At 56.8% G+C, this 57,671-nt stretch carries 54 protein-coding genes (1 of these 54 running past the window's edge); 32 read left to right on the plus strand and 22 right to left on the minus strand.

Features of this window, described 5'->3' with window-relative positions:
- On the plus strand, nt 1-760 hold a 760-nt coding region (locus VFE46_10155; GenBank protein HZZ28351.1), incomplete at its 5' end, for a hypothetical protein.
- 210 nt (nt 761-970) lie between these two features.
- On the opposite strand, the gene VFE46_10160 is transcribed toward VFE46_10155, so the two are convergent.
- The 4 genes from VFE46_10160 to eno all read right to left on the minus strand — a co-directional run bounded on the left by VFE46_10160 (nt 971) and on the right by eno (nt 5,556).
- Nucleotides 971-1,507, minus strand: coding sequence for a hypothetical protein (locus VFE46_10160; GenBank protein HZZ28352.1), 537 nt, complete (start codon nt 1,505-1,507; stop codon nt 971-973).
- 72 nt (nt 1,508-1,579) lie between these two features.
- Nucleotides 1,580-3,592 carry a tetratricopeptide repeat protein gene (locus VFE46_10165; GenBank protein ID HZZ28353.1) on the minus strand — a complete coding sequence of 671 codons (2,013 nt, stop codon included), beginning with the start codon at nt 3,590-3,592 and terminating at the stop codon, nt 1,580-1,582.
- Nucleotides 3,593-3,882: 290 nt separating this feature from the next.
- The gene (locus tag VFE46_10170) at nt 3,883-4,266 is read right to left on the minus strand and encodes a hypothetical protein (protein ID HZZ28354.1); all 384 of its coding nucleotides are present in this window, start codon (nt 4,264-4,266) and stop codon (nt 3,883-3,885) included.
- Between the two features lie 12 nt (nt 4,267-4,278).
- Nucleotides 4,279-5,556, minus strand: coding sequence for a phosphopyruvate hydratase (eno, locus tag VFE46_10175; protein ID HZZ28355.1), 1,278 nt, complete (start codon nt 5,554-5,556; stop codon nt 4,279-4,281).
- A gap of 828 nt (nt 5,557-6,384) precedes the next feature.
- Here eno and VFE46_10180 point away from each other — a divergent pair.
- From VFE46_10180 to VFE46_10230, 11 genes are all read left to right on the plus strand, one after another.
- Complete coding sequence (locus VFE46_10180; GenBank protein ID HZZ28356.1) at nt 6,385-7,278, plus strand: DUF1559 domain-containing protein; 894 nt, start codon at nt 6,385-6,387, stop codon at nt 7,276-7,278.
- Nucleotides 7,278-7,538, plus strand: a complete 261-nt coding sequence (locus tag VFE46_10185) for a hypothetical protein (GenBank protein HZZ28357.1) — start codon at nt 7,278-7,280, stop codon at nt 7,536-7,538. The genes VFE46_10180 and VFE46_10185 overlap by 1 nt, the downstream gene beginning before the upstream one ends.
- 106 nt (nt 7,539-7,644) lie before the next feature.
- Nucleotides 7,645-8,628 (plus strand): phosphatidylserine decarboxylase, encoded by a 984-nt coding sequence (locus tag VFE46_10190; GenBank protein ID HZZ28358.1) that lies wholly within the window; start codon nt 7,645-7,647, stop codon nt 8,626-8,628.
- A 105-nt stretch (nt 8,629-8,733) separates the two neighbouring features.
- The gene (pssA, locus tag VFE46_10195) at nt 8,734-9,612 is read left to right on the plus strand and encodes a CDP-diacylglycerol--serine O-phosphatidyltransferase (GenBank protein HZZ28359.1); all 879 of its coding nucleotides are present in this window, start codon (nt 8,734-8,736) and stop codon (nt 9,610-9,612) included.
- 94 nt (nt 9,613-9,706) lie between these two features.
- Nucleotides 9,707-10,336, plus strand: coding sequence for a riboflavin synthase (locus VFE46_10200; protein ID HZZ28360.1), 630 nt, complete (start codon nt 9,707-9,709; stop codon nt 10,334-10,336).
- Nucleotides 10,337-10,399: 63 nt separating this feature from the next.
- Complete coding sequence (gene rsmA / locus VFE46_10205) at nt 10,400-11,293, plus strand: 16S rRNA (adenine(1518)-N(6)/adenine(1519)-N(6))-dimethyltransferase RsmA (GenBank protein ID HZZ28361.1); 894 nt, start codon at nt 10,400-10,402, stop codon at nt 11,291-11,293.
- A 352-nt stretch (nt 11,294-11,645) separates the two neighbouring features.
- Entirely contained in the window at nt 11,646-13,445 is a 1,800-nt protein-coding gene (locus VFE46_10210) for a trypsin-like peptidase domain-containing protein (protein HZZ28362.1), read from the plus strand.
- 145 nt (nt 13,446-13,590) lie between these two features.
- Nucleotides 13,591-13,821, plus strand: coding sequence for a hypothetical protein (locus VFE46_10215; protein HZZ28363.1), 231 nt, complete (start codon nt 13,591-13,593; stop codon nt 13,819-13,821).
- 422 nt (nt 13,822-14,243) lie between these two features.
- A complete protein-coding gene (locus tag VFE46_10220) occupies nt 14,244-17,717 on the plus strand; it encodes an aminotransferase class I/II-fold pyridoxal phosphate-dependent enzyme (protein HZZ28364.1) in 3,474 nt (1,157 codons plus the stop codon).
- 117 nt (nt 17,718-17,834) lie between these two features.
- The gene (locus VFE46_10225; protein HZZ28365.1) at nt 17,835-18,293 is read left to right on the plus strand and encodes a hypothetical protein; all 459 of its coding nucleotides are present in this window, start codon (nt 17,835-17,837) and stop codon (nt 18,291-18,293) included.
- Nucleotides 18,294-18,386: 93 nt separating this feature from the next.
- Nucleotides 18,387-18,749 carry a hypothetical protein gene (locus VFE46_10230; protein ID HZZ28366.1) on the plus strand — a complete coding sequence of 121 codons (363 nt, stop codon included), beginning with the start codon at nt 18,387-18,389 and terminating at the stop codon, nt 18,747-18,749.
- Between the two features lie 64 nt (nt 18,750-18,813).
- Here the strand turns inward: VFE46_10230 and arfB are convergent, their stop codons facing one another.
- From arfB to VFE46_10245, 3 genes are all read right to left on the minus strand, one after another.
- Entirely contained in the window at nt 18,814-19,236 is a 423-nt protein-coding gene (gene arfB / locus VFE46_10235) for an alternative ribosome rescue aminoacyl-tRNA hydrolase ArfB (GenBank protein HZZ28367.1), read from the minus strand.
- Between the two features lie 7 nt (nt 19,237-19,243).
- Complete coding sequence (locus VFE46_10240) at nt 19,244-20,047, minus strand: sugar phosphate isomerase/epimerase family protein (GenBank protein ID HZZ28368.1); 804 nt, start codon at nt 20,045-20,047, stop codon at nt 19,244-19,246.
- 225 nt (nt 20,048-20,272) lie between these two features.
- Entirely contained in the window at nt 20,273-21,205 is a 933-nt protein-coding gene (locus VFE46_10245; protein ID HZZ28369.1) for a hypothetical protein, read from the minus strand.
- Nucleotides 21,206-21,792: 587 nt separating this feature from the next.
- Between VFE46_10245 and VFE46_10250 the strand changes: the two genes are divergently transcribed.
- Nucleotides 21,793-23,217, plus strand: a complete 1,425-nt coding sequence (locus tag VFE46_10250; GenBank protein HZZ28370.1) for a BBP7 family outer membrane beta-barrel protein — start codon at nt 21,793-21,795, stop codon at nt 23,215-23,217.
- A gap of 41 nt (nt 23,218-23,258) precedes the next feature.
- Here VFE46_10250 and VFE46_10255 read toward each other — a convergent pair whose 3' ends face one another.
- Nucleotides 23,259-23,441 (minus strand): hypothetical protein, encoded by a 183-nt coding sequence (locus VFE46_10255; protein HZZ28371.1) that lies wholly within the window; start codon nt 23,439-23,441, stop codon nt 23,259-23,261.
- A gap of 213 nt (nt 23,442-23,654) precedes the next feature.
- Here VFE46_10255 and VFE46_10260 point away from each other — a divergent pair, with 213 nt between their 5' ends.
- Nucleotides 23,655-24,416 (plus strand): SDR family oxidoreductase, encoded by a 762-nt coding sequence (locus tag VFE46_10260; protein ID HZZ28372.1) that lies wholly within the window; start codon nt 23,655-23,657, stop codon nt 24,414-24,416.
- Nucleotides 24,417-24,535: 119 nt separating this feature from the next.
- On the opposite strand, the gene VFE46_10265 is transcribed toward VFE46_10260, so the two are convergent.
- The 5 genes from VFE46_10265 to VFE46_10285 form a co-directional block, all read right to left on the minus strand.
- Nucleotides 24,536-26,206 (minus strand): L-lactate permease, encoded by a 1,671-nt coding sequence (locus VFE46_10265; GenBank protein HZZ28373.1) that lies wholly within the window; start codon nt 26,204-26,206, stop codon nt 24,536-24,538.
- A gap of 77 nt (nt 26,207-26,283) precedes the next feature.
- A complete protein-coding gene (locus tag VFE46_10270; GenBank protein HZZ28374.1) occupies nt 26,284-28,452 on the minus strand; it encodes an alpha-amylase family protein in 2,169 nt (722 codons plus the stop codon).
- A gap of 61 nt (nt 28,453-28,513) precedes the next feature.
- Entirely contained in the window at nt 28,514-30,367 is a 1,854-nt protein-coding gene (locus VFE46_10275; GenBank protein HZZ28375.1) for a glycoside hydrolase family 3 N-terminal domain-containing protein, read from the minus strand.
- Between the two features lie 210 nt (nt 30,368-30,577).
- Entirely contained in the window at nt 30,578-30,892 is a 315-nt protein-coding gene (locus tag VFE46_10280; protein HZZ28376.1) for a metal-sulfur cluster assembly factor, read from the minus strand.
- Nucleotides 30,893-30,950: 58 nt separating this feature from the next.
- Nucleotides 30,951-31,271, minus strand: a complete 321-nt coding sequence (locus VFE46_10285; GenBank protein HZZ28377.1) for a non-heme iron oxygenase ferredoxin subunit — start codon at nt 31,269-31,271, stop codon at nt 30,951-30,953.
- A 97-nt stretch (nt 31,272-31,368) separates the two neighbouring features.
- Between VFE46_10285 and VFE46_10290 the strand changes: the two genes are divergently transcribed.
- Both VFE46_10290 and VFE46_10295 read left to right on the plus strand, forming a co-directional pair.
- A complete protein-coding gene (locus VFE46_10290) occupies nt 31,369-32,679 on the plus strand; it encodes a hypothetical protein (GenBank protein HZZ28378.1) in 1,311 nt (436 codons plus the stop codon).
- A 234-nt stretch (nt 32,680-32,913) separates the two neighbouring features.
- Entirely contained in the window at nt 32,914-33,597 is a 684-nt protein-coding gene (locus tag VFE46_10295; GenBank protein HZZ28379.1) for a metal-dependent hydrolase, read from the plus strand.
- Between the two features lie 93 nt (nt 33,598-33,690).
- Here the strand turns inward: VFE46_10295 and VFE46_10300 are convergent, their stop codons facing one another.
- Nucleotides 33,691-34,014, minus strand: a complete 324-nt coding sequence (locus VFE46_10300; protein HZZ28380.1) for a Rieske 2Fe-2S domain-containing protein — start codon at nt 34,012-34,014, stop codon at nt 33,691-33,693.
- A 115-nt stretch (nt 34,015-34,129) separates the two neighbouring features.
- Here VFE46_10300 and VFE46_10305 point away from each other — a divergent pair, with 115 nt between their 5' ends.
- The 4 genes from VFE46_10305 to VFE46_10320 all read left to right on the plus strand — a co-directional run bounded on the left by VFE46_10305 (nt 34,130) and on the right by VFE46_10320 (nt 37,569).
- On the plus strand, nt 34,130-35,950 hold the full coding sequence (locus VFE46_10305) for a TIGR03960 family B12-binding radical SAM protein (GenBank protein ID HZZ28381.1): 1,821 nt from the start codon (nt 34,130-34,132) through the stop codon (nt 35,948-35,950).
- Entirely contained in the window at nt 35,947-36,807 is an 861-nt protein-coding gene (locus VFE46_10310; protein ID HZZ28382.1) for an HAD-IIB family hydrolase, read from the plus strand. Before VFE46_10305 ends, VFE46_10310 begins: the two co-directional genes overlap by 4 nt.
- Nucleotides 36,808-36,913: 106 nt before the next feature.
- The gene (locus tag VFE46_10315) at nt 36,914-37,396 is read left to right on the plus strand and encodes a type II toxin-antitoxin system VapC family toxin (GenBank protein HZZ28383.1); all 483 of its coding nucleotides are present in this window, start codon (nt 36,914-36,916) and stop codon (nt 37,394-37,396) included.
- Complete coding sequence (locus VFE46_10320) at nt 37,393-37,569, plus strand: hypothetical protein (GenBank protein HZZ28384.1); 177 nt, start codon at nt 37,393-37,395, stop codon at nt 37,567-37,569. Before VFE46_10315 ends, VFE46_10320 begins: the two co-directional genes overlap by 4 nt.
- Before the next feature lie 116 nt (nt 37,570-37,685).
- Here VFE46_10320 and VFE46_10325 read toward each other — a convergent pair whose 3' ends face one another.
- Nucleotides 37,686-37,850: a hypothetical protein gene (locus VFE46_10325; protein ID HZZ28385.1), complete on the minus strand. Its 165-nt coding sequence runs from the start codon at nt 37,848-37,850 to the stop codon at nt 37,686-37,688.
- 258 nt (nt 37,851-38,108) lie between these two features.
- Between VFE46_10325 and VFE46_10330 the strand changes: the two genes are divergently transcribed.
- The 3 genes from VFE46_10330 to VFE46_10340 all read left to right on the plus strand — a co-directional run bounded on the left by VFE46_10330 (nt 38,109) and on the right by VFE46_10340 (nt 39,832).
- Complete coding sequence (locus VFE46_10330) at nt 38,109-38,915, plus strand: phosphatase PAP2 family protein (protein ID HZZ28386.1); 807 nt, start codon at nt 38,109-38,111, stop codon at nt 38,913-38,915.
- Nucleotides 38,912-39,436, plus strand: a complete 525-nt coding sequence (locus tag VFE46_10335) for a GNAT family N-acetyltransferase (protein HZZ28387.1) — start codon at nt 38,912-38,914, stop codon at nt 39,434-39,436. Before VFE46_10330 ends, VFE46_10335 begins: the two co-directional genes overlap by 4 nt.
- A 69-nt stretch (nt 39,437-39,505) precedes the next feature.
- Entirely contained in the window at nt 39,506-39,832 is a 327-nt protein-coding gene (locus VFE46_10340) for a MazG nucleotide pyrophosphohydrolase domain-containing protein (protein HZZ28388.1), read from the plus strand.
- Nucleotides 39,833-40,126: 294 nt separating this feature from the next.
- On the opposite strand, the gene metH is transcribed toward VFE46_10340, so the two are convergent.
- Nucleotides 40,127-43,840 carry a methionine synthase gene (gene metH / locus VFE46_10345; protein HZZ28389.1) on the minus strand — a complete coding sequence of 1,238 codons (3,714 nt, stop codon included), beginning with the start codon at nt 43,838-43,840 and terminating at the stop codon, nt 40,127-40,129.
- A gap of 384 nt (nt 43,841-44,224) precedes the next feature.
- Here metH and VFE46_10350 point away from each other — a divergent pair, with 384 nt between their 5' ends.
- The 3 genes from VFE46_10350 to VFE46_10360 are packed head-to-tail and all read left to right on the plus strand — an operon-like array spanning nt 44,225 to nt 47,275.
- Nucleotides 44,225-45,322 carry a hypothetical protein gene (locus tag VFE46_10350; protein HZZ28390.1) on the plus strand — a complete coding sequence of 366 codons (1,098 nt, stop codon included), beginning with the start codon at nt 44,225-44,227 and terminating at the stop codon, nt 45,320-45,322.
- Entirely contained in the window at nt 45,319-46,404 is a 1,086-nt protein-coding gene (locus VFE46_10355) for a hypothetical protein (GenBank protein HZZ28391.1), read from the plus strand. Before VFE46_10350 ends, VFE46_10355 begins: the two co-directional genes overlap by 4 nt.
- 52 nt (nt 46,405-46,456) lie before the next feature.
- Nucleotides 46,457-47,275 carry an AAA family ATPase gene (locus VFE46_10360; GenBank protein ID HZZ28392.1) on the plus strand — a complete coding sequence of 273 codons (819 nt, stop codon included), beginning with the start codon at nt 46,457-46,459 and terminating at the stop codon, nt 47,273-47,275.
- Between the two features lie 6 nt (nt 47,276-47,281).
- Here the strand turns inward: VFE46_10360 and thiO are convergent, their stop codons facing one another.
- Together thiO and VFE46_10370 are read right to left on the minus strand one after the other, a co-directional pair.
- Nucleotides 47,282-48,439 (minus strand): glycine oxidase ThiO, encoded by a 1,158-nt coding sequence (gene thiO, locus VFE46_10365; protein HZZ28393.1) that lies wholly within the window; start codon nt 48,437-48,439, stop codon nt 47,282-47,284.
- A 92-nt stretch (nt 48,440-48,531) separates the two neighbouring features.
- Nucleotides 48,532-49,695: a DUF3500 domain-containing protein gene (locus VFE46_10370; GenBank protein HZZ28394.1), complete on the minus strand. Its 1,164-nt coding sequence runs from the start codon at nt 49,693-49,695 to the stop codon at nt 48,532-48,534.
- A gap of 382 nt (nt 49,696-50,077) precedes the next feature.
- Here VFE46_10370 and VFE46_10375 point away from each other — a divergent pair, with 382 nt between their 5' ends.
- From VFE46_10375 to VFE46_10385, 3 genes are read left to right on the plus strand one after another with little or no spacing between them, the layout of a single operon-like run.
- Nucleotides 50,078-50,335 carry an aquaporin gene (locus tag VFE46_10375; protein HZZ28395.1) on the plus strand — a complete coding sequence of 86 codons (258 nt, stop codon included), beginning with the start codon at nt 50,078-50,080 and terminating at the stop codon, nt 50,333-50,335.
- A gap of 43 nt (nt 50,336-50,378) precedes the next feature.
- Nucleotides 50,379-50,777 carry an aquaporin gene (locus tag VFE46_10380; protein ID HZZ28396.1) on the plus strand — a complete coding sequence of 133 codons (399 nt, stop codon included), beginning with the start codon at nt 50,379-50,381 and terminating at the stop codon, nt 50,775-50,777.
- Nucleotides 50,774-50,956, plus strand: a complete 183-nt coding sequence (locus tag VFE46_10385; protein ID HZZ28397.1) for a hypothetical protein — start codon at nt 50,774-50,776, stop codon at nt 50,954-50,956. The genes VFE46_10380 and VFE46_10385 overlap by 4 nt, the downstream gene beginning before the upstream one ends.
- Before the next feature lie 109 nt (nt 50,957-51,065).
- Here VFE46_10385 and VFE46_10390 read toward each other — a convergent pair whose 3' ends face one another.
- A complete protein-coding gene (locus tag VFE46_10390; GenBank protein HZZ28398.1) occupies nt 51,066-52,025 on the minus strand; it encodes a DNA-formamidopyrimidine glycosylase family protein in 960 nt (319 codons plus the stop codon).
- A gap of 645 nt (nt 52,026-52,670) precedes the next feature.
- On the opposite strand from VFE46_10390, the gene trpB reads away from it, so the two are divergent.
- Entirely contained in the window at nt 52,671-53,876 is a 1,206-nt protein-coding gene (gene trpB / locus VFE46_10395; protein ID HZZ28399.1) for a tryptophan synthase subunit beta, read from the plus strand.
- Nucleotides 53,877-53,929: 53 nt separating this feature from the next.
- Here trpB and VFE46_10400 read toward each other — a convergent pair whose 3' ends face one another.
- On the minus strand, nt 53,930-54,148 hold the full coding sequence (locus tag VFE46_10400) for a hypothetical protein (GenBank protein ID HZZ28400.1): 219 nt from the start codon (nt 54,146-54,148) through the stop codon (nt 53,930-53,932).
- A 62-nt stretch (nt 54,149-54,210) separates the two neighbouring features.
- On the opposite strand from VFE46_10400, the gene trpA reads away from it, so the two are divergent.
- Nucleotides 54,211-55,011: a tryptophan synthase subunit alpha gene (gene trpA / locus VFE46_10405; protein ID HZZ28401.1), complete on the plus strand. Its 801-nt coding sequence runs from the start codon at nt 54,211-54,213 to the stop codon at nt 55,009-55,011.
- Nucleotides 55,012-55,050: 39 nt separating this feature from the next.
- Here the strand turns inward: trpA and VFE46_10410 are convergent, their stop codons facing one another.
- On the minus strand, nt 55,051-56,772 hold the full coding sequence (locus VFE46_10410) for a phosphatase PAP2 family protein (protein ID HZZ28402.1): 1,722 nt from the start codon (nt 56,770-56,772) through the stop codon (nt 55,051-55,053).
- An 85-nt stretch (nt 56,773-56,857) separates the two neighbouring features.
- Complete coding sequence (locus VFE46_10415; GenBank protein ID HZZ28403.1) at nt 56,858-57,349, minus strand: MarR family transcriptional regulator; 492 nt, start codon at nt 57,347-57,349, stop codon at nt 56,858-56,860.
- Between the two features lie 283 nt (nt 57,350-57,632).
- On the opposite strand from VFE46_10415, the gene VFE46_10420 reads away from it, so the two are divergent.
- Nucleotides 57,633-57,671: the 5' portion of a hypothetical protein gene (locus VFE46_10420; protein HZZ28404.1), read on the plus strand. It continues 498 nt past the right edge of the window; 39 of the gene's 537 nt are visible here — the first part of the coding sequence; the start codon lies at nt 57,633-57,635; its stop codon lies off the right edge, out of view.

The raw sequence follows: 57,671 nt of genomic DNA on the forward strand, positions 1-57,671 counted from the left end.
CATCCCGGCCTCGCTGGTCAATGCGATGCTTCGCGGCGGCGCGAGCTTGCCCATTCGGATGAAGGCCGATGATATCGAAATCCACCGCACCCGCAATACGCCGAAATGCGCCACCGCCGTGCTGATGGACATGAGCGGCTCGATGCGCTACGGCGGACAATATATTAACGTCAAACGGATGGGGCTGGCCTTGGATGGGTTAATTCGCCGCGAATACCCGGGCGATTTTTTGCAGTTCATCGAAATGTACACCTTCGCCAAGCCGCGCACGCCAGCCGAAATTGCCACGCTGTTGCCCAAGCCGGTGACGATTTTCGATTCTTACGTGCGGTTGTGGGCCGACATGAGCGACCCGGAGGTGAGCGAAATTCAAATTCCGCACCATTTCACCAACATTCAGCACGCGATGCAAATGGGGCGACAGTTTTTATCGCAGCAAGATACGCCCAACCGGCAAATGATTTTGATTACCGATGGCCTGCCGACAGCGCACTTCGAAGGGTATAAGCTATTTTTGCTCTATCCGCCCGATCGCCGCACGGAAGAAGCGACCATGCGCGAGGCGCATCTGTGCCAGCGGGAAGGAATTACGATCAACATTTTTCTGTTGCAAAGCTGGAGCCAGTCGAGCGAAGACATTCAATTCGCCTACCGCCTGGCCGAATCGACCAAAGGGCGCGTGTTCTTCACCGCAGGCAAAGACTTGGACCGCTTTGTGGTGTGGGATTACCTGAACCGCCGCCGCTCCATCGTAGCGTGACTGGACTCATTTGTCTGCAGTTGGTGTCGGTGGTGCATCTTCGACAACCTTGAATCCCTCAGGAACTTCGAGCCTAAACAAGCTTGGATCGAAAGGCTTGTTCCAGACGAAGTTTTCGACAATTAGGCGTTCCAAAGTGCGTGGCTCGGTCATAAGCATAGTCGATTGCAGCAACCGTTTTCTTACAAGTCGGAGATTCAACCGCCAAACTCAATCGTGCTGGTAATTCATCACCAGCCAGTGGGTACCTTGTTTTTGAAGCTTCACTGCCAAATGCGATACGTACTTAAATGGGTAGGGAGACCCGCGGTCAGAGAATAGGCCCGTAGCGAAGGCGCGAAACTCGGCGGTTGCAGTCATGGGGTTTGTAGTGCGATCCAGTTTGACTTCCATGCCGCTAATGCTGACCGAGTCGAATTTGGCCTGCGCGATCCAATGGCGGGCTTCCGTTTTGACTTCTGTTGCCATGGGCGAGATGCACGCGAGGCACGCATCGAAATCGTTTCGCTCTGCGGCGTCGGCAGCGTTGTAAATTACGTTTGCCACTTGTTCGCGTTCCGTCACAACCAAATGGTCAATCAACATGGCCGAGCCCATTACTAGCGCGATGCCAGCCATGGCCACCAGAATGCCAGCGCGACCATATTTTAGAAACAGCACGCCCAGCACGAACAAGATCACTCCGCCGCCGATAAGAATCGGCGTGGGGTCTTCCGTGAACCAAGTGATGAGCGCGGAATCCGCCATGGCTAACTAGGAAAAACGACTACGGCAGTTAAAAGCAGCGTGAATAATACTTTGGCATTTGCATTGCGTACTTCAATGGGACATCAGCCAGTTCTCAATTTGCTGTACTAATATCGTGTTTCCCTGCGATCGGGCTAACTCTAGTGCCCTTTGGGCAGCGGCAGAGACTTCGGCAGTTTGGCCAAGTTGACTATATACTACTGCCAGACTGTAATAGCTCTGCGCGTAAGAGGGCTTTTGGGCGATGAGTAGTTGGTAATTATCGATGGCTTCCTGGGTGCGGCCGATTTCAACCAGCGCTATTGCTAGATTGAAGCGCGCGGCGAACAAGGTTGTGCTGTCCGAGGAAAGTGTTAGGACCTGCTCGTATTGTTGAATCGCTTCCGAAACTTGCCCTACTTTCTTCAGCGCAATTCCCAAATTGGCGTGAGCCTCGGCCGAATTTGAGTGCTGTTGTACTACTTGCCGAAGGGTGTCAACGGCGTCTTGTGAGTGACCGGTTTTGATTTGAGCCATACCTAAGTTGATACCGGCTTCCATATAATCTGGTTTCAATTGCAAAGCTTGTTCAAGCGGCTCGATTGCCTCTGATGGTTGCCCAGCATCGATCAAGGCGCTGGCTAAATTGTTGTACGCGCTGGCATAAACCGGTTTTATCACAATGGCTTGTCGGAAGTCGTTGATCGCTTCCTGAATATTACCTTGTTGTTGTAGTTTTACGCCCAAATTGTTATAGGCCACCCAGCATCTTGAATTTTTGTCGATTGTAGTTTGGTAGAGTTCGATGCAACTACCAAATGTACGGCTTTGCTGCCAGGCGAGGTATCCGAACATTCCGGCGACGAATGCGGCGGCGGAAATTGCCACCCACCTCAGCGTTTGGTGCGCCCGTTGATACCAACGGCTCCAAAAAGCAGCTGCCAGCGTCATGACGGCAATCAGCGCTAAATACTGATAGTGATCGGCCACTAATGAGTATTGCATGTAGCTGACATCGACAAAGCCCATTACGGGAAGCAAAGCCACACAGAAGAATGCCCAAGCGAACAGTAGGGGCTTTCCCCACGAATGATTGCGCTGCCAGACCAGCATCCCGGTCAATGCTGCCACGGCGATCAACGGGAGCCACCAATAAAATTTTTCGATTTGGATGTTCCACTGCGGATACACGAAAATTAGGTTAGTGGGCAGAACTGCCTTGAACAAATAGAACCATATCACCGCGCCAGCGCCGGCTAAGCGCTCGGCAAAGCCGGCCGGACGATAAATTTCTCCCGAACCGTGTGTTTGGAACCATAGGTTCACCGCAATAAGCAGCATGGCTGACAGGAAGAAAGGCGCTGTGCGGATGATGTCCCACCTTGTAATCGCTTGCCGTTGCCACCAAGCGATCAACAATAGCACGAGCGGCAGCACTGCTACGGAACCTTTGCTAAGCATCGCCAGAATAAATGCCAGCCAACTAAAACAGTACCAATGCAATTTCCTAGATACGAAGAGACGAATTAGCGACTTGCGCGGACCTGGTTCGGAAGCGGCGAGTGCGGGAGAGCAATCGATTTGCAAATATGCGAAAATTGACAGCAGAAAAAATAACATAGCCAGCGCATTTTTTCGTTGCGCAATCCAAGCTATGGATTCGACATTGACAGGATGCACTGCAAACAACAAGGCTGCGAGCCACGCCCCCGGAATGGACAACTTCCGCAAGATAGCCCAAAGCAGGAGCACTGAAGCAATATGCAGCACCAAATTGGTGACATGGTAGCCGGCCGAATTCATTCCCCACAATCGCCACTCCAGCCAGAACGTGGAATTAGTTAAGGGCCAATAATCGGTTGGTTCCGTTGTACACCAAAAACGATACAATCCGTCCGCGCTTTTAACGATTGGGTTATGTGTCACGAGCAGAGCGTCATCCATAACAAATTCACCATGGAGCGCAGGCCAATAAATCAAAATGGTGCTGAAAATGATGATCGCCGTGCCGCACAAAATTTGTATTACTGATTTCCGATTTCGTGACATTGAAATTTCACGCGGTGATCCAACAGGAGCGTAAGATTTATTTGCCGCCTGGGTCATGAAACGGTCATCTTTTGGAAGTTCCTACACATATTGAACGGAACAGCACCGACTACTGATGTTGCAAACAGGAGTTACACATCGTGGTCAGCTCTTACGCACAAGCCGCTGATGCAAGATAGAAACCTGCTTTACATTGTCAGCAGCCATTTGGTCGATACAAGCTAGATACAAATCCAAAAGCAGTGCTATCGTATCGGCATCAACCAGAATTATTCGACGCAAACACGTACTTTTTAGATATCATGCAGTCGGAGTTTTTATAAGCATTAACTATTGACGGCCTAGAATTACTTGCCAACGTTAAGCCTAAGTAAGTGATTTAATCGTCGGCGGTGAAAACGCAGCACGTTGAACATGGCAACTATGGCGATGGCGGCCAGCACAAATGCAATCGGCGTGAGGGTGAAAATGGGTTGCCAGGGGGGCGCAGAGTTTTGTTGGTTTGCCGGAGCATCGGTGGCGGTCGGCGCGGCATCGCCAGAGGCGGCGTCGATGGCCTCCCGTCCCAGGCCGCGCTCTCGGGCGTGAAATTTTTCTTCGATCGATGCCTCGCGGCGCTCAAATTTTGGTCCAATCGTAAATAGCGCCGCCAGACCCGCCAGTGAAAACAACATGACCCAGAACCACGGGGAATCGGTCACCGAGGGCAGTGTTTTTTCAGAATCCGACATGACAAGCGGCGTTCAACGTTTCTTAAACAGTGGGCCGGCATAGACGGCGCTGTCTCCTAGTTCCTCTTCAATCCGCAGTAATTGATTGTACTTGGCCATGCGGTCCGTGCGGCTGGCGCTGCCGGTTTTAATCTGCCCGGTGCCGAGGGCCACGGCCAAATCGGCAATGGTGGCGTCCTCCGTTTCGCCACTGCGGTGGCTGGCGATGCTGGTGTATCCGTTGCGATGGGCCAACTGGATCGACTCGATGGTTTCCGTCAGCGTGCCAATCTGGTTCACTTTGATCAGAATGCTGTTGGCAATGTGCTCGTCAATGCCGCGCTGCAGGCGCTTGGTGTTCGTGACAAACAAGTCGTCGCCGACCAATTGCACTTTGTCGCCAAGTCGCTGGCTGAGCATTTTCCAACCCTCCCAATCGTCTTCGGAGCAGCCATCTTCGATCGAGCAAATCGGATATTTTCCGACCCACGCGGCCAGAAAATCGACCATCTCCTGCGAGCTGAGTTCGCGGCCGTCGACGCTGTATTTTTTCGTCTTGTCGTCGAACAGTTCCGTGGCGGCCACGTCCAGCGCAATACTAATTTGCTCGCCCGGCTTGTAACCGGCCTTTTGAATCGCCTCAATAATCAAATCGATCGCTTCGGCATTGCTGCGTAAATCGGGAGCGAAGCCTCCTTCGTCGCCCACGTTCGTGTTCAGCTTTTTCGCCTTGAGCACACTTTTGAGATTGTGAAACGTTTCCACGCCGGCTCGCAGGGCATCGCTGAATTTGTTAAAGCCCAGCGGCATGACCATGAATTCTTGCACGTCGACGGCATTATCGGCATGCGCGCCCCCATTCACGATGTTCATCATCGGGGCCGGTAACAGCCGCGCGCCGGGCCCACCGAGATAGCGGAACAGCGACAGGCCGCAAAACTCCGCGGCCGCATGGGCCGTGGCTAGCGAGACGCCAAGAATGGCATTCGCGCCCAAGTTCTTTTTGTTTTCGGTGCCGTCGAGTTCATTCATGCGGTGGTCGAGGCCGGCCTGATCGAGGGCATCCCAGCCAATTAGCTCGGAGGCCAATTTTTCGTTCACATTCGCCACGGCCTTCAACACCGATTTCCCCTGAAACTGCGATTTATCTCTGTCGCGTAACTCCCAGGCCTCGTGCACACCCGTGCTTGCCCCGCTGGGCACCGCAGCCCGGCCAAACGAGCCGTCGGAAAGTTCCACGTCCACTTCAATCGTCGGGTTACCGCGGCTATCGAGAATCTGCCGGCCGTGAATCGAAATAATTTCGCTCATAGGAAAATTTGTGCTCGGGTTTCAAAATTCAAAATGGATATTGTCAATTTTGTCCGGAATTTTTTTTCTGCGGACAAAACGCAGCGGAGTTTCAATTAATCACGGGAAAAACGCCCTCTGGCAATTAAGTATTGGCAAAAATGGAACGATTGTCGGTTCATTTTTCGTACAGGCAGTGTTTGTTCGATCCGGTAAGTTTGGCTGAGCGTCCGCGCGGACCAGCGGTCTGAAAAACGGCAGCCGCCGCCGTGCGCGCTCACGAGTGCCAGTATAATTTTTAGGCACAGCCGGCATTATACTGAAAATGCGTACACTTCTCCACTGAAAATTGGGCCAGCCTTTGCTCGCTTGATAAATGTAGTGGCGGCTGTCCCAAGCCGCCCCTGTTGCAGGGAAAGACGGCTGGGCACAGCCATCGCTCCATCGGCCTCCATTGTGCAAAATTCGCCGCCGATTGGCTAGCGGGCTACCGGCCTAAGGAACTAAGCTGGCGTGCGGAAAAATTGCTATGATTAGCCAGCGGCTGACCGATGGTCCAATGCTTCAAATAAATTCGATCCGGACACTGCGTAAGGCACTGGTTGTCCATTACTATCTAGAATTTCAACAATACAGTCAGTAGATATTCTGTTTCATCTATTCCGTTCATCTTCCGCGATGAACGCGCCCATCAGCGGCCTTCTCAGACGATGCCGGCCAGCAGTGACACCCGAGCGAACCATCGCCCGTAGGCAATTCTTAGAATTGCGCAAATACTCGGCCGACTGATGCGTTCATTGCTGTGTCAGGAAGAAGATAATAGAATGGGCACCCAATGGAGATTTTACTATGCGACGTGCGGTAACCATCGTTGAATTGCTCGTGGTGATTGCCATTATTGGCGTGCTGGTTGCGTTGCTGTTGCCTGCGGTTCAATCGGCCAGAGATTCATCTCGCCGCTTGCAATGTGCGAGTAACTTAAAACAGATTGGCTTGGCACTGTTGAATTACGAAACGGCCAACAAGCATTTTCCGCCTGGTTACGTTTCGAGCTATGACAACGAGGGAAACGATACCGGGCCGGGTTGGGGATGGTGTTCGTTCATCTTGCCGCAAATGGAAGAAAACGCCATCTATCAAACCATCCATTTTGATTTGCCGATTGAAAACCCGAACAATGCCGCCCGGGTGGCGAATATCAAAAGCTTTTTTTGCCCCACCGACGATACGCCCAGGGTGTGGGCCGCGAAGAGCCGTGATGCCAGCGGCAATCCGATTGCCACGGTTTGCGAAGTCGCGGCAGCCAACTATGTTGCCATGTATGGCACGACCGAGCCGGGTGTAGACGGCGACGGCATGTACTTTCGTAACAGCAAGTTATCGTTGAAAGACGTGACCGATGGGAGCAGCAAAACCGTTGCTGCCGGCGAACGGGCCCACCAACTGGGCAACGCCACGTGGGTCGGTTCGGTTACGGGAACGAGTTTATTTCCCGACAATGGCGAAGTGGCGCGTCCGGAAACGGAAGCCAGTGCCGGAATGGTATTAGGACAGGCTGGGGAAGGCGTTGGCCCCGGCGCGCCGGGAAGCGATGTCAATCAGTTTTATAGTCTGCACGCGGCCGGTGCGAATTTTGTGTTTGTCGACGCGCATGTTAATTTTCTTCCCGCTTCGATGGATGAAAAAATATTCAAAGCGCTGACCACACGAGCCGGCGGCGAAATCATTTCGGTCAATTACTGATGCGTAAAATTCTGCTGCTGATGTTGTTGGCCCTGGCGGGTTGTAAGGATGCGGACGATAGTGTCCCGCGTGTTATGCTGTCCATCGACAAAGTTCCGCCCAGTGAGCTGAAGACGGCCAAAGCCAAGTTCCCAGATGTGAAATTCGACACCGCTTGGAAGCTCGCCAGCGGCGCCATTGAGGTCCGGGGAAAGAATAAATTCGGCAAAATTCATGAAGTCGAATTTTCTCCCACGGGTGATATCGTGGAAACAAACTGAGCTCCTGCTAGTGGTGCGGTTTGCCTTTGGGCGGCAAATGGTTACGATGGTCGATGCGGAATTATCGGAAATGCACGCATCGAAACTGACAGCCGGGTTGAACTGAATGTCTGTAGCGCCCATCGCCCATCCGCGGATGCCAGCGGAGCCCTTGCCGGAAAATATTCGCAGCACGCAGCCGGGGGGTGGGTTTTGTTATTCGCTGGAAATGGCCTGGGGTCGCTGGCGGCGCTGGTATTTGCGAACTTTTTGGCCGGGATATGTGCGGCGAATGGCGGCCGCGCGAATTGGTGAGCCCGCCGGCTGCCCACACGAGATTGTCGATTCGCGCGATCTGAAATTCTGCCGCAATTTGACGGATTGCCATTGGCGGCCGGAGGATGATCGGTTTCGCTGGCGCGAAAAAATTCCGCTGGCACGCTGGGGACTGGCCGAAGTGCAAATCATGGGCTGGCCCCTCCTGGCGCTGACCGTGGCCTTGGTGGTGGGCTGGAGAAATACATCGGGAACCACGAGCGCGCTGTGCTTGTTGGCGGCGGTGGTTAGCGGGGCGGTGCTGGTGCTGGTTGTGTCGTTCTTTCGCGATCCGCCGCGGCGCATTCCGCAAGAGCCAGGCCTGCTGGTTTCCCCGGCTGATGGTAATGTGGTGGAAGTGGCGCAGCTGGCACACGATGAATTTGTCGGAGGGCCGGCGGTGCGGATCGCTATTTTTCTCACGCTGTTCAACGTTCACGTGAATCGCATGCCGTGCCGGGCCAAGGCGATTCGATTAAAGTATTCGCCCGGCAAGTTTTTGCACGCCGATCATCCGCTGGCCAGCACGCAAAACGAAAGCATGTGGATTGGCCTGGAGCAGGACGAAGCACCCTATCGCCGCCTGGTATGCCGGCAGGTTTCCGGGATGGTGGCCCGCCGCATTGTGAACGATTTAAGGCCGGGAGAGGTGTTGGAACGGGGCGCGAAATTTGGGATGATTAAGTTTGGCTCGCGAACCGAGTTGATTGTGCCGGCCGAAGGTTTCGAGCCGCAAGTTCGCTTGGGACAATGGATCAAAGCCGGCCGTGACGTGGTCGGGAAATACAGCAGCTAGCCATTAGCGGCTAGCGATTAGCGGTTACAACGAATTGACATCGCTTGCCGTTGCCGCCCGCCCGAATTGCTAATCGGCTAGCCGCTAATCGCTAATTGCTTTAACATGAAAAAACTTCGCACCGTAGCCGTGTTGCCAACCATGTTCACGCTGGGGAACCTGCTGTGCGGGTTCTTTGCGATTGTGGTGGCGTCGCGCGTGGGGGCAGGCACGCTGGATCGGATTCCGCCGGCCCCGCAAATTGAAATTTCCAATCCGGCCAAGGTGTTCGGCGCGTTCGATCCGACGAACCCCACGCACAACATTGTGTTCAGCGCATGGTTGATTTTTGTGGCGATGATTTTCGATGCGCTGGATGGCCACGTGGCCCGACTGGTGAAAATTACCAGCGATTTCGGCGCGCAGTTGGACAGCCTGTGCGATTTAGTGACGTTTGGCGTGGCGCCGGCGTTTTTAATGGTGAAAATGTGTCCTGATTTCACCTTTTTTTACCACGACGAAATGTGGATTATCGCGGCGGCATTTGTGGCCTGTGCGGCCATGCGGCTGGCGCGGTTCAATGCGGAAACGGAGCAAGAGGACGATCATTTATCGTTCATCGGCTTGCCCACGCCCGCCGCCGCCGGGTCGATTGCCAGCTTCGCCATTTTGTTTTACACGTTGCGGCTGGAAAGCAATCATTTGCCGTACGCTCAGGATATCGATTGGTACATGCGGCGGTTTTTGCCACTGTTCACGCTGATGCTGAGCGCGCTGATGGTGTCGCGCATTCCGTACCCGCACGTGGTGAATCAGTTGCTGAATGGGCAGCGCAGCCTGGGGCACATTGTGGCGCTGCTGTTTTCGCTGGTGGTGATCATTGCCATCCGCGGCTACAGCGTGCCGATTATATGTTCGATCTTCGTTCTTGGCCCGCCGCTGCGTTACGCCTGGCAGCGGTGGCGCAATCGGGCCCAGGAGCAAGAAAGCGAATCGCTGTTCTAGTGCATAATGACGCGGATGATTTTCAAGGGGCGCGCTCCGCTGGCGCGTCGCGGCTAAACTGACCACTGCTCACCGACCACCGATCACTTCTGCCATGTTTACCGGACTTGTTGAAGCGCTGGCCACGGTGATGGAAGTGAAGCCGGAGCCGCCTGGAGCGCGAATTTGTGTCAGCCTGCCGCCGTGGCCCGAAGGAGAAGCCGGCAGTGTCATTCGCGTGGGAGACAGCATTGCCTTGAACGGCTGTTGCTTAACGGTGGTGGCCGCCAGCGGGCCGCGGTTGGAATTTCAGGCCGGCGAGGAAACGCTGCATCGCACCAATTTAGGGCGGCTGAAGCCCGGCAGCGCCGTGAACGTGGAGCACTCGCTCTGTTTTGGCGATCGCTTGGGTGGGCATTTTGTGACCGGGCATATTGACGGATTGGGCACGCTGGCCTCGCGGACCGATGCCGGCGAGTGGTCCACATTTTGGTTTAGCGCGCCCGTGGCTCTGCTGCGGCAAATGGCATCCAAAGGCTCGATTGCCATCGACGGAGTAAGTTTGACGCTGGTCGACGTGGCCGACGACCGCTTTAGCGTGATGCTAATTCCGCACACGCTGACCGTGACGACGCTGGGACAGCTGCAGCCGGGCGACACGGTCAACCTGGAAACCGACGTGCTGGCGAAATACGTTCAAAAGCAACTTAACGCAGAAAGCAGAAAGCAGAAAGCAGAAATTTAAGCAGTCTGCAAAAGGCATGTGCATTGGTTCTGCCTTCTGCATTCTGCCTTTTACTCTCTCATCATGTCGCACCAAACACTCACCTATTTGAAGCAACGATTCCAGCAAGTCGGCCTCAAGCTGCAATCGCGGCACGGTCAGAATTTTTTGATCGATTTGAATTTACTGCGCATTCTGGCCGATTCGGCGCAACTTTCGCCCCACGACGTGGTGCTGGAAGTGGGCACCGGCGTGGGATCGCTCACGGCCTTGGTGGCGCCACAGGTAGCGCACTTGGTAACCGTGGAAATCGATCCGCGCTTGGCACAACTGGCCAGCGAAGAATTGCTGTCGCATGCGAACATCACCCTGCTGCAAATGGATGCCTTGCGGCGCAAGCACGAAATTGATTCGCGGGTGCTGGGTGCCCTGCGGCAACATTTGGCGGCAGAGCCGCAGCGGAACTTTAAACTGGTCGCGAACTTGCCGTATGGCGTGGCCACTCCGCTGATTTCCAATCTGCTCGAATTGGAATGGCCGCCGGTTTCGATGACCATCACCATTCAAAAAGAGTTGGCCGATCGGCTGGCAGCGCAACCCCACACGAAAGATTATGGAGCGATTAGCGTGTGGGTGCAGTGCCAATGCCGCGTGGAAATTTTGCGCGTGATGCCGCCGACCGTGTTTTGGCCGCGGCCCAAGGTGCACTCGGCAATTGTTCACATCACGCTGGAGCCGGAGCGGCGCAGCGCGATTCCGGACCGGCGGTTTTTTCACGAATTTGTGCGCAAGCTGTTTCTGCACCGCCGGAAGTTTTTACGGGGCGTGCTGGTGGCGACGTACAAAGATCGGCTCGACAAGCCGGCGATCGATCGCGTTTTGTCGGAATTGCAATTTGGCGGAAACGCCCGGGCGGAGGAATTAAGCGTGGAACAAATGCTGGCCCTGTGCGAGAAATTCCGCCAGATCCAGTTGTGAATTTCAGACCGTGCCGCGCGTATCATTCCCGATGGCTGGGGTAGTGACGCATTTTGAAGTGAACTGCATTGGGTGGCCGGGGTCGAGTGCCGCCGAGCCCCCGGAATGCTGCCCGCTGGGGTCTCCCTTCGGTCGACCCCAGCCACCCTGCCGGACTGCGCCGCGCGTATCATTCCCGCCGGCTGGCATTCGCTTGCCACAAGCGGAATAGGCTGATAAATTGAAGCGACCGTAGCTTGGCGGGGGTAGCCGGTGGCAGCCGAGGCTTTTCTGCACTTGGCACCCTTTACCGTGGTGCATGGCAAATTGATTTCAGGCTGGTTTCATCTTCTCCGCGGAGTGCAATCGCATCATGAGACGAATGCTTAGCGCTGCGCCAGGTTGGTGGCAGACGATGGTGTTGCTGTGGTGCGCCGCGGCGCCCCAGATTGTGTTTGCGGCGGACGGCAGCTTGGCCGATTTGATTGATAAAGTGGAGCCTTCCATCGTGCGCATCGACGTGACGATGGAGCAAGGCAAAGGCGTAGGGAGCGGATACGTGGTGCTGGCCGACGGCGTGTTGGCAACCAACTACCACGTGATTGCCGGCGCCAGTGAAGCGATGGCCACATTCAAGAACGGGCAACAAGCCAAGGTGGTGGGGACCCTGCTGCTGGATGAGAAGCGCGACATCGCCATTTTGAAAATCGACAAGCAATCGCTCCCTGTCCTGCCGCTGGCCGATGTGTTGCCCCGGCAGGGAGATTCGGTGGCGGCGTTTGGCGCGCCGGTGGGGCTGTCGTTTTCTGCGAGCGATGGCATTGTCAGCGCCGTTCGCAGCGGCAAGGAAATTTCCGACGAGGAGGAAATTCCCGGCACCTGGATTCAAACCACGGCCCCCATTTCGCCGGGCAATAGCGGCGGCCCGCTGGTGAATCGCGAAGGAAAAGTTGTGGCCATGAACACCATGGTGCTGCTCATCGGGCAGAATTTGAATTTTGCGATTTCGTCGCTCGACGTGGCCGATGCGCTGGAAAAAGCCAAGAATAAGCCCGTATCCGCACTGGCCGACGTGGCCGCCAAAGCCAAGCCGAAAACGCACAAGCGGGCGAAATCAAAAAATGAGCTGGCGGCCAAAGATATTCCGGCCGCACAGGTCGATGCGTTCATCAACGCCGGCCAAAAGCATTATAAAGACGCCATCGTCAACGCACGCACGAAACTGCGCGAAGCCAACGAAAAGTTGCGGGCCATGAAAAGCGGCACCACGAACAGTCCGTTCGCGCTGCAGGCGAAAGAGCAAGGAGCCGACTATTTAATTAACAATGTTCGCGGTCAAAACTTTTATTTGTTTCCCGATTCGGACACAAAGCAAAAGTGCATTGACGAGCAGCAAAAGGTGGCCGGCAAATGCGACGATTTGGTCAAGAAGCTGGAAGAGCCGCAGCAAGGCATGTTGAACTACCTGAAAAATGCCGGTCCCGAGTTGTCGCTGCAGACCGTGGGAGACGTGGGCTTTGTTCCCGAGTTAATGGTGGGGCTGATTGACGATGAAGACGAATTCCAAACCGTGTTGGGGCGCATTCCCGTGACGGTTCGCGGCTTGAATACCCATAAGCTGGCGATTGGCTCCAAGCTGGACGGCCGGGTGATGTACGTGGCCGACACCGAAACGTACGCGCTGAAATCGACCGAGAACCGCGTGAATGTGTTCGTGCTGCGCGAGGTGCCCGACGAAGTTCTGTTGGCGCATTTGAAGCCGACGGGCTCTGCTGCGACGGGTTCGGCCAGCACGGCAACCGGTTCCGCAAGCACGGCGACGGCTAAAACACCGGCGACTGGCAATTCGGCCACGGCAGCCGGCGGTTTATCAACTGGTGGTTCAGCAGCCGGTGGTTCATCCAGCGCGGCCAGCGCTACGCCGTCGACGGTCTCTGACTCGACGAGCACAAGCTCCAAAACCGACGCCGGTTCTGCCGCAAAGACGGACGCCAAGATCGACGATTTTCGCATGTGGGTCGACAAGACCGGCAAGTTCAAAATAGAAGCGATGTTCGTTGCCAGAGTGGACGACAAAGTGGTGCTGAAGCGCCGCAGCGGCGATATTCTTACCGTGCCCGCGGCGTCGCTGTCGCAGGCTGACCAAGATTTCTTGAAGGACAAAGCCAAGTAGCTACGCAGCCAAGCCAGTTCTGCTACCGTTGCGCGTGGGCGGCACTTGCTTCCCGCCACAGGCGCGGGTAATCTGGTCGGGAACGTCGGCCGCTTGGCAGGCAAGTGCTTGGGGCTCGACGTTTGCTTTGTCCTGGAGCCGCCGAATGAAATTCATCGAGATGCGCGGAGTTCAGCTAATGCATTTGCTGGGCCCCGAAGAAATAAAGCCGGAAGAGCTGCGCAAAGCCGGGCTAACCGACAAGTGCCTGGTGCGCGTCAATTTACAGGGGGATATCGAAGTCCGCCGCCGCAGCAGTTGGGATGTTATCGGCGGCTTGTTGGGAGATTTCGAACACCGCATCAAGCAGGAAACGGGGCTCGATTGGGCGTCTTAAAGCGGGACGCTGTCAAATGCGCTATCGGGCGCATGATTACCGTTGCATTTTCCCTAATTTCGCGCTGCGAAAATAGCAAAGCTCTTCTGCCACTGGGTTTGTGAAAGTGTATCAGTTTGGCGGAGCGTGCTTTGCCGTTTCCAAATAAACGTAAAAATGAGCCTGTTTGGTCGCTGGTCCGGTTTGTGCGCGCCGCCATGGCATGGTAAGCTGTGGCAACGCGTGTTTCTAGCTGGCCGGCGTCAACCCAGAACTTACCTACCTACCGCTGGGCCGGCATTGGTTCCTGCAATACTGAAGAGGTCGATTGCCACGACCGCTTTGGATTCCGCGATTAGGAAAAATAGGGCGACTTGGAAGCCGCAGTCGAACCGGGGCTGTTTGGCATCGCCAAGTGATTTGGCCTCCGGAGATTTTTCACCGTGCATCTTGACCATTTGCCTGGATCGTTTTTTGGCCCGTCGAATTTGGTCGATTTATTGCGCCATCGGGCGGCACATCAATCGGCCGACACCGCCTTCATGTATTTAGTGGACGGCGAGACCGACGAAATCGCTTGGAGTTATGCCGAATTGGATCGGCGCGTGCGGGCCATTGCCGCCTGGCTGCAATCGCTGGGTTTGCAAGGAGAACGGGCGTTGTTGCTGTATCCGGCCGGGCTCGATTTTATCGCAGCTTTTTTTGGGTGCGTGTACGCCGGCGTGGTGGCGGTGCCGGCTTATCCGCCGCGAAAAAACCGCTCGCTGGAGCGCATCGAAGCCATTGCCGACGATGCCGAAGCCAAAGTCGCCTTGACCACGCAAGAAGTGCTGGGCCGCGTGCAAGGGGTGCTCAGCGAGAATCCTGGCTTAAATTCGCTCCATTGGGGCGCGACCGATCAATTTCCCGCCGGCATGGAGCGTGATTGGCGCCATCCCGATGTGCACGGCGATACTTTGGCGTTTTTGCAATACACCTCCGGCTCTACCGGCACTCCCAAAGGCGTGATGCTCAGCCATGCGAATTTGATTCACAACTCGGCGCTCATTTGCCATGCGTTCGAGCATACACGCAGCGGCGTCGGCGTATTCTGGCTGCCCAGCTACCACGATATGGGCCTGATCGGCGGGATTTTGCAGCCCATGTATTGCGGCCGGCCGAACGTGCTGATGTCGCCCATGTCGTTTTTGCAAAAACCGTTGCGTTGGATGCGGGCCATCACGCGCTACAAAGGCACGGTCAGCGGCGGGCCGAACTTTGCGTATGATTTGTGCCTGAAGCGCATTACGCCGGAAGAACGCGAAACGCTCGATCTCAGCACCTGGTCGCTGGCGTTCAACGGCGCCGAGCCGATCCGCCCGGAAACCCTGGCCGATTTCACGCGCACCTTCGCTCCCTGCGGATTCCGCCCGGAAGCGTTTTATCCGTGTTACGGCTTGGCCGAGGCCACCTTGATGGTCACCGGGGGGTTCAAAACGTCTGTGCCGTTAATTCGCTCGTTTGATGCGAAATCGATCGAGAACAATCAGGCGGTCGATGTCCTGTCCGATGAAGAAGGCGTGCGCACCATCGTCGGCTGCGGGACAGCGCTGCTGGATCAGGAAATTGTCATTGTCGATCCCGAGGCCATGGTTCGCCTGCCCGACAGGCGCGTGGGCGAAATTTGGGTGGCCGGCCCCAGCGTGGCGCAAGGTTATTGGCGGCGGGCGGAAGAATCGGCCAATATGTTTCGCGCTTATTTGAAAGATAGCGATCGCGGACCATACCTGCGCACCGGCGACTTGGGCTTCGTTTGCGACGGGGAGCTGTTTGTGGCCGGGCGGTTGAAAGATTTAATCATCGTGCATGGCCGCAATCATTATCCGCAAGATATCGAGCAAACCGTGGAACGGGCCCATCCGCTGTTGCGCTCCGGGGCCAGCGGCGTATTTACGGTGGAAGTGGGAGGCCGGGAACGGCTGGGCGTAGCAGCCGAAATCGAGCGCGGCCGCAATCGGACCGCGGAAGAGTTGGAAGAAGTGCTGGCCGCCATTCGCCGCGCCGTTTCTGCCGAGCACGAAGTGCCCGTCGATGCCATCCTGCTCATCAAAGCCGGCAGCATCCCGAAAACATCCAGCGGCAAAATTCAACGACACGCCTGCCGCAACGGCTTTTTGCGCGGGACCGATTTGGAAGTTGTCGCTCAATGGCGCGGTTGGGAAAGCGCAAAGGCCGAGGCATCAGCGGCCGCTTCCGCGGCGTCGATTGCTGCTCCGGTCATTTTGTCGCTCAAGCCGGCGGCGGCCTCCTCGACCCCGCGCACCGCCGTCGAAGCGCTCTCGGGCACGCCCACCAACGGCCACGGCCCGCGAACCGGCGGCTTGGCCGATCGGCTTCCGCCGGTGTCGGACGAAACGGCGGCGCTGGTCATGGAGCAAATTGCGCGCGTGGCCAAGGAACGCGCAAAAGGCTTGACGCTCGATTCCAACATTTTGGAAATGAGCATGGATTCGCTGGAACGCATGGAAATTGTCGCCGCGCTGGAAGAAACCTTCGGCGGACGCTTTCCGGAGGAGGTGCTGCCCGACATGGTTTTGGTGCGCGACGTGGTCGCCGCCGTGGAAAAACATTTGGGGAAAACGCCCCGTAAGCGGCCAGTGGCGCTCGCTTCGGAAATTCCCGCCGCGTATTACAACATCGATCAATTTCCCGAATGCTTGGCGCTGGAGCAGCAAAGGAATTTGCTGGAAAGCACCGGCGTCATGAACCCATTCTTCAAGGTTCACGAGCGGGTCATTGACGATACCACCGTGATCAACGGCCGCGAGCTCATTAGCTGGTCCAGCTACAATTACCTCGGCATGTCGGGCGATCCGGCGGTGATTGCCGCCGCCAAGGAATCGTTGGATCGCTACGGCACCAGCGTTTCGGCCAGCCGGCTGGTTTCGGGCGAAAAAACCATTCACCGCCAACTGGAGCAGGCCCTTATCGATTTATTGGGCGTGGAAGATGCCATTACATTCGTGTGCGGCCACTCCACCAACGAAACAACCATCGGCCACATGTTCGGCCCGGGCGATTTAATTCTGCACGATGCGCTGGCCCACAACAGCATTATTCAAGGCGCTATTTTAAGCGGGGCGCGCCGCCGGCCCTTCCCGCACAACGATTGGCAAACGCTGGATCAATTGCTGGGCGAGCTGCGGCACGAATACCGCCGGGTGCTGATTGCCATTGAGGGCATTTACAGCATGGACGGCGATTATCCCGATCTCCCGCGGTTCATCGAAATTAAAAAGCGGCATAAAGCCCTGTTGTACATTGACGAAGCCCATTCGCTGGGCGTGATGGGCTTGCACGGCCGAGGCATTGGCGAGCATTTTGATGTGGAGCCCAGCGACGTCGATTTTTGGATGGGCACCATGAGCAAGGGGCTCGGCAGTTCCGGCGGATACATTGCCGGCAAGAAATCGCTGGTGCAGTATATGAAGTACACGGCGCCGGGCTTCGTGTTCGCCAACGGATTGCCGCCGGTGATTGCCGCCGCCGCGCTGACTGCCCTGCGCGTGCTGGAGGAAGATCCGGAACGGGTCGCTCGGCTGTCGGCCAACAGCAAGCTGTTTTTGTCGCTAGCCAAAAGCCGCGGCCTGAATACCGGCCGCAGCAAAGATTCGGCCGTGGTGCCGGTCATTTTGGGCAACTCGCTGCATGCGCTGCAGTTGTCGGAGGCGATGTTCAAACGGGGCATTAACGTACAGCCGATTCTGCACCCGGCCGTGGAGGAAAGCGCGGCCCGGCTAAGATTTTTCGTCACGGCCAAGCACACCGAGGAGCAAATACGCAAAACCGTGGATGCGGTCACCGAGGAATTGAAGAAAATCGATCCTTCCCATCTGCGGCATCACGGCGCGGCGGAATCGCAGCGCCTGAAAATTTGACCGACGCTCGAGGTCGGTTCGTAATTATAATGACATTGCAAATCCGCAAGCGGATGGATTTCGAGGCGATTCTTCCCATTTGAATCCCGATCCCTAACCTGCCCCTGGCCGTCCCCAGTGTCCAACGTCACGCTCACTCATCGCCTGATTCTGCCGGTCGATTCCAATCATCACGGCACGCTATACGCCGGCTCGCTGATGCGGATTGCTTTGGAAGCGGCCTATGGCACGGCATTTCGATTTATTGGTGACGACGCCAACCTGCTGCTGCGCCGCGTGCTTAGCATCGAATGCTACAAGCCGGTGCCGGTGGGCTCCTTCGTGGAAATTCGCGGAGTGATTTTGCATGTCACCCGGGCGTATTTGGTCACCGGGCTCATCGGCGCCGCGCTGCCGGGGCAAAGCGGTCCTTGGATGGATGCCCTGTTCGGCTTTGCCCAAGTGGACGACGACGGCCGAGCCACGGAATTTCCCGGCGATTTAACCGTTTCCGCGCCGGCCGCCGAATGGCGCAAGCTTCAAGAGCGCATGAAAAAGCTGCTGCGAATTCGCGGTCGCAACGGCGGCGAAAAATAGCGCGATATGAATGGGGAATGGGGAGTGTGGAGTGCGGGCTGCGGAACGTTAGGCGCGCAGCGATGACCGATATAATGACGAGGCATCGATTCCATGGCCGATCTCATTTTTAAACCGACCGTCATCGAGGCTGCCGGCAACAAGCCCAAGCTCATCGAGGAATTTTTCGGCCGGGTGAATTCGCAAACGGAAGCCCTAAGCGTGGCCCGCATGAATAGCCCGCCCGGCTGGGTCGAGCCGGGCCAAACGCCCGATTTCGACGAATATACCGTGGTGTTGCGCGGACTGCTGCGGGTAACTACTCGGGAAAAAGCCTTCGATGTGCGCGCCGGGCAGGCCATTCTGGCGCCGCGCGGTCAGTGGGTGCAATACAGCACGCCGGAGGCCGAAGGGGCCGAATACATTGCGGTGTGCTTGCCGGCATTCTCGCCGCAAACCGTTCACCGCGATGGCTAGCGGGGTAGCCGGAAGGCCACGCCTTCCGGTCCGGTCGCCGCGGCGACCGGCTATTGCTACAACATCAATCATCCGCACGCGGGCGGCGGCGTTGCTGCTTTTTCAAAGAATGCGAGCTTTTTTCGACACGGCGGCGTTGACGGGAAGCCTTGGTCGGCCTGGTTGGGCGTCGCCGCTTGGGAGGAATGGCGACGGCGGCGATCAGTTCGCGCAGCTTCTCCAAGCAATCGCGCTGGTTTTGGCCCTGCTCGCGGAAGCGCTGGCTGTTGATCACAATTTCGCCGCCGCCGGTCATGCGCCGGCCATAACGTGCCAAAAACCGTTCGCGCACATCGCTGGGCAGGCTGGAGCTGGCGCGCACGGCCCATCGCAGCACGGCTTTGGTGTTCACCTTGTTCACGTTTTGTCCGCCGGGGCCCGAGCTGCGCGCGTACGAGAACCGCAGCTCCTCGTCGGGAATGCGAATCCGGGAAGAGACAAACAGCATGCACGCCTCACGAAGTAACAAGTTGAGCAAACGCCGATTGGCTCTCGCGCAGCAAACTCTCGTAATTGTCGGGCAACATTTCGTCGCCGAACAACTCGATGTCAAAATCGCCATCGTAGCCGCCGTCGCATAAAGCGGAAACCAATTCTTTCAGCGGCACGCAGCCCTGGCCCAAAGGCGTGCGATGCTGTTCTTCATCAGGCGGATGTCCGTCAGCCAAATGCACAATGGCAATGCGCTGAGCCAGCCGCCGCGCTTGATCGAGTACTCCCTCGAAGCTGCCGGAATAGTAGGTATCGAACGAGAGCCGCACTTGCGGGCTTTCGACTTGCTCGATGATCGAAACCGCTTCCTCCAGCGATGTCAGAAACGTGCAATCGCAAGCGCAGGCCGGGTGCACGGGCTCCAGCGCCAGCACCACGCCATATTCGCCGGCGACGGGGCCCAATTCTTTCAGCGCCCCGGTGAGCAACCGCCGGGCGTGGCTGTGCGTGTGGCCGGCCCGGGCCCCGCTGTAAATGACCAGGCATTTGGCTTGCATGGCCGAGGCCAGTTGAATGGCATCCACGGCGTCGTCGATGCTTTCACGGTAGGTATGCCCTTCGCTGCCCGTGAAGCCGCCGGCCCACAACAGATTGGAAACCGCTAAGCCCGAGTGTTTGAGCAGCTCGATGCCGCGCTGTTCGCCAAAATCGGAAAGCTTGCGCCGCCACACGCCAATGGCTGGAATGCCGGCAGCGCAGTAGTGCCGCACATCTTCCTCGAACGACCAACGGTAGGTCGTCATTTCATTCATCGAAAGTCGGGGCATGGGCAACTCCGTGCCGGGCGTAACTGTCACTCCGTCGTGAGCGGCGTTGCCGGCAGGGCTGGTGGAGGCTGCCGCAAATTATCGCCATTTCCGCGCGAAATAGTATGCGACATCGGAGCAGATGTGTAAAGCAGAAGGTGGTAAGCGGTAGGCAGAAGGTGGTAAGCGGTAGGCAGAATGCAGAAGATAGAAAGCGGTGGACCAAGGGCGGACACGACAATGCCGCTATTTCTTGTCCCGCAAATTCCAGGCTTCCAGCCAATCTTCCCCCGCGCGCTGCAAGTGAAACTCGGCGCATGCGCGAGGCTCCATGTCGGGCATGTGGCCCCCGCCATAAAAAATGGCGATTTTTTTCTTTCCCGCCGCAATTTGCTCGCCCAGCACTTTGAGTGCCGCTTTATTTCGCTCGGTAATGAGTGTGGAGCCGTCGGGACCGTTGAAGGCCGTCATGATGGTATCCATGTCGGAAAACTCCTCGGCCATAATCCGCTTGAGCTTAACCGCCCGATCGTGATCGAACAGCGCCAACAGCACATCCAACTCATCGGCTTTCCCGGGATTGCTGGCTTGCTTCACCATGCCGGCCGCCATTAAGCGCATGAAAATGGTCCAAAAGCTTTCGCCTCGATCTTTCATCGACTGGGCAAACTGATCGGGCGAAAAATCGGCGTGCACAAAATTCTGTTTGGTGTAATCGATGCCCGAGAGCTGGTATTCCAACTCCAGCAAATCTTTCATGGCATTTTGCAGCGACGAAAGCAGATTCCGGTTGCGATCGGGCCCGCCTTTGGGAATGACGGTTCCCTCGGGGGCGACCAGCTCGTACAGCACCACATCGTAATTTTCGAACTGCTTGTTCAGCGCGGCGTAGAAATTTGGTTCGGCCACGTGCACGGCGCTGACCAAATCGACCTGCAAACCAGGCCGATCGTTTCCCACGGGAACCAAGTGGACAATGGAAGTTTCCAGCGCCAGCGGATTTCCATGCTCGTCATATTTTACCCGGACATACTGATTTTTATTGTGCGCGGTTGTCTTGGCGGCATCGGGACGATTCTGGGGAGACTGAGCAAGTGCAATCCACGTGGCGACGCACACGGTTGCCACCAGCGCCAGTGGCAAAACAATCCAAATTTTTCGGGACTGGGGTGCTGACATGGGACCGCTCGGCAATGTGGGGGCGGAATTTTTACCGGGATAGGCAAATCTGCTGCTGGCATGCCCCGGGGCCTGCTGGAGTATATGCCGTCCTGATGGGATAGACAACTTATGCTGCTGCCGGGTTGTTTGCATGCCGTAAACAACGAGAAAAGACGCTATCTGGCACGGGAGGCAAAATACTGTGCGGCGTTCGGGCGGCTCATCACGCTGCTGGCAGAAGCGCCCGACTGCCACAGTAGGGTTATCTGAATTGTCCCACTACCTTCACCGCGGCTCTCCCTATGATGGCCCTCCGCCGCGGTTACGCTCGCTGCGCGCTGCAGCCCTCTTCTGGCAAGCGAAAAGACTTTGCTAGCAGCCTTCACGGGCGTAATTGGCGGCCTTTTTCTGCTCCATTCGATTTTTCTTCTCCAGCTCCCCAGCCAATTCCGTGCTACAAGCCGTATTTCCGGCAAACTTTGCCAAAGTTTATCAACTCTCCCAGGAGGCATTACCGATACTACCGTCACGCTGAAAGCGCGGACTTTCCAAAAAGAGCCCATTGCGCTAACCGCCGTTAGGTTATTTCGAGGTGCAGGTCAACTATGCAGCTAGCTCGCCTAAAGATGTGGCTGTTGATGACGACCGTTGTCCTGGTCGGCATTGGTTCTGCGCGGGCCCAAGATTGGACGCCGTTTGGCCCCAGCAACGTGCGTTACGATTTGGATTTGTTCGCCCCGCCGGATCTTAGCGCGTACGCAGATTGGCCGCGGCCCAACGAAGGATTTTTCTTCCAGTACGATCGGCTGTACTGGTCGATTTCCGGTCCCCGCCGCACGCCGATTGGCCAAGGCGGAACCGCGCTAGGGTTCTTCAACGGACCGCCGCAATTCGATCCCACCGCCCAAAACCCGAGCCTCATTGTTACCCCTTATGCGAGCACGGCCGATACCGGATTCATCAAGGCCGACCAAGTTTGGGGAAACCGTTATGAATTGGGCTTCATGGAAGACAACAAGGGCTGGCTCGTCAGCATTATGAATCTGCAAAAGCAAACGCAGCAAATGATTGCCGGCAGCACGGCGGCGACTGTCGGAGGACTTCCCGCGGGCCAAACCATAATATTCCGCGATCCTCAAGGATTGTTGTTTGGCTTTGTCGACACCAATGGCGACGGCGTCGACGACGACTTGAACAGTGCAACCCTATTCAATCCGCCGCCGGGCAAATTCCCGGCAGGGACATTCGGCGTGTTTGGCCGACCACTCCCGGCCAATTTGAACTTCAATTTGGCGCCACCGGGGAGTATCACTCCGACAACTTACGCCGGCTTCACCGATTTCGGCGATGAAGTGGCCCTGGTGCCGCTATTCAATTCCATTACCGCAATCAATCAAACCAGCATGGTTGGCACGGAAATCGATCGCACCTGGCGTTACCCAACCACCAAGTACGGCGTATGGGACGGATTCTTCGGAGTGCGGTGGCTGCTATTTCGCGACGTGTTCGACGTCCTGGCGATTAACGATACACCCAGTAATGGCACAGTGCCTGTCGGGTTGCCGGGTGCCAGCTTCTGGGACACCACGGTCGACAACAACATGTTCGGCCCGCAACTCGGCTTCCGTTACAGCCACGAGGTGGCCCGGTTCAATATTCAATGCGAAGGACGCTTCATGGCGGCCATTAACTTCCAATCGACGCACTTGAACGGCGAAATTGCTTCGGCGTTGAATCCGCTGACGGTCGATCCCATTAATGAGCCATTGCTCCTAGTGCGCACGTCATTTGCCAGTTGGAAGTACGATGAAACATTCTCGCCCGTGGGTGAATTGCGTGTGAACGTGAATTACCAACTCACGAAGGCCGTAGCCATTCAGGCGGGTTATAACGCCATTTTGGGCGGCGGCATCAGCCGTGCCAGCCGGAGAATCGATTACGTGCTGCCGGCACTACAGATTAATAATTTCAACAAGAACGATGTGTTCTTCACGAACGGCATCAACCTCGGCATTACCTTCAATCGGTAAGTCGCCGCGTTCATTCGATTGCAGCTTAGCCGTTTGCCGCTTCAGTTTTGGGAGATTTGCAGCTTTCGCAGCTCGTCGAGTTCACATTGCAGGCGATGCCGCAGAGGGCTTTCCGCACGCAACTCGTCGAGCAATTCTTGAGCCTTGGCAAACGTATCGTCAGTGTATGCGCCACCTTTGAACAAAGTGTGCCAGCTCCCGGAAACCTCTTTTTCGGTCAACACTCCTCGAATCCTCTGGGTTGGAAGGAATAGTGCCTGCCCTAGCTTAATACTAAACAATTCCCAATATTCCGCAAGTGAATTTTATCAGGCAGTTGCCGTAACCTGCGGGTGCTAGCGGCATTGAAAGTTTTACCCCGACGTTTTTCCCAGCGCGACACAACCGTAAGGCGACCGGGCATCGCAATCTCAGCGAATCTGCACGATAATAGCCGCATGATACCGGCAAAAGTGGCCTTAATTACTGGCAGTGGCAAGCGTCGCATAGGTTGGCATATTGCGGAGGCATTGGCAAAACGGAATTACGCCATCGCCGTGCATTACCGCAGTTCTGCCACGGAAGCTGCGGAAACCGTCCGGCATTTGCGCACGCTGAATGTCGAGGCCGAAGCGTTCGGCGCCGATTTGACGGACGAAGAATCGGTTCGCATGCTCACCCAAGCGGTGCTGGCCAAATTCGGCCGCATCGATGTGCTGGTGAACACCGCCGCCGCCTGGAAAAGCAAGCCGCTGGAAGATGTCACCGCCGCCGATGTACGCGGTTTTTTGGAAACCAACACGTTGGCAACCTTTTTGTGCTGCCAGCATGTCGGGCTGGCCATGGCGAAACAGGCTGACGGCGGCGCCATTGTCAACTTCGGCGATTGGGCCACCGTTCGGCCCTATGTGAATTACGCCGCCTATTTTCCGTCCAAGGGCGCTATTCCCGCACTCACTCGGACGATGGCCGTCGAACTGGGAACTCGTAATCCGCGCGTGCGGGTAAATTGTATTATGCCCGGGCCCGTTTTGCTTCCGCCCGATTTGCCAGCCGCCGAACGAGAGCAAGCCATTCAGGCCACGTTGGTCAAACACGAAGGCAGCCCGCAGAATATCGTTCAAGCGGTGCTGCACTTTATCGAGAACGATTTTGTCGCCGGCGCGTGCCTGCCGGTCGATGGCGGCCGCAGCATCTACGCGCTGGACAGCGAAGTGTAAGTTGTCGCTTAATTTCATTTTTGGGTGGCTGGGGTCGAACGGAGTGAGCCCCCAGCGGCCTGCATTCCGGGGGCTCGGCGGCCTCGACCCCGGCCACCCCAGTCGCATTTAGCGAACCGTCACTTCGGCACCATGCCGGGCAGCAAATAAGCCTGCACCAGGGTTAATATGCCGACCAGCGTTGCCAGCGCCACGCTGTGCCAAAAGACAAAACGCAGGATTTGTCCTTCCTCTCCCTCCTGTCCGGTGGCCGCGGAAGCAACCACAATGCTTTGGGCATCGATCATCTTCCCCATGACGCCTCCGGTGCTGTTGGCGGCACAAATCAGAATGGGGTTCAAGCTCAAACGTTCCGCGGTAATGCGTTGCAAATTGCCAAACAGCGCGTTGCTGGAAGTGTCGCTTCCTGTGAGCGCCACGCCCAGCCATCCTAAGAGTGCGGCAAAAAACGGATAGAGCACGCCCGTGTGCGTGAACGCCAACCCCAAGGTGACATCCGTGCCGCTGTACTGAGTGGTGAAAGCAATCGCCAACATACAAGCGATGGTGAACAGCGGCCAGCGCAAGCGATACAGCGTGTGCATCAATAAACGGCAAAACCGCACCGGAGAAATGTGCATCCACAAGGCCGATAAAATCGCCGCCACAAAAATGCCTGTCCCGGTGCCGCTCAGCCAATTGAAGCGAAATTCTGCAGCTTTCGGCTTCCCGTCGCCGCCGATCACCGACGCATCGGGCTGCACCTGCTGGTCCAAATGGGGCATGGCCCAGCGTTCTTCTCCATGGCGATTCAAAAAAGCCTGCACGTGCGGTTCTCCCCAGGCAAACACGCAAACGGAAAGAATGATCCAGGGAATCCACGCACGAATAATTTCGCGGCGAGTGTAACCGTAGCGATTGCCAATGGCAGCCGGACCGTTTTCGGCGATAATCGGTGCGGCTTCGTCGCCGGTTTCGCCCGCAAATCGCCACACCTTCTGTGGCCGCCAGAACCGCAGCATCACCGCCAAAACGGCCAGCGATGTCAATCCACCGGCGACATCGGCCAGCTCGGGCCCTAAAAAATTCGACACCGCAAATTGCACCGCCGCGAATGTCCCGCCGCAAACCAAAACCGCCGGCCACACGCCGCACAACCCGCTCCAGCCTGACATCGTGCAAACCAGCCACGCCGGCACCAGCAAAGAAAACAGCGGCAACTGGCGGCCGGCCATGGCGGAAAGCTTGCCGACATCCAAGCCCGTGGTTTTCGCCAGCGTAAGGATGGGCGTGCCCAATGCGCCGAAAGCCACCGGCGCGGTATTGGCAATTAACGTGAGTCCGGCGGCATACAGTGGGGGAAATCCTGCGCCAATGAGCAGCGCCGCCGAAATGGCGACCGGCGTGCCAAATCCGGCTGCTCCTTCGATAAAGGCCCCAAAGCTGAAAGCGATTAGCAGCGCCTGCAATCGCCGATCGGGCGAGAGCGCCACCACCGAGGCCTTTACTTTTTCAAACTCGCCGGCTTCGACGGTTAGCACGTACAAAAACACCGCCGTGAACACAATCCAGCCGATGGGAAACAAGCCAAAGCCAGCGCCCAGCACCGCAGCCGCCGCGGCCAATTTCCAGGGCATGCCGTACACGGCGATCGCCACCACTAGCGCCGTGAACAAGCCTGCCGCCGCCGCTTTGGGAGCCGACCAACGGAGCCAGCCTAGCGCTCCCAACAAAACGACGGCCGGTGCAATGGCAACCAGTGTGGAAAGCCACAGCAAGCCGGTGGGATTGTACGTTTGAAGCCAAATCATGCGGCCGCACTTATCTCAGCTTTCTGCTTTCTGCTTTCTGCCTTCTGCTTTCTGCTTTCTGCTTTCTGCTTTCTGCCTTAAAATTCCACCGCCACAACCTCATGATCGGTCACCGATGGAACCGTCACTTTCAACACGCCCCCCGATTCGTTCGGCTTGGCATCGGTCTGGCCGACCAACAACCGCACGTTCCGCGGCCGGCGACCTAGCGGCAATCGCATGCTAAGCTGCTGCGGACCGATGGGAAATAATTCCCGAATGGGCCCCTTCATCATCATCGGATTGGTTAAATTCACCAGATGCACGGTCAGTGAGTTTTCCTGCTGCCAAACGGAAACATCGACCACGCCGGGCCCGCTGACGCTCACCACATCGGGCTCATTCAGCACCCAGCGGGTCAAATTGCCGATCAAGCGGCCGTGATCCGGATCGAGTACTTCCCGAAACGTGTGGTCAAGGTTGCCGGGGAGATAAGCGACTCGGCTGGCTCCGGCTTCGCGCAAGTAAACTTCGGGAATGTCTGTTTTGGGCTCGCGCGGATACACATCTTCCATCGGCAAGTCGGGGTACGATGGCACCCGGGTTAACGGCGCGCGGCCAAAATAAAGTGTGGGCTTAACCTCCGCATGCCCGATGGAGTTGATCGTGCGGCCGGCCTCTTCAAAGCCGTGCAGAATTTCATGCCGCGTGTCATGCTCGAGGTTGATGTACGAGTTTTTTACCAGCGTCTCGGTTTTGCCGTTGTAGCCGACGCCGAACACGTCGGCCAATCCAAAATCGCTGCGCTTTTTTCCAGCCTGGTCGTACAGCGAAGTTTCGTAGGTGGCCAAAATGCTGCCGCCGCGCTGGACGAACTGGCGAATATGCTCGCACTGATCGTCCGCAAGAGCCGCAATGTTCGGCAAGATGAGCAGCTTGAATTGCTCCGTGTTGTCTGGATCAAGCAGTTGCTCGTAAACCATTTCAAACGGAATGCGCGCTTCCACCAGCGCTTGGTAAATTCCCATTTGGCTGGCTTCGGTCGGCATGGCGCCGATGGCAATGGAAGTTTGCGGCGACCACACCACGCCCACCCGGGCCAAGTTTCGCGTGTTGCGCAAATATTTTTCGTTTGCCGCATGCCAGGCGTACGCGGCTTCCACCGGCGGAACCCAGCGGCGGTCGTAAAGCGTCCCACAAAACTTGACGACCCACGGGCGCATGCCCTGGGCAATGCACTGATGCATCCACAACTGCAGTTCGGCGGGGCTTTGGACCGAATCTTTCCAGCGATGGGCATCGTCGCTGCCGACGCTGGTGATGCCCGCCACCGGACGATTATCCATCACGCTGCGAAATACCTTGGCGTTCCATCCGGCCGCCCAGGGGGGCAAGACGGCGGAGTTGCGGCCTTGCCGATCGGCGGCGACCATGTGAGCACGCTGGCCGATTTCGGTCATTTCGCGCTTGTTGGCGCCCCCCATGTTCATCAGGCAGCATACCTCGGGATTGATCTTTTGCACCGCGGCGTCCCAGGCATCCCAAACCTCGAACAGCCGCTGATTTCGCCAATGCTGGAACTCCGCCCAGCCGGGTTGTTGTGCGTTCAAGGGCGCTTCCAAACCAGCGGCTTGCTTGAAATTGGATTTGCACGAATCGCAATAGCAGGTGATGTGCCCGGCCCAGCGGTTGGCGAAAATGCCATCCACGCCATAGCGGCTGACAATTTCGGCGAGCACTTGCGGCATAAACTCGAAATTGCACGGGCCCAGTGCGCAGCTTAGCCAGCGATCTTTCATGACCATGTGCCGCACTTTTTGGCTGTTGGCATCGACTGCTACCCACTCGGGATGCGCTTGGGCATCTTCGTCTCGAATGCAATGCGGATCGACTCGGGCGATGACCGACATGTTGAGCTTGCGGCACCCTTTCACTAAATCGCCAAAGGTGTCTTTATCGCCGAGCCAGTCGCTGCGGTGATGATGGGGAACATCGGTGGGATAGAACGCGCACATGCCGCCCGCCGAAATACAGGCGCCTTGGGCGCTGGTCCGCTGGAAAAAATCCAGCCACCAGGCGGGGTCGAATGTGGCCGGATCTTTTTCCACCAGCGCCAATTGAATCCAGCGCAGCGGCTTTTCCAGCGCCGCAGAAACCGTGGGCTGCCGGGTCATGGCCGCTAGTGCCGAAAACGCGGGCGCAAACGCCATCGCCGCGGCAGAAGCCAGCACTTCCCGGCGATTCACTAACCACGGCGAGCCGGGCATGCACGTTCCTCGTTGCAGCTGATCGAATTGTAGAAAATCGTGAGCTTTAAAGCCGCGCAACTCAATAACTCAATCCGTACCCATACTGAAACAGCGCTTTGTCGGCATTGGCGTCTCCGGCGTGCAGCGGAACCTGATCCATGCTGGCGGGCCAGGTTTGAGAGAGCTTGCCGGTCGGCTTATAAGCGCCGAACAGCACGTCGGCCACGCCATCTCCTTCGGTGCCGGGCAACCAGGCGGCCACGAAGGCATCGCTGTGATCCAAAGCCTTGCCCAAAATCATCGGTCGGCCGGAAAGCAGCATCGTGATGACCGGTACGCCCAATTTTTTGGCTTTCTCCACCAGATCCAAATCAGATTGACTGAGGGCTAAATCTTTGCGATCCCCGGGCCCTTCGGCATACGGCATTTCGCCAATCACCACCAACACGGCATCGGCCCCTTCGCCGCCGCTGTCATCGGCGGAAAAAGTGATTCGCGAAGCATCGGGCACGACTTTGCGAAGGGCCGATAAAATCGTGGTGCCGCCATGGGTAACCATTCCCGGCTTACCCTGCCAATCGATGGTCCAGCCGCCGCATTGAATGCCGATATCGTCAGCCCCTTTGCCCATCACGTGCAAGTGCTTGATGTCTTTTTTCAGCGGCAGCGCATGATTTTCGTTTTTCAGTAGCACCAGCGATTGCCGCACGCACTCGCGCGCTACGGCCCGATGCTCCGCGGAGCCGATTTTGTCCAGATACGCCGGATCGGCCAGCGGCTGCTCGAACAGTCGCGTTTGGTACTTCACCCGCAAAATGCGCCGCACGGCATCGTCAATGCGGCTTTGCGGCACACGGCCTTCGTCGACGAGTTCTTTCAGATCTTTCAAAAACTCCACGTAGTTGTTCTTTTGGCCTGGCGGATAGGGAATCATGATCATGTCCAGCCCGGCATTGATGGATTGCTCGATGTCATTTTTGTAATCGGACGAAAGCTGATCGATGGCGGCCCAATCGGAAATTAAAAAGCCCGGGAAGCCGAGCTCGCCTTTCAGCACTTCGGTGAGCAAATACTTATTGCCGTGCATTTTTTTGCCGTTCCAACTGCTGAATGAAACCATGATGGTTCCAACGCCGGCCTTCACGGCCTCTTGATAACCCGGCAGATAAATTTTTCGCAGCGTGGCTTCGTCGCACTCGGTATTGCCCTGATCTTTGCCGTTGGTGGTGCCGCCATCTGCCAGGTAATGCTTGGCACAGGCGACGACCGAAGTGGGATCGGCTAAACTCTTCCCTTGAAGACCGCGGACCGACGCAGCACCCAGCGGGGCCACGACATCGGGCGATTCGCCGAAACTTTCATACGTGCGGCCCCAGCGCGGATTGCGCGCCACGGCAATACACGGCGCAAAGGCCCAGTTGGTGCCGGTGCCGGCCATTTCTTCAGCCGTGACGCGGCTGGCCCGTTCGATTAAATCCGCATTGCGCGTGCACCCCAGGCCGATGTTGTGGGGGAAGATGACGGCGCCGTCGATATTGCTGTGCCCGTGGACGGCGTCGACGCCGTAGATGATGGGAATTTTCAGCCGCGTTTTCAGGGCTTGCTTCTGAAACTCGTTGTAATAATTCGCCCAGGCTTTGCCGGTGTTGTCGTGGTTGGGCGGATCGGAACTGCCGCCGCTAAGCACGGAACCCAAAAAATATTTGGCGACATCGCCTTTGTCTACCAACGCGCCGGAATCGACCTGCACTATTTGGCCGAGTTTTTCTTCCGGCGTCATTTGCGAAAGCAGCGCGTTGACTTTGTCCTCCACGGCTTTGGCGTTCGCGCTGGAACTGCTATTTTCTGCAGCGGTGGAAGAAGAGAGCGCGGCGGAAACGGAAATCGACGCGATGGCCACGGCCAACCATACGATCTGAGAAAGCTTGGTCATGATGATCCTCTGGGTCTGTAGAATCTGCGCACTCGCGCATGATGAACGACCCCCCTATGCCCGCCGCTTCTGTTCGCTGCCTGACTTACGCTGCCTGACTTACGCTGCCTGACTTCGCCCTGCCCCAAATTCGCGCCGCCCTAAATTCGCAGCCCTGGCTGCGCCCGCTTCGAACCTTAACTTACAGGATACTTCTCGCCCGGCAACTGTTCAAAAAATTCCCAATTGATCGCGGGCCGATTCGGTCATTAAATCAGGCGACCAAGGGGGCGACATCACCAGCTTCACTTCGACTTCGCCGGCCCCTGCCAACGCTCCCAACACCTGCTTGCTTTGCCCAATTAATTGCGGCCCGGCCGGACAGGCTGGGCTGGTCATGGTCATTTCGATTTTGATGTTCTCCTTATCGCCGACGGGCTCCACGTTTACCGTGTAGACCAACCCCAGGTCGATAATGTTGACAAACAACTCTGGATCGATCACCTGCTTCAGCGCTTCTCGGACGGCATCTTCGGTTATGGGCATCGCATCACCATGAATCATCGCTTCGCGCGACGGAGAATACTACAGTTTCACCGCTATTTTAGTCGTGAAGTTTGACAAATACATCGTCGCCAGTCACTTTCACCTCGTGGGCTTCGGTGGCTTGGGTGGCCGGCATGGTTAGCGCGGCGCCATTGCGAATGTCGAACTTTGCTCCATGCCGCGGACAGGCAATGGTGCAGGCTGTGGCATCGAGGGCGCCTTCGCTCAGGGGACCGCCATCGTGTGTGCAAACATCATCCAGCGCGTAAAACTTGCCGCCGACCCGAAATAGCACCACCAATCGCTCGTCCACCTCCACCAGCATTTTAGCAGGATCGCCTAGCTCCGTCACACTGGCGACGCGCACGAAATCGGACATTTGGAAATCTCATTATTGCAAATCGTTTCGCAGGCCGTATGCTGCACTTCATTGTGGTAACAAAAACTTGCGGCCGTGCAAGGGGAACCAGGAATTTTTGGCCAGCGACGGGGACTCTGGCCGTCGGCTGGAAAACGCCGCACTTATGTGCCCCACGCGAATTCAACCCAAACTACTGCCGCTGGAAATCGACCTGTCGGCGGCGTTTTCTTTCGAGCAGGGCGTGGGCCGAGCTGAATTATTGCAGTTTGGTCCGCAATTGGAACGGGCGCGCCAGGCGTTGCTTGATAATCCGTCTGCCGCTGATAATTCGGGTTGGAAGCAACCACAGCACATTTTGGCCGATTATCACCGCCAGCGGAAAACCAGCTTGTTGGGGCAAATATTGGCGGTGGCCAAGCAGCTGCGAGAAACGGTAGATCGTGTGGTGGTTCTCGGGCCGCCGCGACTGGTCGCTGCGGCAAGCTCGCTATTTACGGCGTGTGGCCATCCGCATCACAACGACCTCTCACGCGGCCAGCGCGGCGGCAGACCCCGAATTTATTTCGTGCCCGCGCTGCCCGATAATGATGCCCTACAGGCTCTGCTGGAAATACTGCCTCATGGCCGCTTGCTGCAGACCGTTGATGAGCGCTGGGGAATCGTTGCGCTGGATGAAAATATCGTCAGTCCCGCCCGCGGAGAACAAGATCCAAGGCAACTGCTCGCCGGGCTGTTCAGTCTGCTGTGGGATCAGCTGCAATCGACCACCACCGCCGCTGGCGAAGTGCAACTTGCCGTGGCGATTGGTCCGCAACAGTCGCCGCTGGTAGCGCTGGCCGAGCAAATTGGCATGGCGCGAATTGATTTGGCCGAATCAAATTCGGCTGCTCATTTTCAGGCGGGCGTGTTATTCGCCGGCTCGGTGATCGGGCTGGATGTTGTGAAACTGCTCCACGGCGCACAAGCCATGGCGGAACGATTTGCCACAGCGCCTGTGGGCAATAATCCGCCGCTCGATTTGGCTGGTCTCTGGCATTTGCTGGCCAAGCGCTTTAGAGATCGGAGCTGCCAAATCGAGCCTGCGACTACGGAATTGGCGCCTTTAGCTCGGCAACTGTCCGGCTCTGAATGCAGCCATCGTCAGTCTTTACTTCTGATTCAGTGGCTGCCACAAGGTAGCCGTACCGACCGATTATCCGTTAAAATAGCCGCCGGCAGCGGATCGATGGACCGTCGGAATTGCAAAGAGCAGTTGCTGACCGATTTGGCTGCCGAAAACGCAAAAGCAGTGCGAACTGCGCGAACCGCCAATGGAAAGTTCACCGCGCTGGTGAAGATTCCGCTGGTCGATGAAGGGGCCGTCGGGCAATTGATTGAAATGCATCATCTGGCTTCTGCCGTGGAACATCTTTTGCTTTTTGCTTAATCACCCCCCGGAAAATAAGGATATTTAACTGCTAGCGTATTTTGTGCCGCCCCGTTGGGCTTTTCATGTTTGAGGAGCGCACTTTTCCCAGGCCGACGCTTACGCTTGGCCTGGGCTGTTTTCGGTTGCCCCGTTGGGGCCCATAGAACAAGCATGCTGGCAATTAAATAAGCTTTAAAGCCGGGCCAAATTTCTCACGACTCACCCCTCACTCCTTACCCCTCACTCCTTCTCATGTCCATCGAAATTACCTGGTTCGGCCACGCCTGCTTTTCCATCAGCACGGGCAAGCACACGCTGCTGGTCGATCCGTTTTTGGACGACAACCCTGCTGCGCCGGTCAAAGCGGACAGCGTGCAGGCCGACTTCATCCTGATTACGCACGGCCACTTCGATCACATTGCCGATGCGGTCAAAATTGCCAAGCGCACGGGCGCTACCGTCATCAGCAATTTTGAAATTTCGCAGTGGTTAACCAAGCAAGGCCTGAAGAACCCAATCGGTCTGAATCTTGGGGGTGGGACCACGCTGCCGTTCGGAAAATTGAAAATGACCATTGCCCATCATACTTCCACGCTGCCCGACGGCACGTATGGCGGCAACCCGGCCGGTTTTTTGCTCACCTTGGACGGCGCGAAAATTTACATTGCCGGCGACACCGCTTTATTCGGCGACATGCAGCTTTACGGCGCTGGCGGGCTCGACGTGGCAATTCTTCCCATTGGCGATACCTACACCATGGGTCCGGAAGATTCCGTGGAAGCAATTAAACTGCTCCGGCCGAAGCGCGTAATTCCCTGCCACTTCAACACCTGGCCGCCAATTAAGCAGGACGTGAAAGCGTGGGCCGAACTGGTGCGCTCGCAAACCAAAGCCACTCCCGAAACGCCCGAGCCCGGCGGCAAAATTACGGTTTGAACAGTGCGACCGAATTGATTTTACCACAGACACAGAGGAACGCTGAGGGATTTATATTTGTATTCCCTCTGCGTTCCTCTGTGTCCTCTGTGGTTAAGTTTTAGGGCGCGGCTCACTGGCCACCTGAATTTCGTCCCCCACCACGCGCACGTCGAAACTGTCGATTTTGATTTTCGGGCTGTCGGCCCAGGTTCCGTCGCACACTTTGAATCGCCAGGCATGCCAGGGGCAAGTCACCACGCCATCGCACACTTCGCCGGCGCCCAGCGAGGCCCCCATGTGCGGGCAAGTATCGTCAATGGCCCTGTATTGCCCGCCGGAATTGAACACGGCCACCAATCGCTCCCCCACAGTCACGGTAATCCCCTGCCCTTCGGGAATGGAACCAACCTTGGCGACCGTGACAAAATCGGGCATGCAGGCACTCTTCTCCAAAATGAGCAACTTGTTTCCACAATTCTAGGGATTATCTTTTGTTGCGGAACACCCTTCGGGTTGAATCGCAACCAAAAAATCTGCGATAATCGGTTCCATGCTTAACACCCAACTTAAAGAGTTTGTCACCCGCTTCATTTTGCCGCGGGTAATACAGCCAGCGCAATACGTGGGGGGCGAGCTGAACATGGTTCGCAAAGACCATCGCAGCGTGCGCGGCAAACTGTGCATTGCCTTTCCCGATTTGTACACCATCGGCATGAGCCATCACGGCCTGCAAGTGTTGTACACGCAGATGAACAGCCGGGACGATTGGGCCTGCGAACGGGCTTTTACGCCAGCCTTGGACATGGAGGCGCAGCTCCGCCAGCACGACAAACCGCTGTACAGCCTGGAAACGTTCACGCCGCTGTCGCAGTTCGATGTGCTGGGCTTCACGCTGCAATACGAAATCTGCACCAGCAATCTGCTGACGATGCTCGATTTGGGAGGCATTCCGCTGCATAGCACGGAGCGTACGCTAAGCCATCCGTTGGTCATTGCCGGCGGACCCTGTGCGCAAAATCCGGAGCCGCTGGCGCCCTTTATCGATTTATTCGTCACCGGCGACGGCGAGCCCAGCCTGCCGCTCATTTGCGACGAGTGGCTCAACTATAAAGCCGCGACCGCTGCTCGCGCTGATGCAACGATTGATTCTCGCGAATCCGTCCTCGCCCAGCTCGCTGCCAAGTTTCCCTTCGTGTACGTTCCAAGGTTTTATGAGCCGGAATACTTTGCCAATGGGCGCATCGCCGCCATCAACCGCACCCGCAGCGACGTGCCGGAAACGATCGAGCCCTCGGTCATTAGCGACCTGGACGCCATGCCGCTCCCCACGGCTCCCATTTTGCCGTATGTGGAATGCGTGCACGACCGCATCGCCATCGAAATTATGCGCGGCTGCCCGTGGCAGTGCCGGTTTTGCCAAAGCACGGTCATCAAGCGGCCGCTGCGCATTCGGGAAGTGGAAACCATCGTGCAGGGAGCATTGGAATCGTACTACCGCACGGGCCATAACGAAGTTTCGCTCCTCTCGCTTTCGACCAGCGATTATCCCTACTTCGAGCCACTGGTGCGGCGAATGAAAGAAGTGTTTGGCCCCTTGGGTGTGAGCATTGCCTTCCCTAGCTTGCGCGTGAACGAGGCGCTGAAAGTCGTGGCTTCGCTCATCGGCACGGAGCGGCATTCCGGCATGACGTTGGCGCCGGAAGTGGCCCGGGATGACATGCGCGAGCAAATTCGCAAAAAAATCAGCAATCAAGATTTGTTCGACGGTTGCCGCGAGGCGTTCAAAAACGGCATCGACAAAGTCAAGCTGTACTTCATGTGCGGTTTGCCCGGCGAGCGCGAAGTCGATTTGAACGGCATTGTCGAGATGGCGGAAACCATTGCCGAAATTGGTCGGGAAGTTCGCGGCCGCTACGCCAAGGTGACGGCCAGCGTGTCGAACTTCGTCCCCAAGCCGCACACGCCGTATCAATGGAACGCCATGCAGCGGCGCGAGTATTTTCATTGGGCCCATCAGTATCTCAAGCGGCGCGTAAAAATTCGGGCCGTGCAAGTGAAGTGCCATCACGTGGAAACGAGTTTGCTCGAAGGATTATTGAGCCGCGGCGATCGGCGCGTGGCCCAGGTGGTGGAACTCGCCTGGCAGCGCGGGGCCCGGCTGGATAGTTGGAGCGAGCATTTGAATCCGCAACTGTGGTGGCAAACGCTGGCCGATTGCGGGCTGAATTTCGACGAGCTTGTTCATCGCCCGGCCGAAATTGGCGACCGCCTGCCGTGGGACCACATCAACGTGAAAAAGGGCCGCACCTATCTGGAAAAAGAGCACGACCGCAGCGTGATCCAACTGGCGGCCATGGCGAATGCCGAGTGAATCCAATTCTGATGTCGCGCTTCAAACTTCTGGCCTTGGATATCGACGGCACGTTGGTCAATAGCCGCGATGAACTAACGCCGGCTACCAGCGCCGCCATTCGCAGGGCTTGCGAGGCGGGCATTCGCGTGGTGCTGGCCACCGGGCGGCGGTATTCTAAAGCGCTGCATTTGGTGGAACCGTTGAAGCTGGATGTGCCGCTGATTTCCGCCAGCGGCGCGATCATTAAAGATCCGCTCGACCATCGCACGCTGTTTTGCGCCGAGTTTTTGCCCGGCGTGCTGGAAGAGGTATTGTCGATGGTCGCGGCCGCCGGTCACGATGCGGTGCTGTATGCCGATACGTTTTCCGAGGGCTTCGATTTTTATTGCCCGCGGCTGGACGTGAACGGCACGAATCAAACTGATTTGGCCGAATACTTCGCTCGCAACGTGGGTTGCGGCCGCCAGTGGCCGAATTTAATGCGTGCGCCGCCGCCGGGAATTTTCGCCGGGTTTGCCATGGCGGCTCGTCCCACGATGGCAGCATTGGGCCAGCGGCTGGTTCAAAAATTCGGCGCTGATTTGTACGTTCACATTTTGAAGAGCCCATTTTATACGGGCTGGTTTTGTGAAATTGAGCCTGGAGGCGTGAGCAAATGGTCGGCCGTGCAGCATTTAGCGCGCGATTGGGGAATTGGCGATGAAGAAATTTGCGCCGTCGGCGATGACGTGAACGATATTCCCATGGTCCGTGGCGCCGGCTTGGGCGTGGCGATGGGAAACGCCGTGGCCGAGCTAAAAGCCGCTGCCGACCGTGTCGCCCCCTGCCACGACAGCGACGGCCTGGTCGAAGTGGTCCGCTGGCTGCTGGATTGAGCGAGCACCAGTCGGGCGTTTACTGCTGGCAGCCTAAGATCACGTATAATTGATTGGCCGGCCAGGCGTTTATCCAATGTCCAGCCTGTAACAGAGAACCACTTGCATGATTAAGCCTCTAGTCTATGTCGAAACCACCATTCCAAGTTTCTACTGCGAGACTCGGACTTCGGCAGATGTCGTGGCTCGAATGCAATGGACACAACAATGGTGGAAAACGGCTGCCGATCGTTTTGAGCTGTGCTCGAGTGCAGCCGTGTTAGATGAGTTAGGTGGCGGAGAGCTACCGGAACGCAATGCGCTGCGACTGAACTTGATGAAGCACGTGCCCCTCGTACCCATTACTGATGCCATCGGTGAGATTGTACAAGCTTACTTGCATCATCATCTGATGCCGACGGACCCTGCTGGCGATGCACTGCATTTGGCGTTAGCGTCGTATCATCGGTGCGATTTTTTGGTTACTTGGAATTGCCGGCATTTAGCAAACGCAAATAAATTCGGACATATTCGTCGGGTCAATACGATACTCGGTTTGTGGATCCCCGCGATTGTGACACCGCTTGAACTTCTGGAGAACGAACCATGAAAGACGATCCGGTCATTGACGAAATTCGAGAAGTGCGACGAAGAATATCCGCGCAATTCGATCATGATCCGGCTCGATTGGTAGCCTACTATCAACAGCTACAAGAGCAACATCGAGATCGGCTAATGAAAACGGACCCCACATCGGACAGACCTCCAGCCATAGTGCAATAAATCGGCTCAGCTGCCGACCGTGTGGCCCCCTGCCACGACAGCGACGGATTGGTGGAAGTGGTAAGTTGGCTGCTGGATTGATGATTCAGGCGATTTGATAGGGTCGCGCACTGCGGCTAGCCATTGGGCTTAAACCAAGAGATGGCCAGCAAGACTAATCCGGCAAGTCCGAGCAGCACGCCAATCAGCGAAAGAGCATCGGAATTCCGCGGCGCGACCGTTCCGGCAATTAAAAGCTGTGCACCGGCCAAAACCAAGATGGAAGCCGCGATTGCTTTCATTTGTAGCCCCAAGTGTTTGTGTTAGGTGATGTACAGTTGAAGGAACATTTTTCGCAGTCGACCCATACCTCCAGAGCTTTGCAATCTGTTGTATGGATGCTTGACAAGAAGTCGTTCCTATTGTAGCGGCCGAGGAAGGGACCAAACACTGAAATTTACTAACCGAATACTAACTTTCACCTCGTATATTTGCCAAACGGTATTCTTCCAAAATTGCCAAATCAATCATTTGTTTCTTTCTGCGAGGATTTCGTCCCCATGCTTCACCAAAGCCGCACGTCTGGCATAACTTTCCACTTGCGTTTGTTGGCGGTGCTGTTCGTCGTGGCAGCGGCATCCCCCAGTTTTGCCCAAGACCATTACCTTCCTGCGGGCAAGCCCGATGTGCTGACGCTGTTGCCGCCGCCGCCGGCTGCCGATTCGCCGGAGCAGGCTGCCGACCTGGCGGAAACCGTCGCCGCCCATAAAACTATCACGGCGGAAGAAAAAGCTAAAGCCGAGGCCGAAGAAAAGAAATTCAGCGTGGCCAGTTTTGCGTCGACCATTGGCCCGGCATTTCAGCTCAACAAGCTTCCGAAAACGGCAGCTTTTTTTGAACACGTGCAAAAAGAGACCGAGGAAGTAATCGACGTGGGCAAAAATCATTGGCAGCGGCCGCGGCCGTATCAAGTCGATCCGACCGATTTGCATCACGGCGAAAAAAATCCGAGTTTCGGCTATCCTAGCGGACATTCCACGCAAGCCACGGTGCTGGCGGCGCTGCTGGCCGAAGCAATTCCCGATAAACGCGACGCCATTTTGGCCGAAGGCCGCCAAGTGGGCTGGGATCGCGTGATGTTGGGACGCCATTACGAAACCGATATTTACGCCGGCCGGGTATTGGGCCAAGCGATTGTCCGCCAATTGCACGAAAGCCCCGCCTTCGAGCACGATTTTGCCGAAGTGAAAGCGGAGGTTGCGAAGAACTTGGCGATAGCGGCCACAACCACCTCGGCGATGCCGCCGCATGCTGCCATGACAATGCCCTCCGGCTCGCCAACCGTGCCACTAACACCTGCCCAATGAAATTCATTTCCGAAATCGAAACTCCGCGCTTACTTGGGAGGCAAATGCTGCCGGACGATTTTGGCAACATGTGCCAGATGAATCGGAATCCGCAGGTCATGGCAACTCTTGGCGGCCCTCGCACCGACGAGGAAACTCGAGTGTTGTTTCAGGCCAACCTGGATCACTTCGAACGACACGGTTATGGCCTGTGGATACTTTTTTCCAAGCCATCCAGCGTTGTCGGCGAATCATTATTCGTCGGTCGGTGTGGTCTGAGGAACGTATTTGTCGGCGGCCATGACGAAGTAGAAGTGGGCTACGCCCTGCTCCCGCAATTCTGGAACCAAGGTCTGGCCACGGAAATTGCTCAGGCGAGCGTGAATGTCGCTTTTAACGATCTGCACCTGCCGGAGCTTGTATCATTCACCTTGCCGACCAATTTGGCCTCGCAGCGTGTGATGGAAAAATGCGGCTTCGTTTTCGAGCGCAACATCATCTGGCATGACCTGCCCCATGTGTTTTACCGGTTGAAACACTAAGCATATATGGTCGGCGACAGAAACCGTCGCCTCCTACAATGATTTTCAGCCGCACGCTAAGATGTGGGTATGATCAACACTGATGGCTCTCCAAAAATCACGATTGCCGAATTTCAAAAACTGATCCGCGACATGTACCTGGAAAAGGACGTGGCTCGCGGAATCGACGGCACCTTCATGTGGCTGATGGAAGAGGTGGGCGAGCTGGCTTCCGCTTTGCGAAACGGCACCCACGAGGAGCGATTGGGCGAATTCGCCGACGTGTTGGCCTGGCTGGCCACCATTGCCAACGTGGCGGGCGTCGATTTAACGGAGGCCATCGCCAAAAAATACGGCTCCGGCTGCCCCGGCTGCGGCCAGTTCATTTGCACCTGCGCCGATGCGGAAAAGCCGTAAGTATACTTCTCACCACGGAGGCTGGTTTCTTGGCTTCCTAAGAGGCTGTTTCAAAACTGGACTTCCTTCAAGGGTGGCTGGGGTCGAGTGCCGCCGAGCCCCCAGTGAATAGGCTGCTGGGGGCTCCCTTCGGTCGACCCCAGCCACCCGATTCCTAGTTTTGAAACAGCCTGTTATAAGTATTTATCGTTCCCCTCTGCGCACCTCCGCGTCCTCTGTGGTTTAAAAATTCGATAGTCAGCTGCTCTGCGCCTCCGTGTCTCCGTGGTGAAAATCCGACGCGATGAAAATCCGTCACGGATCATAGCCAAGGTTCGGCGAGAGCCAGCGTTCGATTTCCGCCAGCGGCAGGCCTTTGCGGCGGGCGTAGGCGTCGGCCTGGTCGCGGGTGATGCGGTCGACGGCGAAGTAGCGGCTGTTGGGGTGCGCAAAATACAGCCCACTGACGCTGGCCGCCGGCCACATGGCGTAGCTTTCGGTCAGCGTGATGCCGGCCTGTTGTTCGGCGTCGAGCAAATCGAACAGAATGCGTTTTTCGGTGTGGTCGGGACAGGCCGGGTAGCCGGCGGCGGGGCGAATGCCGCGGTATTTTTCCTCGATCAATTCATCAGTCGATAGTTTTTCTTTACGTCCAAAGCCCCAGTCGGTGCGGGCTTGCCGATGGAGATATTCCGCGAACGCCTCAGCTAGCCGATCGGCAAGCGCTTTGGTCATGATCGAGTTGTAATCGTCGTGATCGCGGTCAAATTTTTTGGCCAGCTCGTCGCAGCCCAGTCCGGTGGTGACAGCGAATGCGCCCAGGTAATCTCGAACGCCGGTTTCGGCGGGGGCGATAAAATCGGCCAGCGAGAGAAAATCGTGTTGCCCCTTGCGCTCCCATTGCTGGCGGAGGAAATGGAAGCGCGTAAGTTCGTGCTGGCGGCTGTCATCGGTGTAAAGGGCCACATCATCGCCCAGCGAAGCCGCCGGCCAAAAGCCATATACCCCGCGGGCCGTCAACAGTTTTTTCGCCACAATTTCGTCGAGCAGACGGCGGGCATCGTCGAACAGTTTGCGTGCCTCGCCGCCGACATTTGGATCTTCAAAAATCCGCGGATATTTGCCTTTCAGCTCCCACGTGAGGAAAAACGGGGACCAATCGATGAAGGGCACCAGCTTTTCCAGCGGCAAGTTGTCGATCACTCGCCGACCGGTGAAGGCCGGCTGGGCGATTTGCCCCGCGGCATCCACAGCGGCCCAATCGGTTTGGAAGCGGTGCGCCAGCGCCTCGTCATACGGCACCAGCTTAATTTGCTGTCGCAGATTGTAGGATTCCACCAATTGCTTTTGCACCGCCTGGTTGCCGCGCACCAGTTCGTCACGCCGCTGGGGATTCAACAGCTTTTCCACCACACCGGCGGCGCGGGAAGCATCCAGCACGTGAATGGTCGGTTGCTTGTACTGCGGCGCAATTTTTACGGCGGTGTGCTTGGCGCTGGTCGTGGCGCCGCCAATCAACAGCGGCAAATCAATTTCTTGCCGTTGCATTTCCCGGGCCACGTGGACCATTTCGTCCAGGCTGGGCGTAATCAGCCCGCTCAGGCCGATCATGTGGACGCCTTCCTTGCGGGCGGTATCTAAAATGCGTTCGCAGGGAACCATCACGCCCAGATCGATCACCTGGTAGTTGTTGCAGCCGAGCACCACGCCGACAATGTTTTTGCCGATGTCGTGCACGTCCCCCTTCACGGTGGCCAGCAGCACCTTGCCGCGCGGCTTGTCTCCCAGGCCGGCGGCGGCTTTTTCCGCTTCCATAAAGGGGAGCAAATAGGCCACGGCTTTTTTCATGACGCGGGCACTTTTCACCACTTGGGGCAAAAACATTTTGCCGGCGCCGAATAAATCGCCGACCACTTGCATGCCGGCCATCAGCGGGCCTTCGATAATTTCCAGCGCCGTGGGAAATTTTTGGCGGGCTTCTTCGACGTCGGACTCAATAAAATCGACAATGCCCTTCACCAGCGAATGGCTGAGCCGCTTTTCGACCGGCTCGTTGCGCCAGACTTCATCGGCCACAGTGTCGCCGCCGGATTGCTTTTTCACCGTTTCGGCAAATTGAATGAGCCGCTCGGTGGCATCAGGCCGGCGGTCCAGCAGCACATCTTCCACACGCTCCAACAAATCGCGCGGAATTTCTTCGTACACGGCCAGTTGACCGGCGTTCACAATGCCCATATCCATGCCGGCGCGGATGGCGTGGTACAAAAACGCGGCGTGCATCGCTTCGCGAACCACGTCGTTGCCGCGGAACGAGAACGAAATGTTACTGACGCCGCCGGACACTTTGCACAGCGGCAGGGCGCGCTTAATTTGCCGCGTCGCCTCAATATAATTGAGCGCGTAGCGGTTGTGTTCCTCGATGCCCGTGCCGACGGTGAGAATGTTTGGATCGAAAATAATGTCGCTTCCGGGGAAGCCGATTTGCTCGGTGAGCAGCTTGTAAGCGCGGCGGCAAATTTTCAGCTTGTGATCGACTTCGGTGGCCTGGCCGGTTTCGTCAAAAGCCATGACTACGACAGCCGCGCCGTAACGCCGGGCCAACTTGGCGTGGTGTAAAAATGCTTCCTCGCCTTCTTTCAGGCTGATGGAGTTAACAATCGCTTTGCCCTGCACGCATTTGAGGCCCGCTTCAATGACCGACCATTTGGAGCTGTCGACCATGATCGGCACGCGGGCAATTTCCGGCTCGGCAGCCAGCAAATTCAAGAATTTGGTCATCACCGCTTCGCCGTCGAGCAGGGCTTCGTCGAAGTTCACATCGAGAACATTGGCGCCGGCTTCGACCTGCCCACGGGCCACGCCGAGCGCATCTTCAAACTTGCCATCTTTCACCAGGCGGGCGAATTTTTTGCTGCCGGTTACGTTGGTGCGCTCGCCGATCATGATGAAGTTTGATTCCGGCCGAATCGTGAGCGGCTCCAGCCCGCTGAGGCGGGTGAGCGTTTCCACCTTTGGCCGGCGGCGCGGCGGCACTTTATTTACGGCATCGGCAATGGCTTTGATGTGCGGCGGCGTGGTGCCGCAACAACCCCCGACAATGTTGATCCAGCCATTGCGGGCAAACTCACCCAGCAGCCGGGCCATCGATTGCGGCGTTTCGTCAAAGCCGCCCAGCGCGTTGGGCAATCCGGCGTTGGGGTAGCAGCTGATGAAAATCGGCGCGATGTGGGAAAGCTCTTCCAAGTAGGGGCGTAATTGCTCCGGACCCAGCGCACAGTTAATGCCGACGCTCAGCAAATCGACATGCGCCAGCGAATTCCAACAGGCCTCCACCGTTTGCGCCGAAAGCGTGCGGCCATCTTTGAACACGGTGAACGAGGCCATCACTGGCACGCGCACGTCGTGATCGTCAAAATATTTTTCGATGGCGAACAGGCAGGCTTTCAGCACCAGCGTGTCGAACGCAGTTTCGGCCAGCAGAAGATCGACGCCCCCTTCCACGAGTGCCTCGACCTGCTCGTAATACGTTTCGACCATTTGATCGAACGTGGCGCCTCGGTAACCGGGATCTTCGACATTGCCGGCGATCGAAAGCTGTTTGTTCGTTGGCCCGATGGAGCCCGCCACAAACCGCGGCCTTTCCGGATTGCGAGCCGTGAAATGATCGGCGGCGCGCCGGGCCAGCGCCACCGCGGCGAGGTTCATTTCGCGCACGTGGCCTTCCAAGGCGAAATCGGTCAGGGCGACGCTGGTGGCGCCGAAGGTGTTGGTTTCGATCAGGTCGGCCCCCGCTTCCAAATAAGCGCGGTGGATGTTTTCGATTGCTTCCGGCTGAGTGAGGCACAGCACGTCGATCAAATTTCGCAAATCCTTCGGATGGCTGGCGAATTGGCGGCCGCGAAAATCGGCTTCGCTAAACTTCAGGGCGTGGACCATTGTGCCCATGGCCCCGTCCAGCACCAGAATCCGCTGGGCAAGCAGTTGCTCGAGTGCTTCACGAGTTACCGGTGGTCGGGCGACGAGTGACATGGGCAAGTGTTAACGAAGGAAATATGGGGCTGAGACAGTCTTCGAAAGCCGCAAGACTTGTGTGTGTAATAATTTACGATGTTTTTGGCGGTCGCTGCCAATGCTGCTGGCAGTTTCAAAGTATCTCACAGGCACGGGAAATGGGCAACTTCGCCATCAAAGCAAGTATATGGACGCCGTCAAACGACACCGGCTAGCAATCAATTGCTAGCCGACTAGTTCATTTTACCTACCTCCAAAACTCCACGCGACCGCGCTATTGCTCAAGATCGATACATTCCTCACCCGATAATGCGGATTAGCGCCGTTGTCTGCGCAGGCTTCAACAAGCTGCGCGAACAGCTTCGCTCGGAATGCCACCGTGATATCCAAGGAAGGTATTGCATGAGCCAGCCGCAAGACGCAATTCGACCACGGCATCGTCGCCGCCGCCAACAGGAAATTGGCAACCCAGGCGGAACGGCAATGACCAGCGCCGAGCAAAGCACGCGAGTGATTATCCGCGTCCCGCTGGTTACCACACACGGAAAGATTCCTGCACCGCATAGCACGGCATCGCTGCCTTCCGCCCGTGGGACGGTCTCGCTGGGGGCCGCCAGCGATTTGCCTCCGTCGCCTGTTACGACAAGCGGCAAACAACAAGGTTCGAGCCATCATCCAAGCCAGCCACAATTCTCCGAAGCGCATTCGCAAGCCACCGCAAAATTGTCGCTTCAACCTCAGCCGCCGGCAAAAGCAAACATTCGAATTCATGTAGCCCACGGTGGTGATTCGTCGGGACCGCATTCCGCCGCGGCTGCCTGGATGGAGCAGTCCAGCAACGTGCTGGCTGGAATGTTGCAAAAGCGAGCACTGTTGGCGCTGGCTTTGATTGTGGCAGCCGCGCTCGGCGTGGTGCTGTTATCGCGTGGGCATTCGCATCACTCAGACCAGCCGGCAAATTCTCCGGACGTTAATGCCGCGCACAATCAGTGGAAATCGGAAACGCCATTTCCTGCGGACGCAAACAGTACACCAGCTCGGCAGGATGGCCAGGGCACGGGTCCCTATCGCTATTCCGTGGCAAGCAGCCCGGGGATAGTAACCAAAGCCGATCAGCATACCATCGGCGATCGAACCTCTGATGCCAGCGCCGCGTCGAAATTGCCGACGATACCTAATTCACAGTTGGACGAGCAGAACTCGTGGTTGGAAAACACTTTCGCCCCGCCACCTGGCGCGAATTTGCCGGCGAATGTTGCTGCACCCACGGGAATCGATTCTCCGGCGGGCGCCAATCTGCCGGCGCGGATCGCGCCGCCAAGTTCCGGCCCGCCCAACACCACGCTCAATTCACCTGGTTCTGAGCGGCCGTCAATTTACGCGGCCCGATTGGAACCACTCCCCGGCGGCGAAAGTGTATTCTCGGGCGTCAATGGCCGAGTTGCAGGGACCGCGGTTTTTGACGGCACTATTAAAAATCCCGCGCAGATTTCACGATGAGCATTTCCGATCGAGCGTTTATTCGTGCCTATCATGAAGACCCGGCGCACACGGGCCGCGGGTCCATTGCCGCCATTGACATTGGCTTAGGATCGGTCATTCCGCCGCCGCACGCAAAGTTTCCACCCACCGATGCCCCGGCGAGCAAGGAGCCAATAGCGCCAAACCAAACGATTGCGCAAGGAGAACCCGAAGCCGCGGCGCCGGGAATACTCAGCAATTTACCGGCAGCCCGAATTGGCATGACGAAACCGCACATTCCGTTGGGACAATCGCCGAAAGCGGCGCTGTCTGCATTTACCAGCTTAGGCGCAGCGACAATTCCGGCTGCGAATTCGCCAAAGCCGGCGCTGGAAATCGACTCCGTACGCTGGCCTGCCATGTGTGAAGCGCTGTTGGCGAAATCCGGCGAGGGATTCGATCGACTGGCTGCCGATTTGCGCGCTGAGGCGGCCGCCGGTCACAAGGTCACCGCCATTACGGGCACCAATCGGAGTGAAGGCCGAACGACGCTGTCCCTCTGCCTTGCGCGATGTTTGGCCGCTGAAGCGCATTCGAGAATCATTTTGGTCGATGCGGATTTCGGCTCCCCGCAAATGGCGTCCCAATTTGGAATTGCCCTGGAGCGTGGTTGGGAAGCGGTTCTGGCCGGGGACGAACCGTTGTGGGAAATGCTGATTGAATCGGTCGCCGATCGCTTCGCATTGGCGCTGTTGGGCAGCGGAGTTTCCGCCGGAGCAACCCACAAAAGTTCAACGGCGACCAATTCGGCGGTGATTAATTCCGCCGCCACCAGCGATGCCATTCAACACCGCATTGTGCCCGAAGCGTTTCGGGTGGCCGCCGTACTGGGCGAGCTCGCTGAACATTTTGATATGGTATTGATCGATGCGGGCCCGTTGATGCCGGAATCGGTCACGGGCCAATGGCTGCTGGAGCCATCGGTGGGAGTGCACAACATTATTTTGGCCCACGATGTCCGCCGTCCCGAAGCGCGTCGGCTGGCCGCGGGTTGTTTGCGAATTGCGGAAGCCAAGCAGCGTCAGTTGGGAATTGCGGAAACATTCGTCTCCGGGATTTAATCAACCGCAATGGTTGGAAACGATGCATCCGCCGGCATGTCCGGCGCCGCCCATGTACGAAGCTTACTGGCAACTCGATCGGCGACCGTTTGAAAACACCTCGGACGCTCGCTTTTATTATCCGGGCGAAAGCCATCAAGGGGCCATGCTGAAGCTGCGCTATGCGGTAGAAAACCGGCGTGCCGCGGCGCTATTGTGCGGCGCCTCGGGAAGCGGCAAAACGCTATTGGTTAGACAACTGCGCCGGCACCTGAGCAAGCAATACCGTCCCTTTGTGCATTTGGTATTTCCGCAAATGCCGACCGAGATGCTGCTGGCCTACGTGGCAGATGAGCTGGGTGCGCCCGGCGAATCGATTTTGAATAATGTGGAGCAGACCGTCCGGCGGATCCAGGAATTTTTAATCCAAAACGCCGCGCAGGATCAGCATGCCATTGTGGCCATCGACGAGGCTCATTTGCTGGACGACAGCCGCACTTGGGAAGCGCTCCGGCTGCTGTTGAATTTCGAGGCCGATTCGCAACCCCTGTTAACCTTGCTGTTGGCGGGGCAACCCGGACTTTTGCCGCAGATGGAACGGATGCCCGCGCTTGAAGAACGGCTGGGCGTGAAATGCTTGCTGCGGCCGTTTACCATCGACGAAACGGCGGCCTACGTGAACTTCCGACTGCAAGCGGCGGGAGCCAAACGGCCCATCTTCGAGGCCGCAGCGATGGAAACGCTGCAAGAGCTTACGCACGGCCTGGCGCGAAAAATCAACCGCTTGTGCGATTTGGCAATGCTAGTCGGTTTTGCCGAGGAGCACAGCAGCATCTCCGCCGAGCAGTTGGAAGCCGTGGCAGATGAACTGGTAACCGTGGCCCCTGAATGACCTTAGTTATTCAACTGCGGGTGTTCTGTCCACCGCGGGCGTTCTGTCCACTCGAAACGGCGTTAAATCAACCCCCGGCGATTCGCCGCGAATGAGGCGGCTCATGACCACTGCGGTTCCCGTCGAAAGCCACAACCCATGGCGAAAATGTCCGGCGGCAATAAAGGCATTCTCGATCCCCGGCACGTATCCCAAATAAGGCAGCCCGTCGACACTGCCGGGACGAAAGCCACACCAACTGCGCTCCACTGCCGCCGATTTGAGCTCGGGCGCTAAGTTGACGGCAAAGCGCAGCAAATCGGCCACGGCTTCCGCCGTGTTGCGGCGATCGAAGCCGACGTCTTCCATCGTGGTGCCGATCAGCAGCCGGCCATCATCGCGCGGCAGCAAGTAGCGATGGCCAACATCGATGTTCCATTCCACAATCCGCTCGACGATGGGCCGCGGTGTGGAAAGCATCACAATTTGCCCGCGCATCGGTTTCACCGTTATTTTCAAGCCCAAGCGCGCGGCAATGCTTTGCGACCACGCCCCGGTGGCCAAAACCACTTGGTCTGCCGCTATCGAGCCCACATTCGTTTGCACCGCAGAGACTCGCGAGTCAGAAATTTCAAAATCGTAGGCTTCCACGCCGGCGGAAATTTCCACGCCGCGCTTTTCGCAGGCGGCGATGAGGGCCTTCAAATGTCGTGGGCTGCGGATTTGCACTTCGTCGGCCGCCAATGCCGCGCCGTGCAACTGGCAGCGATCGTAAACGCCTGCCAACGCTGGTTCGAGCTGGTCAATATCCGTGGAGTGCAGCCACTTCACGCTGACCCCCTCGCGCCGCCAACGTTCGCATTGTTTAAGTAGATCGGCGGCAGCCGTATCGCTGTCGGCCAGTTGAATGCCGCCCGAGCGGCGATAACCGTTGTCGATGCCCGTTTCTTCCCGCAGCCGGGCGGCCCAATCGGCATGTAATTGCGAACTGAACCCTTGGAGCCATTCGGCGGGCGGCGCCTTCATGCGAAATTTGCACGGGGGAAGAATGCCGGCGGCAGCCCACGAAGTTTCGCACCCCGGCTGGCCCCGATCCAACAAGCGCACCCGCAACCCTTGGCCAGCCAACTCGTAAGCCAGCGACAGCCCGATAAAGCCGCCGCCCAGAATTAAAACGTCGGGCATTCGCAGAGTTCAAGGTTCAGGGTTCAGAAATTTACGCCGTACTCGAAATGCCATCGTACGCTACACAGTTGCAGTTTAGCAAACCCTACCCCCTACCCCTGCGCGTTGGTGGCCACCGAGGAATCGTCGCCAATGTTAATCCACAAGTGCACGTGCGGCGAGCCGCGGAAGTACCACACGAACGAAGGTCCTTCCAGCCGCCAATTGTCCCACACGCCATCGTCGCCAATATCGCCCGCGGAGTAAAACGCCAGCGAGCACTTGTCAATGCCGCCTTGCTTGTTCAAGCAGGCACGCACGTCTTCGCAATCGGCATTGCGATAGGGCGAGAGCATGATGGCCATGGTTTTATCGAGTTGCTCGCGCTGATCGTGCGTGAGTTCGGTCACCGGAAGGCCGGGAAATTTCCCGTCTCCGCCGCGGAAGCTAACGGCCGATTCCGCCGGCAGCCGGCTTTGCAGCGACGCTTTGCGCTGCTTGCCGTCGAGCATTTCGAAAATTTTGTTCGCTGCCACCGCCTGCGGCCAAAACACGTTGCCGGGATGGTCGGCTTGTTCGTTGAACCCACTGGCCGCGTGACCGTGGAAAACAGGCCCACCGAACGCCATGTGGTCGATGTTGTGGCCGTCCACACGCACCGTCAAATGCCGACCGGTCATCACCAGCTCAAACTTGCCTTCGCCCGGGTGACCGAATAGCGCGACACTTTGCGAATGGCCATAGCCGCCGGCGTCGTCTTGCAACTGGTGGTCGATTTTTGGAATCCACTCGGGCTGGAACAATCCTTCATAAATCGCGCGGATAATTTCTTGCTGATCTTTGCTGTAAAATTCGCTGCCGATGGCCGGCTCGGTAATGTTCCAGTTGTTGCTCACTCGGGTTCGCAGCAGGCCGCGCTTCGGATCGACATAATCCCAATCGAAGGCCACCTTTTCGCGCTGCTCCGGCCGCAAAGAATCGTACAGTTGCTTGACCAGCGTCTCGGGAATGGCTTTCGTAGCCGGGGTTCCGTTGGCCGTCAGCGCCGCCGGAATTGCCGCGGCATCTTTGGGATCGGTCACCGTGGCTTCCGCAGCGCGAGCAATGATGTTGGGCAAGCCAATGGCGCCTGCTGCAAAAGTTGCCGCCACGGTCCCCGCCGTTTTGACAAAATCACGCCGATTGAAAAATTCCCGAAGCGTGAGAAATTCGAAGCCCGATTCGCAATCGGGACAAATCCGCTGGGCCTTAGAATTGGTTTGATTTGATTGAGACATATTCGGCACTCCTTTGTGGCGGCTGCTCGCGGCAGTCGGCAGACGGTAAGCGGCAGAGGCGATGCGGGAATCAGCTTTCCCGACCACTCATCTATTAGACCGCAATCGGGAAATGGTTGCAAACGCGCGCGTTTTTGATCGTATCCTAATCAGCCCTAAAAATTGCTCCGCGTTAAACAACGCTCGCCAAACTGCCGTTAATCAGGCATCCCATGTGCAAATAAGGCGACCTCGACGGCTAAACTTACTGATTGAATGCATCTAGATGCCGAGTGACTTTTGATTGAAAGTTGCATCTTGTAACCTTATAACTTTCTGCAAGGCCATACAACTAAGAAGTTTTATTGGTGGGGCGAATCATACAAGTATTGAGTAGGTAACAATGGACAACTGGCTTAGACGATGCATTGCCGAAATTCTTGGAACGTTTGCTTTGGTGTTCGCCGGAACGGGCGCAGTTGTTATCAACAATGTGACTAACGGTGCGGTCTCGAACGTAGGTATCGCTCTGACATTCGGCCTCATTGTTTTGGCGATGATCTATTCGCTTGGTGATGTTTCAGGCTGCCATCTGAATCCTGCTGTCACCTTGGGTTTTTTCGTTGCTCGACGATTAGAAGGACGATGGCTATTGCCATAATATCACTGCCCAATGCCTTGGAGCACTTGGGGCGAGCTTCACGTTGCGCATCTTATTTCCGAACGACCAAACACTTGGGATGACAATGCCATTAGGCTTGCCACTGCAATCATTTATCCTAGAAGTAATCCTGACATTCTTCTTGATGTTTGTCATCTTGAGCGTGGCGACAGGATCGAAAGAGAAAGGCGTGATGGCAGGTGTGGCGGTTGGTTCGGTGATTGCTCTTGAAGCCATTTTTGCAGGGCCGATCTCCGGAGCATCGATGAACCCTGCCCGCTCACTCGCACCAGCCTTGGTTGCTTTACAATTCAAAGACCTATGGATTTATCTGACTGCTCCATTCCTCGGAGCAATCATGGCGGTAATGGGTTGTCGATGTGTACAGGAGAAAGGATGCTGCTGCTCAATGCCAAATGAAGAGGCAAATTGTGCTGTATGAAACGCCTAGTCTTCGTGCGCGTTGAGAACTCAAATCGCAGCCAAATGGCAGAGGCGTTCGCCCATATCCACGGGGCGGACAAGGTCGAAGCATACGGTGCGGGATCACGGCCTTCTGGAAGCGTCAATGCAAAAGCCATCGAAGCGATGCAAGAGGGGCTCGTTCAAAGCAGCGAATAGCTGGGAACCTTGCGCGCTGTTTTTGGCCGTGGGACAATTTGCTTTTTATGTGGCAGAATCGCCCGACTGACATAGTCGGGCTATGTACAGCTTGTCCCACTACTCGTGTTCATCGCCCTTGGCAATGCGAACAAAAAAATGTTGATCGCTGGGCCTGCACAATGCGGCGAACGGCGCCGCGCCGGCAAGTGAGGCACGGTTGGCCCGCACGATCGTAAACCCGGTGATGATGTTGATACCCGCCCGATTCGTTCAGAGCGTTGCGGTAAGTGCCATCCGAAAGCGTAGAACCTTCGTATTGAATGGCTTCCAACAAAACCAAGTTTATCGCCGCGTGCAGCCGATCCCAATGTTGGCCATGCAGCCGGCGGCAGCGTGCGGATGGATGAATGCCAGCCACATGCAAGATCTCGGAGGCATATAAGTTCCCAATACCTGCAATGGCGTGCTGATCGAGCAAGGCAACTTTGATTGGCCGACTGCTATTGCCTAGCCGCTCGCGCAGTTGATCGGGCGTTAGTTGCAAAGCATCTGGACCAAGCGTAGCATCCGGGCCTTGGAATTTGGCTGCGAATTCCTCCGCCGCCAATAGGGACACCAAACCCAAACCGCGGCGATCCCAAAACAGCAGCTCATTTGCGGTCGCGCTTGCCGTTTTGCGGCCTTTCGCTTGGCGCGGCGGTTTGCCGTTCGCCCCGAGATGCTTGCCATCCGGCTCGATTAATTGCAAGCGGAATCGCAAATGCTCCAAAGTGGGTGGATTGCCGAGCAGCACCAGGCCGGTCATGCGCGGTTCGATGACAATGGCTTCCTCACCGGGTAAATCAAACTCACCCGCTTTCGCAGGCCGGCTCTCCGATTTTTTGGACAGCCAAATAACTACCCGCTTGCCGGCCCGATCGATGGCCACGATGTTCTTCCCCTCGACCCGGCGGCGGAAAACATCCATCCGCGGGCGGATGGCAATTGGCCGTCGCTTGCAAGGCGGGCGTTCCACATGCGCCACCTGGCGGCCAACCAACGGCAAAAGCCCGCGGCGCATGGTTTCAACTTCAGGGAGTTCGGGCATGGGCGAAATCGAGGCTCGGTTTCAATTGCATTCACTGAGATAGCCAGACGGCGATTGCATTGTACCGGATCAATGGCTTCAGTTGATAAACTTTGCCAACCATTCTGCGCGATCCAACCACGCCAATTGTGCGATAGATTTTCGGGTTGGAGCGGCCCGAATTTGGGAAATTGGCAGCTCATGTTGAACGATGGCGGTTGTTAAAATTTGCCGCCTAGGCAGAGAGCAACGTTAAACCTTTTCGGCTATTCCGCATAACGCAGTCATTCGGTTTATTCGCCAGGGTTGGGAAACTCCGCAGGAAGCGGACAAGCGAGGCCGATTTCAAACAAAACAGGGACGTCGCACAACCGTGGTAACACGGTAGCGATGTCTTCCCGCCAGCCAATCCGCTAGCTCATCCCGCCGCGCATCCCACTGCGCACACCATCCGCCCGAGTTTATCCCGCCAGCACAGCCACGGCTTTTCCCCAAAGCCGTGGCTGTTTTTATTGCGGTTTTGGGCGAACCGCCCCTCACACGCCGTGTCTGCCCAACAATGTCGAAATGTCCCTTGACCCCGCGCCGCAGCAGCCAACAATAGGGGTTCACCATTGCTGACCCGGATTGTTAATTGGGGAAGACTTTGCCGATAGCGAAATTTGTATGGCAAAACTAAGCCAAGCTCCCGATGCCGCAGGCCGATTTGGCGACTTCGGCGGCCGCTATGTGCCCGAAACGCTAACGGCCGCACTCGACGAACTGGCCGTTGCTTACGACCAGGCTCGGGGCGATACGGCCTTTCAGCGCGAATTGGACGATCTGCTGCGAAATTATGTCGGCCGCCCATCGCCGCTGTATCACGCCAAACGAATTAGCCAGCATGCTGGCGGAGCGCAAATCTATCTCAAGCGAGAAGATTTAAATCACACCGGCGCCCACAAAATTAACAACACGCTAGGGCAGGCGTTGCTTACCTTGCGAATGGGCAAAAAGCGCGTGATTGCCGAAACCGGCGCCGGCCAGCACGGCGTGGCCACGGCCACTGCTTGCGCCCGCTTTGGCCTGGAGTGCGTGGTGTACATGGGCGAAGAAGATATTCGTCGCCAAAAGCCCAATGTGTTCAGCATGCGGCTATTAGGAGCAGAAGTGCGACCGGTTAGCAGCGGTTCGCGAACTTTGCGCGACGCCATCAACGAAGCCATGCGCGACTGGATGAGCAGCGTTCGCACGACCCATTACATTTTGGGCTCGGTCGTTGGGCCACATCCATTTCCGCGCATCGTGCGCGATTTTCAATCGGTCATTGGCGGCGAAACCGTGGAACAATGCCGGACGCAAATTGGCCGGTTGCCCAATTTGGTCGTTGCCTGTGTCGGCGGCGGAAGTAATGCGGCCGGCATGTTTTATCCGTTCGTCGAGCATGCATCAGTCGAACTGTTGGGCGTGGAAGCTGGCGGGCGCTCGGCCAAACCCGGCGATCATGCCGCGCCCCTCTCTCACGGCTCGCCAGGCGTGTTGCATGGCAGCTACAGTTACGTGATGCAAGACGAAGATGGCCAAACTTGCGACGTGCACAGTGTTTCTGCTGGCCTCGATTATCCCGGCGTCGGGCCGGAACACAGCTTTTGGAAAGACTCCGGCCGTGTGAAATACACCAGCTGCCGCGATGACGAAGCATTGGCGGCGTTCAATTTGCTGGCCCGGACCGAAGGGATTTTGCCGGCGCTGGAAAGCTCGCATGCCATTGCCAAAGCGGTGGAAATGGCCGGTAAACGTGGCAAGGACGAAATTGTCGTGGCCTGCCTTTCCGGCCGGGGCGACAAAGATGCGGCCGAAATTGCCCGACTCCGCGGCGAATCGTTTGGGTAAACAACAATCTCAAACGCTGAAAGTTGCCGATAAAAAACACTCGGGATTGAACGCTACGATCCATTCAGAGGTGTCGTAATGATTTCCGTAATGTTGCGAATGGCTACAAACCTAGCAATGTCGCCCGCATAGACAACGCAGAATGCAGAGTTTGGTTTTGTGGCTATCTCGTAGGGATGCTCAACACGAATGGAATTTCCGTCGCTCAGATGAATCTCAAGAGGTTCAAATGGCGAGCGATTCATCAATTCAATCATTTGGTTTGCGGTCATGGCGAAGCCTTTAGCGAAGTGGCGTTCACACTTGAAGTATACCACGATGTGAGTTTTCGGTCATGTCTGCAATTGACGATTTATTTCAGAAGCTGCGCCGCGAAAAACGCAAGGCGCTGATGCCGTTTGTCACGGCCGGCGATCCCGATTTGGAATTCACCGCCGCGGTGCTGCAAGAATTTGCCCGCCGCGGTTGCAGCCTGTGCGAAGTCGGCATTCCCTACAGCGACCCCATTGCCGATGGGCCGGTGATTCAGGAATCGTACACGCGGGCGCTGACACACAAAATCAAACTGGCGGAAATTGCGCAGTGTTTAAGTGGAGTAACGCCGAAAGTATCCATTCCGTTGGTCACGATGGTCAGCTATGCCATTGTTTACCGTCACGGATTGGAACGGTATGTGAACGACATGCAGCAGGCCGGGATTGCCGGCGCGATTGTGCCTGATCTGTTAGTCGAGGAATCCGCACCGCTGGCGAAAATCTGCCGCCAGGCCGATTTCAGTCTGATTCAATTGATTACGCCCACGACGCCGAAAGAGCGCGCCGTACGCATTGCCGAAGCATCGACCGGCTTTATCTACTACGTTTCGGTCACCGGCATTACCGGCGAGCGGCGCGAACTACCGCCGGACTTGCTCGATAACGTTGCTTGGCTGCGCGAGCAAACGCCGCTGCCCGTGTGCATCGGTTTTGGCATTAGCACGCCGGAGCACGTGCGTGTGTTGGCGCCTGTGGCCGATGGTTTGATCGTGGGCTCGGCCATTGTCCGCCGCATTGCCGCCGCATCGAGCCAACCCAAGCCCGCGGGGCTAACCGACGTCGGCGAATACGTGGGCAGCTTGTTGGCCGCGATTCAATAGGTCCTGCCCCGTTCGCATCGAATAGAAACAGCGCTTTCTTCAGAGCGCCGCCAGTAAATTGTCCAGTAATTGCAAATTCGGCCCGGCTAATGCTGCAGCGGCCTGGTTGCTCGCCGTATAAACCGCTTGGTTGTAAACTCGATGGCCCCTAACGCCTGGCGTGGGAAACAGCGGCTGTAACGATGACACGGTGTAAACGATTCCGTGCCCAGTGCTGGCCGCTTTCAGCATGACCACCTCTCGATGCGAACGATCGCCGGCATCCATCCGCGCGGTTTCGCCCAGCGTTTTCATATACGCCGAGAAAATGCCGCGTCCAAAGTTGGCGGGCATGGCATGTGCCAGTGGATCGAATTTTTTCGCCGCAATGAAATCGGCAATGCGGTTGCCGGAGTTAATGCCGGCCGACAAATCGAAATCCCAGTGAATGCCCAAATAAATGCGGCTCATCGCATTTTCTTCCGACGCCTCGGAAAAGCTGGTGAAGCTCCGCGTGATTTTGGGGCGTGTGTTTCCTTGGTTATCGGTCGTGCTGCCGTTGAATTCGTCGGAGGTGAATGAAAAAGAAATATTGTCGGTGCCGTAAAAATCAGCCAGTGTGTGGAACACCGCCGCCCCGATAATCGCATGCCCCGATGGGTACGACGGAAACGGCGGCGTGAAATTGTTCGGCAAAGTATCGTTGCTGGCCGGCGCGCCCAGCGGTGTCCAGGTGGAATCGCCGACCGTATTCGGGTTGCCGTCGTTGTCGCCATCGCGAATGGCCGTGACGGGCCGCCACATGTCGTAAAAGTATTTGCCATCCCAGCCGACAATGGCTGCATCGGCCATGGCCACGTTCATTATGGCGAACATGCGCGCGTTCTGATATTCGGAGTTCCCTTGTTGAATGGCCACTACCCGTGCAATCTGGTTGTACAGCCGGGGCGGCGCACACAAGCCTTCGGTGGCATCGTAGGCCCAAAAGATGCCGATCTCGGTTTGCTCCTCGGTGCGAATCGTCGGCGTGGCAATGCCGTCGCCACCTAGTTCTTTCAGCTCGTTATAAGCGGCCGTGTATTCGGGACTATCAATCGGCGGTGGAGGCGGCGGAAGATATGCACCGGTGCTGTTAATCCCAAAGGGCGTGACTTTTCCCCATTGCGGATCGAGCGGCGTTTGCGTAATTCCGGAAACTTCTTGCGTGACTGGGTCGGGTTGATACTTGCCGACACCGTCGATAATTTTGTAGTTCGATTTTGCATTGGCGCCGTCGTTGGAGCGCGCTGCAATCACGGCTTTGGCTACGGTTTTCCCCAGCGCAATGCCCAAGTTCTCTGCCGGGCCGCTGGGAATTTGACCGAGCCAGGTATTCAAGTCGGTGTCGAGCGTTGCCCTCTGCTTTTGATACAGCCACACCAATGTGTCGTGTGCCGCCTCGCCCACGGCTGCGCCGATGTCGGCCCCTTGCACTCCCACGACTTTCACCAAATACGGCTCGTATTGACCTTCAATCGAATTGATGGCGTCGTACATGGCCACGCTTACAATTGCCAACGCTCGGGAAGCACGCGTAGGACCATATTGTTCCTTAAAGGCGGCGGAACTGTGATCGATATTGACCGTTTGCAGTGCGATGTCATTCCAATACAGGATGGCATCAACCGCCATCATCGCCCGCGGTTCAAGCTGCTCGATGAACATCCGGCGACCGTAGTGCCGCTGCTTGCACTTCGCCGCAGAACGTGGATTTTTCGCAGCGCGCAGCGGTAAGGAAAACATTGGTGTAACCTCAAAGAAAGTGGGCTCCCGACACGCGCCCATGCTAATTGCCGCCCCAGAGCGTGTAAACTGCGATTGGCGAATTCTATCCGCCGCGTGGCCAACTACCTTCGATTTCTTCATGCGGTTGGCGAGCCATCTTGAGTAGCTCGATAAGTTGCGTTACCTGCTCGCCGCTCAAGTGTCCCAATTGTTTTTCGTGGCAGCGGCGCACGGGAGCATCCAGCTCGCTGAGCAAATCGAGCCCGGCGGAAGTGATGCTCACCTGCACGACACGCCGGTTGGCAGATAATCGTTGGCGGACAATGAGCCCACGCTGTTCGAGCTTATCGAGCAGGCGGGTAATATCTGGGGCGCGGGAAATCAGCCGCCGGGCGATATCGAGCGTTGCCAGCGGCTTAGGTTGCTGGCCCCGCAACAGCCGGAGCGCGTTATATTGCTGGGCCGTTAAATCGGATTGTGCAAACAATTCGTCTTCCATGGCCCGCAGTCGATCATACGTTCGCCACAGGTTCAGATACGCTTCCTGGCAAGGCGAATCGAAAGCGCGCTGGCGGCGTTTAGCGGAAGTAGGCATGGGCAATGGAGGGTTGGCGGCCAAGTGTCTGGCGCCGGGAAGGGTAGTCCTGTGTTGTGTCGAGCGGTTTGTGTTCGGCAACGAATGATCATGAGGCAGCAAACACCTGCTGCCCTGCACAATTTTCGTTGGAAAATCGCCGTTCCGCAATATCTTGACTCCTGTATATGATGGAGAAAAGAGGCCGCATGTGCCGATTTTATTGATAGCGGTCTCGAGATTCTGCATCCGTTTCCGTTCGCCCAGTACCGAACACCTTGGCATCTCGATCCTTGGTCCTGCCGTGTCGCACAACCGTCCACCAGAAACCTTGCGCCGTTTT

The sequence above is a fragment of the Pirellulales bacterium genome (assembly GCA_035656635.1).
Lineage (GTDB): Bacteria > Planctomycetota > Planctomycetia > Pirellulales > JADZDJ01 > DATJYL01.

Bases quoted from the DNA above. Each gene is read 5' to 3' on its own strand.
- VFE46_10160 (HZZ28352.1), bottom strand. From the start codon at position 1,507: ATGGCGGATTCCGCGCTCATCACTTGGTTCACGGAAGACCCCACGCCG.
- VFE46_10165 (HZZ28353.1), bottom strand. From the start codon at position 3,592: ATGACCCAGGCGGCAAATAAATCTTACGCTCCTGTTGGATCACCGCGT.
- VFE46_10170 (HZZ28354.1), bottom strand. From the start codon at position 4,266: ATGTCGGATTCTGAAAAAACACTGCCCTCGGTGACCGATTCCCCGTGG.
- eno (HZZ28355.1), bottom strand. From the start codon at position 5,556: ATGAGCGAAATTATTTCGATTCACGGCCGGCAGATTCTCGATAGCCGC.
- VFE46_10180 (HZZ28356.1), top strand. From the start codon at position 6,385: ATGCGACGTGCGGTAACCATCGTTGAATTGCTCGTGGTGATTGCCATT.
- VFE46_10185 (HZZ28357.1), top strand. From the start codon at position 7,278: ATGCGTAAAATTCTGCTGCTGATGTTGTTGGCCCTGGCGGGTTGTAAG.
- VFE46_10190 (HZZ28358.1), top strand. From the start codon at position 7,645: ATGTCTGTAGCGCCCATCGCCCATCCGCGGATGCCAGCGGAGCCCTTG.
- pssA (HZZ28359.1), top strand. From the start codon at position 8,734: ATGAAAAAACTTCGCACCGTAGCCGTGTTGCCAACCATGTTCACGCTG.
- VFE46_10200 (HZZ28360.1), top strand. From the start codon at position 9,707: ATGTTTACCGGACTTGTTGAAGCGCTGGCCACGGTGATGGAAGTGAAG.
- rsmA (HZZ28361.1), top strand. From the start codon at position 10,400: ATGTCGCACCAAACACTCACCTATTTGAAGCAACGATTCCAGCAAGTC.
- VFE46_10210 (HZZ28362.1), top strand. From the start codon at position 11,646: ATGAGACGAATGCTTAGCGCTGCGCCAGGTTGGTGGCAGACGATGGTG.
- VFE46_10215 (HZZ28363.1), top strand. From the start codon at position 13,591: ATGAAATTCATCGAGATGCGCGGAGTTCAGCTAATGCATTTGCTGGGC.
- VFE46_10230 (HZZ28366.1), top strand. From the start codon at position 18,387: ATGGCCGATCTCATTTTTAAACCGACCGTCATCGAGGCTGCCGGCAAC.
- arfB (HZZ28367.1), bottom strand. From the start codon at position 19,236: ATGCTGTTTGTCTCTTCCCGGATTCGCATTCCCGACGAGGAGCTGCGG.
- VFE46_10240 (HZZ28368.1), bottom strand. From the start codon at position 20,047: ATGCCCCGACTTTCGATGAATGAAATGACGACCTACCGTTGGTCGTTC.
- VFE46_10245 (HZZ28369.1), bottom strand. From the start codon at position 21,205: ATGTCAGCACCCCAGTCCCGAAAAATTTGGATTGTTTTGCCACTGGCG.
- VFE46_10250 (HZZ28370.1), top strand. From the start codon at position 21,793: ATGCAGCTAGCTCGCCTAAAGATGTGGCTGTTGATGACGACCGTTGTC.
- VFE46_10260 (HZZ28372.1), top strand. From the start codon at position 23,655: ATGATACCGGCAAAAGTGGCCTTAATTACTGGCAGTGGCAAGCGTCGC.
- VFE46_10265 (HZZ28373.1), bottom strand. From the start codon at position 26,206: ATGATTTGGCTTCAAACGTACAATCCCACCGGCTTGCTGTGGCTTTCC.
- VFE46_10270 (HZZ28374.1), bottom strand. From the start codon at position 28,452: ATGCCCGGCTCGCCGTGGTTAGTGAATCGCCGGGAAGTGCTGGCTTCT.
- VFE46_10275 (HZZ28375.1), bottom strand. From the start codon at position 30,367: ATGACCAAGCTTTCTCAGATCGTATGGTTGGCCGTGGCCATCGCGTCG.
- VFE46_10280 (HZZ28376.1), bottom strand. From the start codon at position 30,892: ATGCCCATAACCGAAGATGCCGTCCGAGAAGCGCTGAAGCAGGTGATC.
- VFE46_10285 (HZZ28377.1), bottom strand. From the start codon at position 31,271: ATGTCCGATTTCGTGCGCGTCGCCAGTGTGACGGAGCTAGGCGATCCT.
- VFE46_10295 (HZZ28379.1), top strand. From the start codon at position 32,914: ATGTCCATCGAAATTACCTGGTTCGGCCACGCCTGCTTTTCCATCAGC.
- VFE46_10300 (HZZ28380.1), bottom strand. From the start codon at position 34,014: ATGCCCGATTTTGTCACGGTCGCCAAGGTTGGTTCCATTCCCGAAGGG.
- VFE46_10305 (HZZ28381.1), top strand. From the start codon at position 34,130: ATGCTTAACACCCAACTTAAAGAGTTTGTCACCCGCTTCATTTTGCCG.
- VFE46_10315 (HZZ28383.1), top strand. From the start codon at position 36,914: ATGATTAAGCCTCTAGTCTATGTCGAAACCACCATTCCAAGTTTCTAC.
- VFE46_10320 (HZZ28384.1), top strand. From the start codon at position 37,393: ATGAAAGACGATCCGGTCATTGACGAAATTCGAGAAGTGCGACGAAGA.
- VFE46_10325 (HZZ28385.1), bottom strand. From the start codon at position 37,850: ATGAAAGCAATCGCGGCTTCCATCTTGGTTTTGGCCGGTGCACAGCTT.
- VFE46_10330 (HZZ28386.1), top strand. From the start codon at position 38,109: ATGCTTCACCAAAGCCGCACGTCTGGCATAACTTTCCACTTGCGTTTG.
- VFE46_10335 (HZZ28387.1), top strand. From the start codon at position 38,912: ATGAAATTCATTTCCGAAATCGAAACTCCGCGCTTACTTGGGAGGCAA.
- VFE46_10340 (HZZ28388.1), top strand. From the start codon at position 39,506: ATGATCAACACTGATGGCTCTCCAAAAATCACGATTGCCGAATTTCAA.
- metH (HZZ28389.1), bottom strand. From the start codon at position 43,840: ATGTCACTCGTCGCCCGACCACCGGTAACTCGTGAAGCACTCGAGCAA.
- VFE46_10350 (HZZ28390.1), top strand. From the start codon at position 44,225: ATGAGCCAGCCGCAAGACGCAATTCGACCACGGCATCGTCGCCGCCGC.
- VFE46_10355 (HZZ28391.1), top strand. From the start codon at position 45,319: ATGAGCATTTCCGATCGAGCGTTTATTCGTGCCTATCATGAAGACCCG.
- VFE46_10360 (HZZ28392.1), top strand. From the start codon at position 46,457: ATGTACGAAGCTTACTGGCAACTCGATCGGCGACCGTTTGAAAACACC.
- thiO (HZZ28393.1), bottom strand. From the start codon at position 48,439: ATGCCCGACGTTTTAATTCTGGGCGGCGGCTTTATCGGGCTGTCGCTG.
- VFE46_10370 (HZZ28394.1), bottom strand. From the start codon at position 49,695: ATGTCTCAATCAAATCAAACCAATTCTAAGGCCCAGCGGATTTGTCCC.
- VFE46_10375 (HZZ28395.1), top strand. From the start codon at position 50,078: ATGGACAACTGGCTTAGACGATGCATTGCCGAAATTCTTGGAACGTTT.
- VFE46_10385 (HZZ28397.1), top strand. From the start codon at position 50,774: ATGAAACGCCTAGTCTTCGTGCGCGTTGAGAACTCAAATCGCAGCCAA.
- VFE46_10390 (HZZ28398.1), bottom strand. From the start codon at position 52,025: ATGCCCGAACTCCCTGAAGTTGAAACCATGCGCCGCGGGCTTTTGCCG.
- trpB (HZZ28399.1), top strand. From the start codon at position 52,671: ATGGCAAAACTAAGCCAAGCTCCCGATGCCGCAGGCCGATTTGGCGAC.
- VFE46_10400 (HZZ28400.1), bottom strand. From the start codon at position 54,148: ATGACCGCAAACCAAATGATTGAATTGATGAATCGCTCGCCATTTGAA.
- trpA (HZZ28401.1), top strand. From the start codon at position 54,211: ATGTCTGCAATTGACGATTTATTTCAGAAGCTGCGCCGCGAAAAACGC.
- VFE46_10410 (HZZ28402.1), bottom strand. From the start codon at position 56,772: ATGTTTTCCTTACCGCTGCGCGCTGCGAAAAATCCACGTTCTGCGGCG.
- VFE46_10415 (HZZ28403.1), bottom strand. From the start codon at position 57,349: ATGCCTACTTCCGCTAAACGCCGCCAGCGCGCTTTCGATTCGCCTTGC.